Source organism: Pseudomonas sp. ICMP 561 (genome assembly GCF_002699985.1).
In the GTDB taxonomy this organism is placed as follows: Bacteria; Pseudomonadota; Gammaproteobacteria; order Pseudomonadales; family Pseudomonadaceae; genus Aquipseudomonas; species Aquipseudomonas quasicaspiana.
The window spans coordinates 1-57,046 of the sequence record NZ_LKBT01000009.1 but is presented as its reverse complement, the minus strand read 5'-3'; the positions used below and the strand labels follow the sequence as shown (position 1 = coordinate 57,046).

Below are 57,046 nucleotides of genomic sequence, written 5' to 3'. Positions count from 1 at the left end.
TTGGGCATCCAAAAGCCAAGGTTTGGGAAACTGCAGCAGAGCGCAATTGGTGCTATTCGATTACGGTCGACTCCCCATCCGGCCCTTACTACGTATTTTTTGAAATCCGCCGAGCTAGCCGTGAACGACGTCAGTGGCAGGATTTGAACCTGATAGTAGAAAGCGCTTACCACGGTGATAAGCGAAACGAGGGACCAAAGCTAAAAGGGCCAATCGCCTTTGTCCTGCTATGCGGCAAGACATATCTGCACCAGCCGACTTCAACCCGGCGGTAAAACGAAAAAAGGCGCCAGTTAAGGGCGCCTTTTTCGTATGCGGTAAAGCAGATCCGGACACCACTCTCGACCCGCCTTGCGCGAGTACGGCTTTCGCCGCTGGGAAGCGCTCAATCTCATCCGGTCAGTCGCTTCGAAGACCCAACTCTACTTAAATCCGCCCGCCGAAGCAATATGGACGCTACAAGAGAGCTTAGCGGGCAGCTTAAAGGCCATGTCCTGTACACTGCTCACCCTAAGTAGCCACGCAACAACCGGCTGCACCCCGTTTATCAGTACAAGCGTCTGGATTCCCGGCCATGCAGAAAGAAACAGAAATCAAACTCCGCGTCAGCCGCGAAACCCTCGCTGCACTACGCGATCACCCGTTGCTGAAGAAGCGTAACAAGAGCGGCTGGGAGAGCGTGGAGCTGTCCAATCAGTATTTCGATACACCAGAGCGCGATCTGGCCAACGCAAAGGTTGCGCTGCGTGTACGTCGTGATGGCGATCAGATCATTCAGACCATGAAGACTCGCGGCCAAAGTGTTGCCGGGTTTTCCGAGCGTAACGAATTCAACTGGGACCTGCCCAAGGCCAAGCTGGATCTGAAAAAGCTCGACGGTGAATGCTGGCCTGAGCAGTTGGCCGATCTGGACAAGAAAACCATCAAGCCGCTATTCACTACCGATTTCGTCCGTGAGCGTGCAGAAATCGCCTGGGGCCGCGGTAAAACCAAGGTGGTGATCGAAGCAGCACTCGATCTTGGTCACGTAGTGGCAGGCAAGCAGAAGGAAGAAATCTGCGAGCTGGAGCTGGAATTGCGCGAAGGCGATCCGTCTGCACTGCTGGAGCTTGCCGCTGAGCTGGCCGTGACCCTGCCACTGATGCCGTGCGACATCAGCAAAGCCGAGCGCGGCTATCGTCTGCTGGACGCCAACAGCTACTCGCTGACGCTGCCTGCTCCGCAGTTCCAAGCCGAAATGCCGCTGGATGACGCTTACGCTGCACTAGCCTTGCATTTGCTGGGCAGCAGCCAGCGTCTGGCCGAGCAGTACCGTTTCAACGGCCACTGGCGCTTGCTTCAGGACTGGGTTGCCTTGCTCACGGAGTTGCGCGCGCTGACGGGCAGCCTCGGCCAGGCAGCACCACGCAGCACCAGCAGCGAACTGCGTTCCTCGCTGGATGCCTTGCTGGAAGACTGGCGTCCGCTGGTTCAAGCAGGCCAGGAAGATGAGGATGTGCGTGGCGCAGCTCACGAGCAGTTCCTTGAAGAGCTGCAAGACCCGCGTTGGGGCCTGTTCTCGCTGACCACGTCGCGTTGGTTGCTGGCACGTAGCTGGACGGTTGAACGCAATAACCGTGGCAATCGCCAGGGCGCTGCACAGCTGGACAGCTGGTTGCCGCGCTTTCTGGCCGATGAAGCCACGGCATTGCAACTGGGTCGCTATCAGCAGCAACCGGAAGATCTCGCCGAACAACTGCCGCGTATCGAGCGCATTCAGGCCTGGCTGCACCACGCCCGTGGCGCGCTGGATCTGCCGGAGCTGGATCGTCTGTACGGCGAGTTGAACAAGCTGGTGCACCTGGCTGAACAGCCGATCAGCGATGAAGTGCTGGATGCTCGTGTGCAGCAGACCATCGTCGTGTTCCAGAGCCGTGCGTGGAAGACGTTGCTGCGCCTTTAAGCAAGCGCCCCGTAGGACCGGCTTCAGCCGGGAGGGCAGTATTTCTGCCGAAAAAATTTGGCGAATACCCCGACGCCCTCCCGGCTAAAGCCGGTCCTACGGGGAAGCTCGGTCTCTGTGGGAGCGAATTCATTCGCGAAGAGGCCAATCATCCAATACATATCTATCGCCTGACTAACCGTCTTCGCGAATAAATTCGCTCCCACCGGGAATGCTGCAGTCGACTTAAGCCCCCTGCTCCACCGACCCGATAAAATTCGCCAGCTCTGGCGTTCTCGGGTTAGCGAACAAAATCTTCGGATCGCCCACTTCATGCACTTTGCCCTGGTGCATGAACACCAGCTTGTCGCCCACTTCCCGGGCGAAACGCATTTCGTGGGTCACCATGATCAGCGTCATGCCGTCCTTCGCCAGTTGGCGCACCACGCTCAGCACTTCGTTGACCAATTCCGGGTCCAGCGCCGAGGTGATTTCATCGCAGAGCAAGACCTTCGGCGACATCGCCAGCGCACGAGCAATCGCAACGCGCTGCTGCTGGCCACCTGAAAGACGATCAGGGAAAGCGTCGAACTTCTCACCCAGCCCGACACGTTCCAGCATCTCTTTGGCAATCTTTCTGGCTTCAGCTTTCGAAACCTTCTTCACCACCTGAGGCGCCAGCATCACATTCTCGCCAACACTCAAATGCGGGAACAGGTTGAACTGCTGGAAGACCATGCCGACTTTCTGCCGCAGCGAGCGCAGGTCCGCACGGGCGGCGTCCAGGTACTCGCCATCGACTTCGATAACGCCGTCGTTGATCGACTCCAACCCGTTCAACGTACGCAGCAGCGTACTTTTACCCGAGCCACTACGGCCGATGATCGCCACGACCTGACCTTCTTCAACCGTCAGATCGATGCCTTTGAGGACGTGGTGGTCGCCGTAGTATTTATGCAGCGCGGAAATTCTAAGCAGAGGCATGCAGTCTCCTTTCCAGGTAACGGGCACTGAGGGACAGGGGATAGCAGAGCATGAAGTAGCCCAGAGCGACGAAGCCATACACCATGAAGGGCTGGAACGTAGCGTTGGCGAGCATGCCGCCGGTTTTGGTCAATTCGGTAAAACCAATGATTGAAGTCACCGCAGTGCCTTTGACGACTTGCACCGAGAACCCGACCGTAGGCGCGACGGCAATACGCAGCGCCTGAGGGAGAATCACGTAACGCAGTTGCTCCAGCGGGGTCATCGCGAGACTGGCAGACGCCTCCCACTGGCCATTGGCAATCGACTCGACGCAACCGCGCCAGATCTCAGCCAGGTAAGCGCTGGTAAACAGTGTCAAAGCCAGCGCAGCAGCGGCCCAAGGCGAAATATCCAAGCCCATTAAAGCCACACCGAAAAAAACCAGGAATAACTGCATCAGCAGCGGCGTACCCTGGAACAGCTCGATGTAGACCTTGGCAATAACTCTTGGCGCATTAAGTTTGGCAATGCGCATGCACATGACCAGTAGCCCAATCGCACCGCCACCAATGAATGCCACCAGCGAAAGGGCCAGCGTCCACTGCAAACCGGTGAGCAGGTTGCGCACAACATCCCAAAGGGTGAAATCCATCAGCCTTTCCTCGAAATGTAGCGACGACCGATCCAGGCCAGAAGCTGGCGAACCATCAGCGCCATAAAGAGGTAAATCAGCGTCGTGACGATGTACGTCTCGAAGGCGCGGAAATTACGTGACTGAATAAAGTTGGCGAAGAAGCTCAACTCCTCGGTGGCAATCTGCGAACAGACTGCCGAACCGAGCATCACGATAATGATCTGGCTGCTCAATGCCGGCCAGACCTTCCCCAGCGCTGGAATCAATACAACGTAGCGGAACGCCTCGAAGCGAGTCATCGCCAACGCGGCGGCGGCTTCAAGCTGACCTTTGGGAATCGCCTGGATACCTGCGCGGATAATCTCCGTTGAGTAAGCACCCAGATTGATCACCATGGCCAGAATCGCGGCCTGCCATTCGGAAATCTGCAGGCCCAGAGACGGCAGCCCGAAGAAGATAAAGAACAATTGAACCAGGAACGGCGTGTTGCGTATCAGCTCAACGTAGACCCCGAAAATCGCCGAGAACGGCTGAATCTTCCAGGCCCGCACGATGGCACCGACAATACCCAGACCAACCCCGAGCACAGTGCCAATGGCGGTCAACTCCAGGGTAAACAGCGCCCCGCGCAGTAGCAGATCGGCGTTCTGCATGACCGGTACAAAGTCAAAGTTGTAAGCCATTGGCAGCCTCCGAAATCAGTGAGCAGCTATCAGAGGTCAGCGGGCAGAGGCTGCTTGAGCCAGGTCTGGGAGTTCTTCTCCAGTGCGCCGTCTTTTTTGGCGGCATCAATGATTTCGTTGACCTTCGCCAGCAACGTCGCCTCACCTTTGTTCACGCCGACGTAGACCGGCGAATCCTTGAGTTTCACTTTCAGCTCAGGGATGCGCTTCGGGTTCTTCTCGCTGATCGCAACCATCACCACGTTGCCGCTGGCGATGAGGTCAGTCTGACCAGCCAGATAGGCCGCAATCGTGGAGTTGTTGTCTTCGAAGCGCTTAATGGTCGCTTCTTTCGGTGCAACAGCAGTCAGCTCGATGTCTTCGATGGCACCACGCGTCACGCTGATGGTTTTGCCTTTCAGATCGTCCAGACCTTTGATCGACGCTTCAGGTGGACCGAATACCGCCAGGTAGAAAGGCGCGTAGGCCTTGGAAAAGTCGATCACTTTTTCACGGTCAGGGTTCTTGCCGAGGCTGGAGATCACCAGATCCACTTTGCCGGTGGTCAGGTACGGGATACGGTTGGTGCTGTTGACCGGCGTCAGTTCCAATTTGACCTTGAGCTGGTCAGCGATCAGCTTCGCGGTGTCGATGTCCAGACCACGCGGTTTCATGTCCGGGCCCACCGAGCCAAACGGCGGGAAGTCTTGCGGGACGGCAACTTTCAACGTGCCGCGTTTCACGACGTCGTCCAGACCATCGGCGTGGGCTGGTGCCTGGCTGAGCATGAGGCTGGCAAACAGGGCAGTAAGCAGAGCGCTGTAACGCTTGGTCATAGGAAGACTCCGTGAAGGACGAAAGGTGTTTGTCCGATCCTCAGTGCACAGCCCATGCCATCCGTTGATTCGGAGCCATAAACCAAGGCGTCGCGGCTTTTTTCGGCCTGACTGGTCTGACCAGTAAGACCTTGTCACGCCCCGCTTTGGAGCGCCGATAAGCCCGACCGCCCTAGGCTTGGGCGTCGCTTGCCGGAATGCACGGATGGTTATAAAAAGGACTTTTCGCGGACTGACTGGCCTGAACAGTGATGCCCCATAGCCCACTTGCCGTACCCGAATCAGCCCTGAGAGCGATCCGCAAATTGATCGTCGAGCAAGGCTATATGCCGGGTGACAGCCTGCCCTCGCAGCGTGATCTCGCCGCGTTGCTGGGCGTCAGTCGTGCATCCTTGCGCGAAGCGTTGTCGTCGCTCAGCGCACTTGGCGTGATCAGCGTGCAGCCAGGCAAAGGCGTCTTCGTTCAGGCTATTTCTGAACCAGAAAAGCGCACAGGTGGTTTTTCCTGGCCTTTCGATAAACACGTTTCACCGGCCGATACGTTTCAGTTGCGTTATGCGCTGGAAGGCTTTGCTGCAGGGCTGGCCGCGGTGACCCTAACCGCCGATGAGCGTGACGTCCTGGAAGACAACGTCGAAGCCATGCGACTGGAACTGCGCGCCGGGGATTTCGAAGCCGCCTCGCGACTGGATTTCGAGTTTCATCGACACATACTGATCGCCAGCGGCAACCAGGCCATGCTCGGCATTATCACGGCGGGAGCCGATATCTTCCTTGAGAGCCAGAAGATGCCTTTCATCCGCCCCTCAAGAGCCATGGAGACCTGGCAGGAGCACCGCAAGATCCTCCGCGCCCTCGTCCGCCACTCCTCAGGCCCCGCGCAAAAGGCCATGCACGAGCACATTCGTAATGCGGCGCTACGAACCGGGATCGTGTTTGTTTCGCCAGCGAGCTAGGGCGTCAATCCGCAGCCAACACACGTATCTGTAGGAGCTGCCGAAGGCTGCGAAGCGTTCATTCTGATACATCGCCATCGCAGCCTTCGGCAGCTCCTACAAATTGCATTGAGGCTGAAGTTTCACGTTGATTGAAGATCGGCCTCACTAAAAACCTCCCCCCTATAACCAGATTCATGGACGTCTATAGCCAGACTCAATCAAAGCCGACTTCCTGAACGGGGCAAGGCCCGCTATGATGGGCCACGATTTTTAGCCTACTAACTCGGAGAACTCCATGAGTAGCGACCTTATCAAGCATGTCAGCGACGCCAGCTTTGAAGCCGACGTCCTCAAGGCTGACGGTGCTGTACTAGTTGATTACTGGGCTGAGTGGTGTGGCCCGTGCAAAATGATTGCCCCGGTTCTGGACGAAATCGCCGAAACCTACAAAGGCAAGCTGACTATCGCCAAGCTGAACATTGACGAAAATCAGGAAACCCCGGCCAAGCATGGCGTGCGTGGTATCCCGACGCTGATGCTGTTCAAGAATGGCAACGTCGAAGCCACCAAAGTGGGTGCGCTGTCGAAGTCTCAGTTGGCAGCGTTCCTCGACGCTAACATCTGATGTATCAAAGCCCTGCAAATTGCGGGGCTTTTTTTCTGGCGTCATACTAGACGTCTCGAAAATCAAGTGGTACATTCGGCCCCGCAACGGCTTCTCCGTTGCCCCCTGCTAGCCGTCGCCGACGCTCTCCTTTCGATTTATTACGCGATCCTGTCGCCTTCTCTGCGGCGCGGCCTCATTAAGCCCAAAAAGCTTAATTTTTCCCCTCCCTACATGATTACGTCATTCCCCTATGAATCTGACTGAACTCAAGCAAAAGCCGATTACCGATCTGCTCGAAATGGCCGAACAGATGGGCATAGAAAATATGGCCCGTTCGCGCAAGCAGGATGTGATTTTCTCCCTGCTGAAAAAGCACGCCAAAAGCGGCGAGGAAATTTCCGGTGATGGCGTGCTGGAGATCCTCCAGGACGGCTTCGGTTTCCTGCGCTCTGCAGACGCTTCCTATCTCGCCGGCCCGGACGATATCTATGTCTCGCCGAGCCAGATCCGCCGCTTCAACCTGCGTACTGGCGACACCATCGTTGGCAAGATCCGTCCACCGAAAGAAGGCGAACGTTACTTCGCACTGCTAAAGGTCGACACGATCAACTACGACCGTCCGGAAAACGCGAAGAACAAAATCCTCTTCGAAAACCTGACGCCGTTGTTCCCGAACGTGCGCATGAAGATGGAAGCCGGTAACGGTTCCACTGAAGACCTCACTGGCCGTGTGATCGACTTGTGCGCACCGATCGGTAAAGGCCAGCGCGGCCTGATCGTTGCTCCGCCAAAAGCGGGCAAGACCATCATGCTGCAGAACATCGCGTCGAACATCACGCGTAACAACCCGGAAGTGCATCTGATCGTTCTGCTGATCGATGAACGTCCGGAAGAAGTAACCGAAATGCAGCGCACCGTGCGCGGCGAAGTGGTTGCCTCGACGTTCGACGAACCACCAACCCGTCACGTACAGGTTGCTGAAATGGTGATCGAGAAGGCCAAGCGCCTTGTCGAACACAAAAAAGACGTGGTGATCCTGCTCGACTCCATCACCCGTCTGGCTCGTGCCTACAACACCGTGATTCCTAGCTCCGGCAAGGTACTGACCGGTGGTGTCGATGCCCACGCTCTGGAGAAACCGAAACGTTTCTTCGGCGCAGCACGGAACATCGAAGAAGGCGGCTCGCTGACCATTATCGCCACCGCGCTGGTTGAAACCGGCTCGAAGATGGACGAAGTGATCTACGAAGAATTCAAAGGCACCGGCAACATGGAGCTGCCTCTGGATCGCAAGATCGCTGAGAAACGTGTGTTCCCGGCGATCAACATCAACCGCTCCGGCACACGCCGCGAAGAGTTGCTGACCGCCGATGACGAGCTGCAACGTATGTGGATCCTGCGCAAACTGCTGCACCCGATGGACGAAGTCGCTGCTATCGAGTTCCTTATCGACAAGCTGAAGCAGACCAAGACCAACGACGAGTTCTTCCTGTCGATGAAACGCAAGTAACAGGCAGAACGTAGCACAAAAAATGGCGCCCTCACCGGCGCCATTTTTTTATTCTGAAATAGCGCTAAATCCCTGTGGGAGATTCTATGTTCACCTGCAATCCCGTAGGACCGGCTGCGGTATTACTACCGAAGGATATTTAGCGAATGTCCCGACGTCCTCCCGGCTAAAGCGGAACGCCGCCCGGCCGGTCCTACGGAATAGCGCTAAATCCCTGTGGGAGCGAGGCTTGCCCGCGATGAGCGCGCCGCGGTTTTTACCTGGAATCGAGTCCAGCCTCATCGCGGGCAAGCCTCGCTCCCACAGGAATGCATTACCAGAATTGGTATTAGCGACCCAATCCCGATACTTCAAAGCTGCCACGAACTCTAAGAGCAGGTACGATACGAACCTATTTTATCGGTGGCCGGGTTAATGAAATTCAAGGATCTACGGGATTTCGTGCAGCAGCTTGAGCAGCGCGGAGAGTTGAAACGCATTCAGATGCCCATTTCCCCAGTGTTGGAAATGACCGAAATCTGCGATCGGACCTTGCGCGCCAAGGGCCCGGCTCTGCTGTTCGAAAAGCCGGTGGGCTTTGACATCCCGGTGCTGGGCAACCTGTTCGGCACGCCAGAACGCGTCGCCATGGGCATGGGCGCTGAAGAAGTCAGCGAGCTGCGGGAGATCGGCAAACTGCTGGCATTCCTCAAAGAGCCCGAGCCTCCCAAGGGTTTGAAAGACGCTTGGTCCAAGCTGCCGATCTTCAAAAAAGTCATCTCCATGGCCCCCAAGGTTGTCAAAGACGCCCCTTGCCAGGAGATCGTCATTGAAGGCGACGATGTGGATCTGGGCATGCTACCCGTTCAGACCTGCTGGCCTGGCGACGTTGGCCCGCTGATCACCTGGGGCCTGACCGTGACTCGCGGTCCGAATAAAGAACGGCAGAATCTGGGCATTTATCGCCAACAGGTCATCGGCCGCAACAAAGTCATCATGCGCTGGTTGAGCCATCGTGGCGGCGCGCTGGACTTCAAGGAATGGTGTCTCAAGCATCCTGGCGAGCCATTCCCGGTGTCCGTTGCGCTGGGTGCAGATCCGGCGACGATTCTCGGCGCTGTGACGCCGGTGCCGGACAGCCTCTCCGAATATGCCTTCGCAGGTTTGCTGCGCGGCAACCGTACCGAGCTGATCAAGAGCCGTGGCAATAACCTGCAAGTGCCCGCCAGCGCGGAAATCGTTCTGGAAGGCGTGATTCATCCCGGCGAAATGGCCGATGAAGGCCCGTACGGCGACCACACCGGCTATTACAACGAAGTCGATAGCTTCCCAGTGTTCACCGTCGAGCGCATCACTCATCGTATCAAGCCGATTTATCACAGCACTTACACCGGCCGTCCACCTGATGAGCCCGCGATTCTTGGCGTCGCATTGAACGAAGTGTTCGTGCCGATCCTCCAAAAGCAGTTCCCGGAAATCACCGACTTCTACTTGCCGCCCGAAGGCTGCTCGTACCGTATGGCGGTGGTGACCATGAAGAAGCAGTACCCTGGCCACGCCAAACGCGTGATGCTTGGCGTATGGTCGTTTTTGCGACAGTTCATGTACACCAAGTTCGTTATCGTCACCGACGACGATATCAATGCCCGGGACTGGAACGACGTGATCTGGGCCATTACCACGCGCATGGACCCCAAGCGCGACACGGTAATGATCGAAAACACGCCGATTGACTATCTGGATTTCGCCTCACCGGTTTCCGGACTGGGTTCGAAAATGGGGCTGGATGCAACGCATAAATGGCCAGGCGAAACCACACGTGAGTGGGGTCGGGTGATCGTCAAGGACGAAGCCACCACTCGCCGGGTCGACGAAATCTGGAATCAGTTAGGAATAGATTGATGCGCGTGACTTTGCAGCCTTCGGGTGCAGTGCTGGAAACCTTGCCCGGTGAGCGGATTCTCGATGCCGCGCAACGTTTGGGTTACGAATGCCCGCAAAGCTGTCGCAACGGCAACTGCCATGTGTGCTCGGCGCTGCTGGTGCAGGGCCGCGTGAAACAGGCCGACGACGAGCTGACCCACGGCGAGATCTACACTTGCCTTGCAGAGCCGCTGGAAGACTGCCAAGTGCTATGGGACGGTGTGCTCGCTCTCGGTGAGCTGCCGGTGCGCACCTTCGCCTGCCAGTTAAGCGAGTGCGTTGAAGTCGGTGGTGATGTCTGGCGTGTCAGCTTGCGTGCCCCGGCAGGCAAGCCGCCGCGTTATCACGCTGGTCAGTACTTGATGATCCACAAGGACAGCGGCGAGAAATCGGCGTTCTCTCTGGCGTCCGCTCCCCACAGCGGTCGCGATCTGGAAATGCATGTACTGGTCCGCGAAGCCAGCGCGCAAAGCCTGATCGAACAACTGCAACGCGATCAGATGGCTCGCGTCGAACTGCCGTTTGGTGACACGCACCTGGCCGATCTGCCTGATGGCCCGCTGGTGTTGATCGCCGCCGGTACCGGTATGGCGCAGATGCACAGCCTGATCGAACACTGCCGCGCGAAAGGTTTCGCTCACCCGGTGCACTTGTACTGGGGCGCGCGTCGTCCGGACGACTTCTACGAGATCAAGCATTGGGAAGAGTGGAAAAAACTGCCTAACCTCTTCCTTCACAAAGTGGTCAGCGACTTATGTGGCTGGGAAGGACGATGCGGCATGCTTCATGAAGCCGTCTGCGAAGACATCGACGACCTGTCGGCGGTACACGTCTACGCCAGCGGCTCACCGGCCATGATCTACGCCACCCTCGACGCCTTGGTCAGCGCCGGAATGGATGCACATCAAATGCGTGCCGACGTCTTTGCCTACGCGCCGCGGCCCTGATCAGGACGCTGTCAAAAGCGCAAACCTACGTTAAGCATCGCAGCGGAAGCCCCCAACAGGACGGCTTCCGCGACGACAGGCCCAAAGTTGATTCCCACTCCAGGAATGATCACAGGTGCTACGCCGTAGCGATTCAGCGGAATCTTGTCACGGTACTCGCCCCGGTAGCCATGCAGCAGACCACCTGTGACTTTCAGGTAAACAGCGGGAAACCGGCTGCTGTTGAAGCGCTTGCCCACATAGCCATACACGGAACGTTGCGCGAACGAGTTGCGAAAAGCAGCGCCGCCATAGACCAGTCCTGACGCCTCGTTACGCTCAAGTCCGATAAGGTTTTGGCGGTTGTTATGCTCTGGCGAGGGCGAGAAATGCCTCGTGTACACACTGGTCTGCACGACCCAAAAGCCTTCCCTGTCCGACTTCGCCTGTACGTCAGCCGTTGCTTGCAGGGCCCCAGCGCCCAGCGCTAAAAGCGACATCACCTTTATAACCGCATCTACTTTCATGCCCGGATCTACTGCTTATGACTTTGAGGCTGGGCGTTATACGACTCGGGTGGTTGACTCTGTAAGCGGAATGATCCCAATGTCATGTAGGAATCATCCTTAAATTAAACGTGACCATTACACGTCGTTCATCGGGAAGATTCCGCAAATCCGTTAGGGGTTAACTTGCATGGATTGCTAATTGCATTGTTTTTTTAATTAAATAGATGCAACTGTTTCAGCCGTGAAACGTGATCGCCCGTCGGCCTGGTCATCAAGCCGGGGCACGTCATCGATTTATCTAAGCTCGCGTTGCAGCGCGTCACTCACTCAGATCCGCTACAACTGGCAGCGTACAGGCCAGGGGAGCCCGAATGGAGAATCAAATCAACAGCTTGTCAGCGGCCGTTCACGACAGTCTGGGGCTGACGTATCCACCCGTTATCGATCTGGGTCCGCAGCTGACCCGCGAGCAGTTGATGCTCTCGATGAAACAAACCATGGAACGCCACGAGGGTGGGCCGGTCTGGCTATTTGCTTATGGATCACTAATCTGGCGGCCCGAGTGCACAGCCATAGAGCGCCAACGCGGACGCATTCATGGTTACCATCGCGGTTTGTACCTGTGGTCGCACGAGCATCGAGGAACGCCGGAAATGCCGGGGCTGGTCTTTGGTCTGGATCGCGGCGGCTCCTGCAGTGGCTTTGCCTACCGCTTGCCGGAGGACAATCTTGAAGAATCGCTGCTTGCCCTGTGGCAGCGAGAAATGCCCTTCCCTTCCTACCGCCCACATTGGCTCAGCTGCCGCCTTGCTGACGGCCGACGGGTTCAAGCGCTCGGATTTGTGCTGGAGCGACATCTACCCAGTTACGCAGGCAATTTGCCGGACAGCGTACTCAGTCAGGTGCTGGCCAGCGCCAGCGGGCGCTACGGCACCACGCGCGACTACGTCGAACAAACCGCCAACGCACTGCGCATTCACGCCATGCCGGATCTGAATCTGGAGGCGCGATTAAGGCGCTGCGGGGCGGATTGCCAGGTGGTGTAGACCGGTAGGAGCGAACTTGTTCGCGAGACGATATTCCTGATTACGCAGAACCGACGCCTCGCCAACAAGTTGGCTCCTACCGAACAGGACAACTTAGCGCGACGTACTCGCTACCTGCTTATGCCACAACGTCGGCAGCAAGAAGACGATAGACAGCACGCAAGCACCGATCAGCAAGACAAACCCGCCATCCCAACCGAAGTGGTCAACGGTGTAGCCCATTGCTGCACTGGCGGCGACCGAGCCACCCAGGTAGCCGAACAGACCCGTAAAGCCTGCCGCTGTACCCGCTGCTTTTTTTGGTACCAACTCAAGTGCTTGCAAGCCGATCAACATGACCGGGCCGTAGATCAGGAAGCCGATGGAGACCAGCGCGATCATATCGACGGTCGGATTACCCGGCGGATTCAGCCAGTAGACCAGTGTCGCAACGGTCACCAGAACCATGAACACCACGCCCGTCAGGCCGCGGTTGCCTTTGAAGATCTTGTCCGACATCCAGCCACACAGCAGCGTGCCCGGAATACCGGCCCACTCATAGAGGAAGTAAGCCCACGACGTCTTGTCGACCGTGAAGTGCTTGGCTTCTTTCAGGTAGGTCGGCGCCCAGTCCAGCACGCCATAGCGGAGCAGATAAACGAACACGTTAGCCAAGGCGATGTACCACAGCATTTTGTTGCGCAGCACGTACTTGACGAAGATTTCCTTGGCAGAAAATTCTTCTTCGTGGCTGGCATCGTAGCCTTCCGGATAGTCGTTCTTGTAGTGCTCGATGGGTGGCAAACCAACCGATTGCGGGGTGTCACGCATGGTCGCGAAAGCAAACACTGCAACCAGCAACGCCACCGCGGCAGGCACGTAGAATGCTGCGTGCCAGTCGTTGGTCCAGCCCAGGCCCAACAGGAACAGCGGACCAATCAGACCGCCCCCCACGTTGTGCGCCACGTTCCAAACCGACACCACACCGCCGCGCTCTTTCTGCGACCACCAGTGCACCATGGTCCGTCCGCTCGGCGGCCAGCCCATGCCCTGCGCCCAGCCGTTGACGAACAACAGAATGAACATGATCGTCACGCTGGACGTCGCCCAGGGCGCGAAGCCGAATATGAACATCACGCCCGCCGACACCAGCAAACCGAAAGGCAGGAAATATCGTGGGTTGGAACGGTCGGAAACGATGCCCATCAGGAACTTGGACAAGCCGTAGGCAATTGCAATGGCCGACATCGCCACACCCAGCTGTCCACGGGTATAACCCTCATCGATCAGATAAGGCATCGCCAACGAGAAGTTTTTACGAAGCAGGTAGTAACCGGCGTAGCCGATAAAGATACCCGCGAAAATCTGCCAGCGCAGACGTCGGTAGGTACTGTCGACCTTTTCTTCAGGCAGGGGCGCCTGATGTGCGGCGGGACGGAAGAAAGCAAACATCGAGAGACTCCATTTTTTATTTTTCTGCGCGAAAGCGAATATTACATTTTCATTACAGAAAAAAGCACTGCTTCTCGTCCGAGAATTTGTAGGAGATGCGGAGTAGGTCGTGTTGTTTTATGAACATGCCCTCAATGTGTAACTGAATACGAATTTTTAGGATCACTCCTACAGCCGTATCGGAAGTCGCGGGGTTCTGCTCCTACGCAGCAGGCACCTACCATCGCAGCCTGCAGGGCCACCCCGCGCCCGTGACCGCTAGAGGTAGGTAGTGAAGTTATTCGTGTTTATTTTGATTGGCTGGTTTTCCACGGGTGTCTTGGCAAGCGACGCCCTGCTCATCCCCATTTCCAGACCGAACCCTGAATATCCTCAGGAACTGGTGAAATCGCATTACACCGGTAAGGTGCTGATCAACCTGACCATCAGCGCTTTCGGCACGGTGCAGGGTATAAGAGTCATCGAGAGTAGCCACCCCAAACTGTCCGAGGCAGCCCTGCGCGCCATCGTCAAATGGCGCTATCAGCCATGGGAGGTTGCTGAAGGCAAGCCCGGCAACGTCAGCATCGTCGTCCCGATTCTCTTCGGCGCTCGCGGCATTGAGCCGTTTTCGAAGGAAATAACCGTCGGCCTGGAACATACGCTCTGCGCGTATCTCAACTACGAGGCCAATACCAGCAAGCTCGATTACCCAAAGGATCCCCTGAACAAGATTGATGTGTTCTGGCACACACGCCAGTACCTCGCCGGAAGCTACGTCGCTTATCAGGTGGCGCAACCGGAGAAGCGCGCTGTGTTGTTTGCAGAACTTGAGAGCGCCATTCCAAGAATCATCAAGGAATGCAGGCGAAATCCGGATGCTAGATATGCGGATTATTTACCTCAGCAGATTCGGACGCTGTTGTGATCGTCAGTCCAAAGGATTTCAACATGCGCATTTTCCTGATTCTCGTGAGCCTCTCATTGTCGCTCACCACACAGGCAGCCACTTCCTACCCAAAACCCCTATATCTGCCTCATGCCGAATACCCCGAGGAAATGCTCAGGAACAAAGAGGGTGGGAAGGTCAAGGTTCGACTATTCATCAACGCCAACGGCACAGTGTTATTCAAAGACATCGTCAAGGCTTCAGACCCGCGGCTCGCCGAAGCAGTGAAGCAAGTGGCACCAACCTGGCGCTTCACTGCCTGGACACCGCCTGTAGATAAACCTGACGGTGAAAGTATTCTTTTGAGTTACGACTTCGATGCTCAGACACCCAATATCTCGAGCCTCAGCGCTAACGTCGAACTGAAGAAACTGCGTTGCAGTCAGCTAAATAACGAGTTGATCTGGACTCGACACAGCCTCCCCGTCGAGGAAGCAAAAACATTTCGTGACACCCGAAATTACCTGCTCAACGGAGCCGTGATCAGCGCGTTCGTAGCGGAAGAGGAAAGGCAGACATTAATCAACGATTTCGACATGGCAAAACCCGCGATTATTGAAGGGTGCAGGGAAAATCCCCGAGCGTTTTATGCTGACCTGTTGCCAATGCAGCTGAGGGAGGTGTTGTAGCTCAAGAACATCCGCCAACCGATCACGGCGGCGGATGCTCTATGCAGACTTCAGTGCATCAACTCACACTGCATACTTACCGAACTACTACAACCACCTTCCCAACCGCCCGCCTCTCCCCCAACGAATCAATCGCCAACCCCGCCTCCTCCAGCGGAAAAACCTTCGATACCAACGGCTTCAACTTGCCCTGCGCATACCAACCAAACAATTGCTGGAAGTTCGCGACGTTATCTTCCGGCTGACGTTGCGCAAATGATCCCCAGAACACGCCGATCACGGCAGCACCTTTCAACAGTGCGAGGTTGACCGGCAGTTCGGGAATGCGGCCGCTGGCGAAGCCGACGACCAGCAGGCGGCCGTTCCAGGCGATGGAGCGGATGGCCTGATCGAAGAGGTCACCGCCGACGGGGTCGTAGATGACGTCGACGCCGTTGCCGCTGGTGAGGCGTTTGATTTCCTCTTTCAGATTGGCTTCGCTGTAATTGATCAGCTCGTCTGCGCCAGCCTGTTTGACAACGGCGAGCTTTTCCGCAGAGCTGGCCGCGGCGATAACGTGGGCGCCCATGGCTTTGCCGATTTCAACAGCGGCCAGACCGACGCCCCCCGAAGCCCCGAGCACTAGCAAGGTTTCGCCGGCTTGCAGGTTGGCGCGTTGTTTAAGCGCGTGCATGGAGGTGCCGTAGGTCATGCTGAAAGCGGCGGCGGTATTGAAGTCCATGGCGGGCGGCATGGGTAATACGTTGTATGCGGGTACGGCGACTTGCTCGGCAAAGCTGCCCCAGCCGGTGAGAGCCATCACTCGGTCGCCGACTTTGAGATGGCTGACTTTTTCGCCAACCGCAGCGACAACACCTGCCGCTTCTCCACCTGGGGAAAAGGGAAATGGCGGTTTGAATTGGTACTTGCCTTCGATGATCAACGTATCGGGAAAGTTGACCCCGGCGGCATGCACATCCAGCAGGATTTCGTTCTTCTTGATTTGCGGGCTGGCGATGTCTTCAAGGACGAGGGTTTCGGCGGGGCCGAACGCTTTGCACAGCAAGGCTTTCATCGGACTATTCCTTTTGGATTTGTGGCCGATACGTTCAGGTATGTAGATTTTCGGGTCAATGAGCATGATCCGCCCTGATACTCATGCATAAGCTCAAGTAAGCTAGGCGGCAAACCGGATAAAGGAGTGGACTGTGAAAGCGTGGATCTTGATGTTGTTGGCCTTGTCGTTGCCAACCATGGCGCTGGCGAATGAAGAAGCGGCCAAAGAAGGTGAGGCGCCCAAGGTTGCCTATGTATCCCTGACACCACCTTTCGTGGGCAATTACGCACTGGATGGCGGCCCGAAGCTACGCGTCTTCAAGGCCGATATCGCTCTGCGAGTGACCGGTCCGGAAGCACAGGCTGCGGTAAAGCGTAATGATCCGTTGATCCGCAACCAGTTGGTGGCGCTGTTTACTCAGCAGACCGTCGACACCATGACCAGTGCCGAAGCCAAAGAGAAGCTGCGTCAGGAAGCGCTCAAGCAGGTTCAGCAAGTCATGAATGACGAAGAAGGCAAGCCGATCGTTGAAGATTTGTTGTTCAACAACTTCATCGTTCAGTAACGGTTAACGCAATGCCAGGATCGCCGCCCACTGTTCGGCGGTCACTGGCATGACGGACAGGCGAGTGCCCTTCTGCACCAGTGGTAACTCCTCCAGCGCGCTTTGCTGCTTCAAATAACCCAGGCTGAGTACTTTCGGGAAGGCTTCAACGAAAGCCACATCGACTGCGCTCCACTGATTTTTGTCAGCAGTGGCCTTGGCATCGCAATAGTGACTCTTCGGATCCAGCGCAGTCGGATCCGGATACGCTGCCTGGGTGATGCGCGCAATCCCGGCAATACCGGGCTCCGGGCAACTGGAGTGGTAAAAGAAGAATTCATCGCCAACCGCCATGTCACGTAGAAAATTACGCGCCTGATAGTTGCGAACACCGTCCCAGCGCGCGGTGCCAAGCTTTTTAAGGTCAGTGATAGAGAGCTCATCGGGCTCTGATTTCATCAGCCAGTAGGCCATATTTGTTGCTCCTGAAATGTGCCGCGGACAAGTTGTCAGACAGTTTTATGACAAACCGACAGTCGGCTGGCGTCAACGTTTGCGTGTGAGCACGTGTTGTCGCAAAATGCCGGGATTTTAAGCTCCACGCTGCTGCACGGCCTATACAAAAAACCGATGCTGACATCGTATTGATTTGCCTAAGGAGGGCAGTCAATGAAACGCAAGCCGGATTTACTTTGGATTTTGGTTATTTTGTTCGGCTTGGGTGTCGTCACTACGGGTTATGCGCAAAGTTTATGGGCCAGCAAGACTGATGCACCGGTCGAGATCACTCAACAGCAGCAGAAGTATCCTTCGCGACACTAACTTGCCGTGATCCCCATAGGAGCGCGCTTGCCCGCGATGCGTATTTCCAAACAAAATATTCATTGCCTGACCTGACGCTATCGCGGGCAAGCGCGCTCCTACAGTTCGAAAGCCCGGATCTCAAACCAGATACCAGCGCTTATCCGACACTGTGCCATCCAGCGGCACATCCCAACTGGCTTGCGCCAGACGCTCAACCTTCTGACACTCATGGGCAAGCCCAAGCAATACAGGCTTTTGCCAGGCTTTTATGCGTGAGCGATACGCCAGACTGCGATCGTAGAAGCCGCCGCCCATACCCAAGCGCCCGCCTTCATCATCAAAACCTACCAACGGCATCAGGATCAAATCCAGCGCCCAGATTTTGCGCTGTTTCGCCGGATTGACACGCGGCTCTGGAATGCGGAAGCGGTTGGGTTTGAGTTTCTCCCCGGGCTTGAACCGCTGGAACACCATCTTGGTTCTAGGCCAGGCGCTGAGCACAGGAAGATAAGTGGCTTTGCCGCGTTTCTGTGCGGCGCGCAGTAATAGCCGCGGATCAATCTCGCCATCCATGGGCAGGTAAAGCGAGATGTGCCTGGCGCGACGAAACAGGGGATGTTGAGCCAGTTGACGATAAATGCCGCGTGCCGCTTCGCGCTGTTCACTGGCGCTCAAGGCGCGGCGAGCCTGACGTAATTGTCGGCGCAATTGCTGGCGTGTGAGCGGTGCGTCACTGGTCATGAGCGGCGGGACATGCAGACTGATCCATCACGGTTGAACCAGGATCGAGGACGCCAGGGCGACGACCTCGTGGACAGTGTTGTCGAATGAAACCGGCAACACTCAGAATTGAGACTCCCCGACGAACCGCTGTCGGTGTAGCCCTTGAACCCGAAAGTTCAAGGTGGAGATTGCAGGAGGTTTTAAGGCTTTCCGTCGAGCGGACATGCACACCAACCCCAACGTGCAACCCCCGTGGTTGTGCGTATCGGCTCAGGGACATGACCGACTGGCAAGCACTCCAGGGAGCGGCGCAAGTATACCGAAACTTGTGAGAAATTTCAGCCCCGAGGCGCATCCGGAGGCAAATCGGAGTCTGTGGCAAGCACCAGATCAACGCGATCCAGCAGGTCGCGGACCTGTTCGCGAGTTGAGCCACTGGCCTGCAGGTCGGGCAAATCCTGCTTATGGAGCAAATCGTGAGTAATGTTCAACGCGGCCATCACAGCGATCCGGTCGGCACCGATTACTTTGCCGCTGCTGCGGATTTCACGCATCTTGCCATCCAGATAACGCGCGGCGCTGACCAGATTGGTGCGCTCTTCCTGAGGGCAGATGATCGAATATTCTTTGTCGAGGATCTGTACGGTGACGCTGTTGCCATTGCTCATGAGTCTTGCTCCAGGGCCTTGAGGCGCGAAATCATTGTCTCGACCTTCTGCCGGGCGATTTCGTTTTTTTCAATCAAATGAGCGCGTTCTTCGCGCCACGACTTTTCCTGAGCTAATAGGAGTCCGTTTTGGCGTTTTAGTTGCTCGACTCGAGTGATCAGTAATTCCAGTCGGGCCATCAGCGCTTGCAGGTCGGTGTCTTCCATTGGTTCCCACTGAATACTTTCTGATGAGTGGCACAGGAGCTGGCTTTACGCCACGGCCTCTGAAGCGCCGCCTACGGCCGTGTAGATGATCTTGTGGCCCGGATAGTCTAGGATACAAGCCTTCATTCTAGACACTGAGCCGATTGGCGACTAGCTACCCATGCCCATTCAGAATTCCCCGTACAAAGCATTCGCCACCCTGCTCAGCAGCAGCGGTCATCCTGTCTCTCCCGCTGAACTGCACGGCTTGTTGCTGGGCCGCAGTTGCGCCGGTTCCGGCTTCGATTCCGGTGACTGGTTGAACGACGCGGCAGAGTTGCTTGAGTCCGTCCCCGAAGACAATGTTCGCCAGGCCCTTATCGGCTTGCAGGAAATGGTCAAAGGCGAACTCACCAGTGACGACATGACCGTTGTTCTACTGCTCCCGAGTGACGACGAGCCGCTTGCCGAGCGCGCCATCGCGCTGGGCCAGTGGTGTCAGGGCTTCCTCACCGGTTTTGGTCTGACTGCCGGAGACACTGCCTTGAGTGCCGAAGCCATGGAAGTATTGCAGGATCTGGCGGCCATCGCTCAGGTGCAGGACGCGCTGGAAGAGTCCGACGACGGCGAAAGCGATTACATGGAGGTCATGGAATACCTGCGCGTCGCACCGCTGCTGTTGTTTACCGAGCTGAACAAAGCCACTAAGCCTGCCGAGCCAAAACCTTCGTTGCATTGATCCTTCATCGCCGCTTTCGCGACCATCGCCCATCCGGACGATGGTCGCGGCGCTTAAAAAGGGAACCTGCCTGCCTATGATCCACATCCCAAAGTCGGAATACGCTCGTCGACGCAAGGCTTTGATGGCGCAGATGGAACCCAACAGCATCGCCATTCTGCCCGCTGCCGCCGTGGCGATACGTAATCGCGACGTCGAACATGTGTATCGTCAGGACAGCGACTTCCAGTACCTGAGCGGCTTCCCGGAACCTGAAGCGGTGGTGGTGTTGATACCCGGCCGTGAACATGGCGAGTACGTGCTGTTCTGTCGCGAGCGCAATCCTCAGCGTGAACTGTGGGACGGGCTACGCGCCGGGCAGGAGGGAGCCATCCGCGACTTCGGCGCTGACGACGCGTTTCCGATCAACGATATCGACGATATCCTTCCCGGCCTAATCGAAGGCCGTGACCGGGTTTACTCGGCCATGGGCAGCAACGCGGAGTTTGATCGGCACCTGATGGAGTGGATCAATGCGATCCGCTCCAAAGCCCATCTGGGCGCTCAGCCGCCAAACGAATTCGTTGCCCTGGATCACCTGCTCCACGACATGCGTCTGTATAAATCGGCGGCAGAAATCAAAGTGATGCGTGAAGCTGCGAGGATTTCCGCCCGCGCTCACGTTCGTGCGATGCAAGCCTGTCGCCCCGGGTTGCATGAGTTCAGCCTCGAAGCCGAGCTGGATTATGAATTCCGTAAAGGCGGCGCGAAGATGCCTGCCTACGGCTCTATCGTTGCTTCGGGCCGCAACGCCTGCATCCTGCACTACCAGGAAAACGATGCGCTGCTCAAGGATGGCGATCTGGTGATGATCGACGCGGGTTGCGAGATTGACTGTTACGCCAGCGATATCTCCCGGACCTTCCCGGTCAGCGGCAAGTTTTCTCCTGAGCAGAAAGCAATTTATGAGCTGGTGCTCAAATCTCAGGAAGCTGCGTTTGCGGCCATTGGCCCGGATAAACACTGGAATCAGGCACACGAAGCAACTGTCCAGGTCATTACCGAAGGTCTGGTGGAACTGGGCTTGTTGCAAGGCGATGTGGATGAGCTGATCGCCAACGAAGCCTACAAGGCTTTTTACATGCACCGCGCAGGGCATTGGCTGGGGATGGATGTACATGACGTCGGCGACTACAAGGTCGGCGGCGAATGGCGGGTACTGGAAGTCGGCATGACCCTGACGGTCGAGCCGGGTATCTATGTCGCCCCTGACAATCAGCAGGTTGCGAAGAAATGGCGCGGTATCGGTATAAGAATCGAGGATGACGTCGTGGTGACCAAAAAAGGCTGTGAAATTCTTACCGGTGACGTACCCAAAACCGTCACGGAAATCGAGGCATTGATGGCCGCAGCCCGCAATCAACCGGAATTTGCTGCATGAGCCGTTTCAATCTGGCAATCGTCGGCGGTGGCCTGGTCGGCGCCAGCCTCGCCATGGCTTTGCAGGCCGGCGCGAAGGAGCGCGGCTGGAAGATCGTATTGATCGAGCAGTTCGCTCCTGGTGACACGTATCAGCCGAGCTACGACGCCCGCTCTTCGGCGTTGTCCTTCGGTGCTCGACAAATCTACGAGCGCCTTGGCCTGTGGCAAGCCATCGCCCGCCGCGCCGAGCCGATCCTGCAGATTCAAGTGTCTGACCGTGGTCGGTTCGGGTCTGCGCGCCTGTCGGCGATGGAGGAAGGCGTACCCGCGCTGGGTTATGTGGTGGAAAACGCCTGGCTGGGCCAATGCCTCTGGCAGGGCCTGGACAAAGACGTGGTCAGTTGGCGCGTCCCGGCCGAAGTCAAACACATGCAGGCGCTGCCAGATGGTTATCGCCTGTTGCTTGACGACGAAACCGAACTGGAATGTGATCTGGCGGTTCTCGCCGACGGTGGCCGTTCGAGCCTGCGCGAACAACTGGGTATCGGGGTTCGTCAGCGCCCTTACAATCAGAGCGCACTGATCGCCAACATCACGCCGAGCGAAGCCCATTGCGGTCAGGCGTTCGAACGCTTCACCGATGAAGGGCCAATGGCGCTGTTGCCGCTGCCGGAAAACCGTTGTGCGCTGGTCTGGACGCGTAAGGGTTCGGATACTCAACGCTTGCTCGAACTGGACGACCGCAGTTTTCTCAACGAACTGCAGAGCGTGTTCGGCTATCGCCTCGGCACGCTGCAACAGGTCGGGGTGCGGCATGTGTATCCGCTGAACCTCATCGAAGCGGAAGAACAAGTCCGCTCACATCTGGTCGTACTGGGTAACGCTGCGCACAGCCTGCACCCGATTGCCGGTCAGGGTTTCAATCTGTCGCTGCGGGATGCACACGCATTGGCGCAGACGCTACTGGCCAGCGATACGCTGCCGGGTGACCTGCCAACGTTGCAGCTGTATCGCGAGCAACAGCGACTGGATCAACAGCTTACGGTCGGCTTTTCCGATCAGGTCACGCGCCTGTTTGGCAGTAATGAGCCTCTTATCGCAGCGGGTCGTAACATCGGTTTGCTGGGCCTTGATCTGTTGCCTCCGGCCAAGCGCTGGTTCGCGCGTCAGGCCATGGGCCTGGGGACTCGTCCCAATGTTTGATTTACGTTTTGTCACTCACCGGCTTACGCCATCAGCGGGAACGATTTAAAGCATGGAAATCCGCGCAGATCTCCTGATTGTCGGGGCCGGAATGGTCGGCAGCGCTTTGGCACTGGCCCTGCAGGGCAGCGGCTTGAACGTTATCGTGGTCGATGGCGGTCCGCTGAGCGTCAAGCCATTTGACGCTCAGGCGATGTTCGAACCCCGGGTCAGCGCGTTGTCCGCGGCCAGCCAACGGATTCTGCAGCGCCTGGGCGCGTGGGAAGGCATCGCCAGTCGGCGCACCAGCCCTTACGGCGAAATGCAGGTCTGGGATGGCAGCGGCACGGGGCAGATTCACTTCTCGGCAGCCAGCGTCCACGCCGACGTGCTCGGGCATATCGTAGAAAACCGCGTTGTTCAGGACGCCCTGCTGGACCGTCTGCACGACTGCGATATCGGCCTGCTGGCCAACGCGCGACTGGAGCAAATGCGGCGCTCCGGAGATGACTGGCTGCTGACACTGGCTGACGGTCGTCTGCTGCGTGCGCCGCTGATCATTGCCGCTGACGGTGCCAACTCTGCGGTTCGGCGTCTGACCGGTACTCAAACCCGGGAATGGGATTACCAGCATCACGCTATCGTGACCAGCGTGCGTACCAGCAACCCGCATCGCAAAACGGCATGGCAGCGTTTTACCGACAATGGCCCACTGGCGTTCCTGCCGTTGCAGCGTGAAGGCGAGCATTGGTGCTCCATTGTCTGGTCAGTCACCCCAAAAGAAGCCGAGCGGTTGACGGCTCTGGACGATGATGCGTTCTGTCGCGAGCTTGAACAGGCCTTCGAAGGCCGTCTGGGTCCTGTGCTGGCCGTCGACCCTCGGGTGTGCGTACCACTGCGTCAGCGCCACGCCAAGCGTTATGTCGCTGAAGGTCTGGCCTTGATCGGCGATGCCGCCCACACCATCCACCCGCTGGCGGGGCAAGGGGTGAATCTCGGATTTCTCGACGCGGCAGTGCTGGCCGAAGTGCTGCTGCACGCCCATGAGCGTGGCGAACGACTGGCCGATGTGCGCGTGCTGAGCCGCTTCGAGAGGCGACGCATGCCTCACAATCTGGCGCTGATGGCCGCTATGGAAGGTTTCGAGCGGCTGTTTCAGGCCGACCAGTTGCCGCTGCGCTGGCTGCGCAATACAGGACTGAAAATGGTTAACCAGATGCCGGAAGCCAAGGCGACCTTTGTGCGCCAGGCGCTGGGACTGAGTGGGGACTTGCCGGATTTGGCGCGTCTCTGAGTGCAACCATCTGATCTGTAGGACTGGCTTTAGCCGGGAGGAGGCCAGCAGGCTCAAAGCATTTGTTTCTACAGGAATACTGCCCTCCCGGCTAAAGCCGGTCCTACGGATCCAAAAAACCTAACCAGCAACATTCTGTTACTCGTCTATCCAGACTTGGCAAATGGGATTCACTACCATTTCGCCTCATTTTGCGAACGCGAGACCTCTCCATGCAGGCAAGCAAGCGTCTTCTGGCTGCTTTGACACTGACAGTGCTCGGCAGCACCGCACAGGCTGCCGATGAGGTAGTGGTTTACTCATCCCGGATTGATGAGCTGATCAAGCCGGTGTTTGATGCGTATACCGCCAAAACCGGCGTAAAGGTCAAATTCATCACCGACAAGGAAGCGCCGCTGATGCAGCGCATCAAGGCCGAGGGCGAAAACGCCACTGCCGACCTGCTGCTCACCGTCGATGCGGGTAATCTCTGGCAGGCCGAGCAGATGGGCATTCTGCAGCCGTTCACCTCTCCGGTGATCGACGCCAACATTCCTGCGCAGTATCGCTCGTCGACCCACAGCTGGACCGGCCTGAGCCTGCGCGCCCGGACCATCGCCTATTCAACTGATCGTGTTAAGCCCGAAGAGCTGACGACCTACGAAGCCCTGGCTGGCAAGGACTGGGAGGGTCGTCTGTGCCTGCGCACAGCTAAAAAGGTTTACAACCAGTCGCTGACTGCCACGCTGATTGAAACCCATGGTGCCGAGGCCTCCGAGAAGATCCTCAAGGGCTGGGTGAACAACTTGTCCACCGACGTGTTCTCTGATGACATCGCGGTGCTGGAAGCGATTAACGCCGGTCAGTGCGATGTCGGCATCGTCAATACTTACTACTATGGCCGACTGCACAAGGAAAATCCTGATCTGGCAGTGAAGCTGTTCTGGCCGAACCAGTCAGACCGCGGCGTACACGTGAACTTGTCCGGTATCGGCCTGACCAAATATGCTCCGCACCCGGAAGCCGCCAAGGCCATGGTCGAGTGGATGACTGGTCCTGAAGCACAGGCGATCTTCGCGGGCACCAATCAGGAATTCCCGGCCAACCCGAAAGTCGCCCCATCCGAAGAAGTCGCGAGCTGGGGTCAGTTCAAGGCTGATACCATTCCGGTCGAAATTGCGGGCAAGCGCCAGGCCGAAGCGATCCGCATGATGGATCGGGTGGGCTGGAATTGATCGCAGCCTGACGCCTGCCGATGTAGGAGCGCGCTTGCCCGCGATAGCGTTTATTCAGCCGAAGAGTTTTCGACAGAAAGATAGCTATCGCGGGCAAGCGCGCTCCTACAGGCCCATGTCGTAACCATGCTTTTAAGGTCCATCCCTTGGCCCATCCCGCCCAACGCCGCTGGTATCCACTGGTCTTCGCCATCGCTGCATTGGTGCTGCTGCCGCTCAGCGTCTTGCTGCTGTCGTGGCAAACCATCGACATGCAGATCTGGTCCCACCTCTGGGAAACCCAGATGCCACGCCTGCTGGGCAATACGCTGACACTGGTGTTGGGAGTGGGCATCGGGGTCACGCTGCTGGGCGTCAGTCTGGCCTGGCTCACCAGCCTGTGCGAATTCCCCGGTCGACGCTGGCTGGATTGGGCGTTGATGCTGCCGTTTGCGATTCCCGCCTATGTACTGGCGTTTGTGTTCGTCGGGCTGCTGGATTTTGCAGGCCCCGTACAGACTTTGCTTCGCGAGTGGTTCGGCACCGGGCTGCGACTGCCACGCGTACGCTCCACCGGCGGCGTGATCATCGTGCTGGTGTTGGTGTTCTACCCGTACGTCTATCTGCTCGCGCGCACAGCGTTTCTTGCCCAGGGCAAAGGCTTGATGGAAGCCGCCAGAGTGCTTGGCCAAACACCTTGGCAAGCGTTCTGGCGCGTCGCATTGCCCATGGCACGCCCGGCCATTGGTGCGGGTGTGGCATTGGCACTGATGGAAACCCTCGCCGATTTCGGCGCGGTGTCGGTGTTCAACTTCGATACCTTCACCACCGCGATTTATAAAACGTGGTACGGCTTCTTCAGCCTCTCCAGCGCAGCACAACTGGCCAGCCTGTTGCTGCTGGCGGTGATGATCGTGCTCTACGGCGAACGCCGAGCCAGAGGTGCGAGCCGGGCGACCAACGAAAGGCCTCGGGTCAAAGCGCTTTACCACCTTCGCGGACTCAAAGCGGCGGCTGCCAGTTGCTGGTGTGGACTGGTGTTCATCTGCGCCTTCGCGGTCCCGCTGTTGCAACTTATTGTCTGGGTCTGGCAACGCGGGCGCTTTGATCTGGATGAGCGTTATACCGGGCTGATCCTGCACACGTTGTATCTGGGCGGCATCGCCGCGCTGATTACCGTAAGCGTGGCACTGGTGTTGGCGTTTGCCCGCCGTCTGGCACCGACCCCGGCGATCAACTCCGGGGTTGGCCTGGCCAATCTGGGCTATGCACTGCCAGGTTCAGTGTTGGCCGTTTCTATCATGCTGGCTTTCAGTTATCTGGATCGCGTACTGGTCATTCCGGTTTCCGGCTGGCTGGGCGGTGCAGGCAAGCCTTTGCTGCTGGGCAGTCTGGCTGCGTTGCTGCTGGCTTATCTGGTGCGTTTCATTGCCGTAGCCTACGGGCCGCTTGAAAACAGCCTGTCACGCATCCGCCCTTCCCTCCCGGAAGCGGCACGCAGTCTGGGTGTCAGTGGGCCACGATTGTTTTTCAAGGTGTATCTACCGCTGCTGGTCCCTGGCGCACTTAGTGCAGCGTTGCTGGTGTTCGTCGATGTGCTCAAGGAAATGCCCGCCACCCTGCTGATGCGCCCGTTCGGCTGGGACACGCTGGCGGTGCGCATCTTCGAGATGACCAGCGAGGGCGAATGGGCCCGCGCCGCCCTGCCCGCGCTGACGCTGGTCCTGGTTGGTCTGTTGCCAGTCATCGGTTTGATCCGACGCTCGGCCCGCCAATTTCGTTAGGTGCGGGTCTACAGCCTTGCGGCTACAATGCGCCGCAATCGGTGTGGTCTGTCAGACTGTTCGACATGTTGCTATTTGCTCCAAACCCCGAAACACAGGGGGCATGTCAGCGTTTTTGCCTGTCCGCACCTTCGCCACGCCCGGAAGGAGAAACCCATGGGACAGCGCACGCCGCTTTTTGACCTGCATCTCGCCCTGGGCGCGAAGATGGTCGATTTTGGTGGTTGGGACATGCCGTTGCATTATGGATCGCAGGTCGAGGAGCACCATCAGGTGCGCCGGGATTGCGGTGTGTTCGACGTCTCACACATGCATGTGATTGATGTAACCGGCAGTCAGGCAAAAACCTGGCTGCAGTATTTGCTCGCCAATGATGTCGACCGGTTGAAGGATGTGGGGCAAGCGCTTTACAGCGCGATGCTCGACAACGACGGCGGGGTTATTGACGACATGATCGTTTACCTCACTGACAGCGGTTATCGTCTGGTGGTCAACGCGGCTACCGGCGACAAAGATCTCGCCTGGATGTTTGTGCATCTGAATGACTTCGATGTGCAACTGAACAAACGTAATGATCTGTCGATGCTGGCCATTCAGGGACCCCACGCCCGCGCCAGAATTGCCGAGCTGGTCACCGCCTCCCGTGCCGAACTGATCCGCCAGCTCAAGCCGTTTGAAGGGCGCGAAGACGCCAACTGGTTTATCGCACGTACCGGCTACACCGGCGAAGACGGCCTGGAAATCATTCTGCCGTCTGAACAGGCACCTGGTTTTTTCAACGATCTGGTGGGCGCTGGTATTTCTCCAATCGGGCTGGGCGCACGAGATACCTTACGCCTTGAAGCAGGCATGAACCTGTATGGGCAGGACATCGACGAGCAAGTCACGCCTCTGGTAGCTAACATGGCCTGGACTATTGCCTGGGAGCCTGCCTCCCGCAAGTTCATCGGCCGTGCCGCTCTGGAAGCCGAACGCGCACGCGGTGTTGGCTCCAAACTGGTTGGTCTGGTACTGGAAGAGCGCGGCGTTTTGCGCGCTCATCAAGTGGTGCGCATCGCAGAAATTGGCGAAGGAGAGATCACCAGTGGTAGTTTCTCTCCTACGCTGAGCAAGTCGATTGCCTTGGCACGCGTGCCAATGGCCACTGCTGACCGTGCCGAAGTCGAAATTCGCGGCAAATGGTACCCGGTTCGCGTGGTGAAGCCCGCGTTTGTACGTCATGGCAAAGCCCTGATCTGAATTTTCCTGGCGGGTTTACCGCTGACCCGATGTTGAGGATGACTAAATGAGCAATATCCCCGCCGAACTGCGTTTTGCTGAAAGCCACGAATGGGCAAAGAAGGAAGGTGACCTGATTGTCGTGGGCATTTCTGACCACGCTCAGGAAGCACTGGGCGACGTGGTGTTCGTTGAACTGCCGGAAATCGGCAAAGTCTTCGCCGCTGGTGATGCTGCGGGTGTCGTTGAATCGGTGAAAGCCGCTTCCGATATCTATTCGCCGATTGCTGGCGAAGTCGTCGAAGTCAACGAAGCACTGGGCGACGCGCCAGAATCGTTGAACAACGACTCTTACGGTGCATGGATTTTCAAAATCAAGCCAAGTGCTGCCGATGCTGATCTGGCGAAACTGCTGGACGCTGCAGGCTACAAGGCAGCTATCGGCGAGTAAGCCGAACAGCCAGCCATAAAAAATGCCGCTCAATGAGCGGCATTTTTTTTATCTCTAAATTACTGGTTTTCAGCAACCAGATTCTTGGCCAGGATGGCGTTGGCCAGATCCATGTCCGAAGCATTCAGGCCTGGGTTCTCGCTGCGAACCTGCTGGATGGCAGCTTCCAGGAAGGGACCACGGATGCCGCCGTCGCTGGCAACAAAGCTGCCTGCGTCGTCTTGAGCAGCAACGATCAGTTTGTGATCCTTGAAGGTCAGGTAAGTGGAGCCGGTAGTGGCGCCAGAAGAAATGACATCACGCCAGAACCCAGCGTCAGCCATTGCTGAACCAACCGGGAGAGAAAGCAGAGCAAACGTGGCGACAGCGAGCTTGAGACGCATGATGAGGTACTCCAACAGTGATTGTTCTGAAACTGTTGGATAACGGGAGTGATGCGGTAGTTCCGTGGTGGATGCGACGACGCCTTTAGTAGCGCGCTTGCCCGCGATAGCAGTCTTCCAGATAGCACACCGGTGCCTGACTCAACGCTATCGCGGGCAAGCGCGCTCCTACAGGGGTCAGGTGTTATTCAAAGCGCCTCAACCCGCAATATCGCCCCATCCTGGCCGATCACCCGTACCTGACTACCGACCGGGGTATCAGGCCCGTTCACCAGCCAGACGCTGTCGCCAACCTTGATCTTGCCCCGCCCATCGACAATCTCGTTCTGAACGGTAAACACGCGACCGATCAGTTCCTGGCCGCGCATGTTCAGACCGGGCTGATCCGAGGGTCGGTTCACCGTGCGCTGACGTCGCCACCAATACAACGCGGTCAGCACCGAGGTCACCGCAAACAGCAGGAACTGAAAAGTCCAGATCATCCCTGGAATGATGAATGTCATGACCCCTACCGCTGCAGCCGCCACGCCCATCCACAGCAGATAGCCGCCCGCGCCGAATACTTCGAGAATCAGCAAGATGGTGCCCAGCCCAAGCCAGTCCCAGAACGACAGGTTTTGCAGGTATTCCATAGGGCGTGCCTCAGGACTTCTTGCTGTCGAAGGTAGCTTTGACGATTTCGCCGATACCGCCCACAGCGCCAATGACCTGACTGGCCTCAAGAGGCATGAGGATAACTTTGCTGTTGTTGGCTGAAGCCAGTTTGCCCAGTGCATCGATGTACTTTTGCGCAACGAAGTAATTGACCGCCTGGACATTGCCGCTGGCAATGGCCTCGGACACCACCTGAGTGGCGCGTGCTTCTGCTTCGGCCTGACGCTCACGCGCTTCAGATTCGAGGAACGCCGCCTGACGACCACCTTCAGCCTCAAGAATCTGCGCCTGCTTCTTGCCTTCGGCAGTCAGAATCGCCGCCGCTCGCAGGCCCTCGGCTTCGAGGATTTGCGCGCGCTTGATCCGCTCGGCCTTCATCTGACCACTCATCGCCGCCATCAGGTCGTCAGGCGGGCTGATGTCCTTGATTTCGATACGGGTGATCTTGATGCCCCACGGGGCCGTCGCTTCATCCACGGTACGCAGCAGGCGCTCGTTGATGTTGTCACGCTGGCTGAGCATCGCGTCCAGCTCCATGGAGCCAAGCACAGTACGGATGTTGGTTTGCAGGAGATTGCGAATGGCATGTTCGAGGTTGTTCACCTCGTAAGCCGCTTGCGCGGTGTTAACGACCTGGAAGAAACACACAGCGTCGATTTGTACCGTCGCGTTGTCAGCCGTGATGACTTCCTGAGGCGGGATGTCGAGCACGCTTTCCATGACATTGATCTTGCGTCCGATGCGATCCATCACCGGCACGATGATGTTCAGGCCCGGCTTGAGGGTTGTCGTGTATCGACCGAAGCGCTCGACCGTCCATTGGTAGCCCTGCGGCACAACCTTGAAGCCCATGAATACGATGGCGATCGCCAGCGCAACGAAGAGTAAAACCACACTGCCCAGTTGCATAACATTTCCCTGTTGGTTACGAACGTTTATCAGGGGGCTATTTAGTCAGACTTTGGCTACAGAAAGCCAATGATTCAAAGGTATATTGGTTCTGGATATGAGTTATTTCTTAAGAGCGGCGCTATCCATTGGGACCGAATTTATTCGGGAAGGCGGTATTTCAGGAGATAAATAGCCTGCGGATGTACCGCCCTCTTCGCGAATGAATTCGCTCCCACCGGGATTGGATTTGCGAGCCTAAATCGGATCTCACACCGCGAGCCGCGCTCCAGGCGACCTCAGCGCTGTTCGCTCTGCGGCGTCACGCGTAACACTTCTTCAAGTGTAGTCAGCCCCGCCGAGACTTTCTGTGCGCCGGACAAGCGCAAGCTGCGCATACCCTCTTTGAACGCCTGGCGACGCATCGCGGTAAGGTCAAGGTCGGCGCTGATCAAACCTTGCACGCCATCGGACATCAACATGATCTCGTACACCCCGGCACGGCCACGGTAGCCGGTGTCACGGCACTCCACGCAACCTACTGCCCGGTGCGCGCCGGCCGGCACAGGCGCTTGCCATGGTCGGGTCAGGCTCTGCCAGTCGCCCTCATCCAGTTGCACCGGTGCCTTGCAGTGCGGACACAGAGTTCGCACCAGTCGCTGAGCCATGACCCCAAGAATGGTTGCCTTGAGCAGGTAATGCGGGACGCCAAGTTCCAGCATCCGGCTGATCGCACTGGGTGCGTCGTTGGTGTGCAGGGTCGAGAGCACCAAGTGACCGGTAAGCGCGGCCTGAATCGCCATCTCCGCAGTCTCGAGATCACGAATCTCGCCGATCATGATGATGTCCGGGTCTTGCCGCATCAACGCACGAACACCGCTGGCAAACGACAGATCGATGTTGTGCTGAACCTGCATCTGATTGAACGCGGGCTCGACCATCTCGATAGGGTCTTCGATGGTGCACAGGTTGACCTCAGAGGTCGCGAGCATCTTGAGCGTGGTGTAAAGCGTGGTGGTCTTGCCAGAACCGGTCGGCCCGGTGACCAGAATGATGCCGTTGGGCTGACGGGTCATGCCTTCCCAGCGGCGCAGGTCGTCGCTGGAGAACCCGAGCTGGTCGAAGTTTTTCAGCAGTACATCCGGATCGAAGATCCGCATGACCATCTTTTCCCCGAACGCCGTCGGCAGTGTTGAAAGCCGAAGCTCAACCTCGCCGCCATCAGGGGTGCTGGTTTTAACCCGGCCGTCCTGCGGCTTGCGCTTCTCGGCAACATTCATGCGACCAAGGCTTTTCAGGCGACTGACGATAGCCATGGTCACTTGCGCGGGGAACTGATAAACGTTGTGCAGCACGCCGTCGATGCGAAAACGCACCGTGCCCTGCTCACGGCGGGGCTCGATATGGATATCACTGGCGCGCTGCTGGAAAGCGTACTGGAACAACCAGTCGACGATATTGACGATGTGCGCGTCGTTCGCATCGGGTTCCTGGTCACTGGCACCCAGCTTGAGTAACTGTTCGAAGTTGCCCATGCCACTGATTTTCTGATCCGTCGCGGCAGCGCCGCTGACGGACTTGGCCAGCCGATAAAACTCAACGGCCAGCCGCTGAATATCGACCGGATTGGCCACCACACGCCGTATTGGCAGTTTCAGCACGTGGGTCAGGTCAGCTTCCCAGCCATGCACATAGGGCTGCGCGCTGGCGATGGTCACTGAGTCGTGATCGACCGCCACCGCCAGAATCTTGTGACGCTGCGCAAAAGCGTAAGACATCAAGGGCGTGACCGAAGCGACCTTGATCTTCAGCGGGTCGATGCGCAAATAAGGCTGCCCGCTTTGGGCCGCGAGCCAGGCAGTCAGGGTTTCCAGATCCAGCTTGCGCCCCGGTCGCTTGAGGTCGTCGAGCTGTTGCGCAGCGATAAACTCAAGCGGATGCAGTTGCAGGTTCGCGGCACTGCGCCTGTGGGTCAGTGCAATCTCGGCACTGTTCTGATCGATAAACCCTTCAGCGACCAGATCGCGCAGCAGATCATTCAGATCCAGCCAACGATCCTGTGATGAGGCGTGAACTGACATGCGGATTCCTTTGGACAATTCGGCTCAAACGAACCAAGCGTAGCCCCCAGCGTGTCAGTTATTTCGGCATATGCGTACACATGAGTTACGTTTTTTTTCTGCCAGGCTTAACCGACGGCGAGGGAAACCGTTGTGTTTGAGACGTAAGGCTGGGCCAGTTGTTCCAATTCTACCGAGCAGACGTTGATCAGGCTGCGCATTTTTTCCGCAATCACCTGCGCCCGGTGCCAGGTCAGATTAGCGATCTCAACGTCGATACCCAACACGTCGTCCTCCTGCATCACGTTGACCTGATGAGGGATCAGGTACTGCATCGCAAAGAGATTCAGCACTCGGCACAGTGAATCGGCCTCAGCCTCGACCAGAATCTTATAACGCGCGCAGCAATGGGCATTGTCAGCCGCCCAGGTATCCGGACGTTGCGACAGTGAAGTAACGGCTTCGAGATTGGGCATGCTGACCTCTGCGATTTAGAGGGTTAAGTGACTGAAAGAAATTCTTGCATGCGGAAAAAGAAATTTCTGGTCCATCCTTGATTGATTTAATCTCTTTACGACTTGTTAATGCGCCATATCTCCATAGAGAGAAATAGTTATGCAAACCGAACTGGATGCTTATGATCGCAAGATTCTTGCGCTGCTTCAGGAGGACGCGTCCCTGTCCAGTGCGCAAATCGCCGAGCAGGTGGGGTTATCCCAATCGCCGTGCTGGCGCAGGATTCAGCGGCTCAAGGATGAAGGGGTCATTCGTCGACAGGTATCGCTGCTGGACCGCAAGAAGATCGGTCTCAATACGCAGATCTTTGCCGAGGTGAAGCTCAATGCTCACGGTCGCTCGAACTTCACCGAGTTTACCGAGGCCATTCGCGGCTTTCCTGAAGTGCTGGAGTGCTATGTGCTGATGGGGTCGGTGGATTTCCTGCTGCGCATCGTGACGCCGGACATCGAGGCGTACGAGCGGTTCTTCTTTGAAAAGCTTTCGCTGGTGCCGGGCATTCAGGAAGTGAATTCAACGGTTGCCCTGTCGGAGATCAAGTCCACGACCAGCTTGCCGGTCATGCAATGAAGGCCACTGTTGGAGCGAGGCTTGCCCGCGAAGAATGCTAACGCGGTGTACCTGACCGAACGATGTGTCAAATTCGCGGGCAAGCCTCGCTCCAACATATCCACTAAACAAACTGATCCACGCCACGGATATTGCAGGCCAAGCGCCAGCTTCAAAGCTTCGCGTTGGCGGCAGCCATGGATCGTGGCACGATGGCGCGGTTATCGACCGAGATTTTCTGATCATGCCGCAATCCAAAGCCAAGAATCTTTCCCTGATCGCTGCCATTGACCTGGGCTCGAACAGCTTCCACATGGTGGTGGCTCAAGCCAACTCCGGGGATATCCGCATCCTGGAACGCCTCGGAGAGAAGGTTCAACTGGCGGCTGGCATCAACGAAGAGCGACACCTCAACGAAGAATCCATGCAGCGAGGGCTCGACTGCCTCAAGCGTTTTGCCCAACTGATCAACGGTCTGCCGTTGGGTGCGGTCCGCATCGTGGGTACCAACGCCCTGCGCGAAGCACGTAACCGTAATGAATTCATCGTTCGTGCCGAGGAAATTCTCGGCCATCCTGTAGAAGTGATTTCAGGCCGTGAAGAAGCCCGCCTGATTTATCTCGGTGTGTCCCATACCCTTGCTGATACCCCCGGCAAACGTCTGGTGGCGGACATCGGCGGTGGCAGTACCGAGTTCATCATCGGTCAGCGCTTTGAACCCCTGCTGCGCGAAAGCCTGCAGATGGGTTGCGTAAGCTTCACCCAGCGCTACTTCAAGGACGGCAAGATCACTCCGGCTCGTTATGCGCAGGCCTATACCGCCGCGCGCCTGGAGATCATGAGCATTGAACACGCCCTGCATCGTCTGAAGTGGGATGAGGCGATCGGTTCGTCGGGCACCATTCGTGCGATCGGTCTGGCGCTCAAGGCCAACGGTCAGGGCTCGGGTGAAGTGAATGCCGACGGCCTCGCATGGCTCAAGCGCAAACTGTTCAAGCTAGGTGACGTAGAGAAGATCGATTTCGACGGCATCAAGCCGGATCGCCGCTCGATCTTCCCGGCAGGCCTGGCAATCCTCGAAGCGATCTTCGACGCGCTGGAACTGCAGCGCATGGATCACTGCGAAGGCGCGCTGCGGGAAGGTGTGCTGTATGACCTGATGGGCCGTCATCACCATGAAGACGTCCGTGAGCGCACGCTAAGCTCGCTGATGGAGCGTTATCACGTTGACCTTGAACAGGCTGCTCGTGTGGAGCGAAAGGCCCTGCACGCCCTTGAGCAGGTCGCTCATGCCTGGGATCTGGAAGATGACAGCTACCGGGAATTACTCAGTTGGGCAGCCAAGGTCCACGAAGTCGGCCTCGACATCGCTCACTACCACTACCACAAGCATGGCGCTTACCTGATCGAGCACTCAGACCTGTCGGGTTTCTCCCGGGAAGACCAGCAAATGCTTGCGCTGCTGGTGCGCGGCCACCGCCGTAATATTCCCAAGGACAAGTTTGCCGAGTTCGGCGCAGAGGGCGAAAAACTGATTCGTCTGTGCGTGCTGTTACGCTTTGCGATCCTGTTCCACCACATTCGTGGAGTACAGGAGATGCCTCAGCCGGTGCTCACCGCCAGCGGCAACAATCTTGACGTGGTATTTCCGGAAGGCTGGCTGGAAAACAACCAACTGACCCAGGCCGACTTCGCGCTGGAAGCGGAGTGGCTGACCCGGGTCGGTATCGTCCTCAGCGTACGCTGAGGACCGGGTTGCTCAGGCGCTCCAACAGGGTCGCCTGAACGTTGCGAGCATTCTGATTGCCGGTCGGCGTGCTTCGCACGTAGGTGCCATCTGGCTGCAGCAGCCAGCTGTGGGTGTTGTCGGTCAGATAAAGCTCAAGCTCTTTCTTCACGCGCAGGATTAACTTCTTGCCCTCTACCGGGAAGCAAGTCTCGACGCGCTTGTCGAGGTTGCGCTCCATCCAGTCGGCACTCGACAGATACATCTGCTCGTCGCCGCCATTGAGGAAGTAGAACACCCGCGTGTGCTCCAGGAAGCGGCCAATGATCGAGCGCACATGGATGTTGTGAGAAACGCCCGGGATACCCGGCCGCAGGCAGCACATGCCACGCACCACCAGATCAATACGTACGCCAGACTGACTGGCCTTGTACAGCGCGCGGATGATCTTCGGATCGGTCAGCGAATTGAACTTGGCAATGATATGCGCCGGCTTGCCGTCCACAGCGAACTGGGTTTCCCGGGCAATCATGTCGAGCATGCCCTTCTTCAGCGTAAACGGCGCATGCAGCAGTTTCTTCATGCGCAGGGTTTTACCCATGCCGATCAACTGACTGAACATTTTGCCGACGTCTTCGCACAAAGCGTCGTCGGAGGTCAGCAGGCTGTAGTCGGTATACAGACGGGCGTTACCAGCGTGGTAGTTACCGGTACCCAAGTGCGCATAGCGCACGATTTCGCCCGCCTCACGACGCAGGATCAGCATCATCTTGGCGTGGGTCTTGAAGCCCACCACACCGTAGATCACGACTGCACCCGCAGCTTGTAGACGGCTGGCCAGTTGCAGGTTGGACTCTTCATCAAAGCGCGCGCGCAACTCGATCACCGCAGTGACCTCTTTACCATTGCGGGCCGCGTCTACCAGTGCATCAACGATTTCCGAGTTGGCACCGCTGCGATACAAGGTCTGGCGGACGGCCAGGACGTGGGGGTCTTTGGCAGCCTGACGCAGCAGATCGACCACTGGCGTGAAGGATTCGTAGGGATGCAGCAGCAGAATGTCCTGCTTGCTGATGACGCTGAAAATGTTCTCGCTGTTTTGCAGCAGTTTCGGAATAGCAGGGGTAAACGGCTGGTATTGCAGCTCCGGATGGCTGTCCAGACCGGTAATGCTGAACAGACGCGTCAGGTTGACCGGGCCGTTGACCTGATACAACTCGGACTCGGACAGGTTGAACTGCTTGAGCAAGTAATCCGACAGATGTTTAGGGCAGGTGTCGGCCACTTCCAGACGTACCGCATCACCATAACGACGGGAGAACAACTCGCCACGCAGCGCGCGGGCAAGGTCTTCCACATCTTCAGAGTCCAGCGCCAGGTCGGCGTTACGGGTCAGACGGAACTGATAACAGCCCTTGACCTTCATGCCCTGGAACAGATCGTCCGCGTGAGCATGGATCATCGACGACAGGAACACGAAGTTATCCCCGGCGCCGCCGACGTCTTCCGGCACCTTGATCACTCGCGGCAACAGGCGCGGAGCCGGAATAATTGCCAGACCGGAGTCACGACCGAAAGCATCGATGCCTTCCAGTTCGACGATGAAGTTCAGGCTCTTGTTAACCAGCAGCGGGAACGGGTGAGTCGGGTCCAGCCCGATGGGCGTGATGATCGGCGCGATTTCGTCACGGAAATAACGACGAACCCAAGCCTTAAGCTTGGCTGTCCAGTGACGGCGACGAATGAAGCGCACCTGATGCTTTTCAAGCTCAGGCAGCAGAATGTCATTGAGGATCGCATATTGGCGATCAACGTGGCCGTGCACCAGTTCACTGATGCGGGCCAGCGCCTGATGCGGCTGCAGACCATCGGCACCGGCTTGTTCGCGGGCGAACGTGATCTGCTTTTTCAGACCGGCGACACGAATTTCGAAGAACTCATCGAGGTTGCTGGAAAAGATCAGCAGAAACTTGAGCCGCTCCAGCAACGGATAGGACTCATCCAGTGCCTGTTCCAACACGCGAATGTTGAACTTGAGCTGCGAGAGTTCACGATGGATGTACAGACTGCTGTCATCCAGATTCGGCACGACAAGGGCCGGAACCGGTGGCGTCTCGACGATTGCGGGTAAAACCTCAATGCTTGGCTCGACCACAGTCAGAACTTCCTGATCGTTGACTTCAACAGCAGCTTCGGTGAGTCCTTCGGTATTCATGAATGTTCCTGTACGGCTATTGCCCTTTTAACAATTCTGCAGCGCGGACGGCGAAATAAGTGAGGATGCCGTCAGCCCCTGCGCGTTTGAAAGCGGTGAGCGATTCAAGAATGACGCCTTCACTCAGCCAGCCATTCTGGATGGCGGCCATGTGCATCGCGTACTCGCCGCTGACCTGATAAACAAATGTCGGCACTTTGAACTCATCCTTGACCCGATGAAGGATGTCCAGATAAGGCATGCCCGGTTTGACCATGACCATGTCCGCGCCTTCAGCCAGATCCGCCGCCACTTCGTGCAACGCTTCATCGCTGTTGGCCGGATCCATTTGGTAAGACGCCTTGTTCGCCTTGCCCAGATTCAATGCTGAACCGACCGCATCGCGGAATGGCCCGTAATAGGCGCTGGCATACTTGGCTGAGTAAGCCATGATCCGCACATTGACGTGTCCGGCCAGTTCCAGTGCTTCGCGAATGGCCTGAATCCGACCGTCCATCATGTCGGAAGGCGCCACAACCTGCGCACCTGCATCGGCGTGGGACAACGCTTGTTTGACCAGCGCATCGACAGTGATGTCGTTCTGCACGTAGCCTTCTTCGTCGAGAATCCCGTCCTGACCATGGGTCGTGAACGGATCCAGTGCCACGTCAGTGATGACGCCCAGCTCCGGGAAACGGTCACGCAGCGCGCGGGTGGCACGCTGGGCAATACCGTCCGGATTCCAGGCTTCGGCGCCATCCAGGGTTTTCTTCTCGACCGGTGTCACAGGGAACAGCGCCAGCGCTGGAATACCCAGTGCAACCCATTTCTGCGCCTCTTCCAGCAGCAGATCGATGCTCAGGCGCTCGACGCCAGGCATCGAAGTCACTTCTTCACGACGGTTTTCACCATCGAGTACAAATACGGGAAGAATCAGGTCATCGACAGTCAAAACGTTTTCACGGACCAGACGACGAGAAAAATCATCGCGACGATTGCGACGCAGGCGGGTAAGAGGAAAGAGGCGATTGGCGGGGGTAAAGCTCACGGCGAGACTCCTGAGCCCGCGTACACGGGCAAGCGTGACAGTTATAAGCGGCCATTATGACTAATGTGTGACAGTCGTGGGCCAGCATGCGACTCGGGGCCGCAGTTGAGGTGTTTGCCATTGTCCTTGTAGGAAAGATTAACGTCGAGACACATTTCCACACTTTCCTGAATGCCTTGGCCGAGTTAGGCTGCGCGTTCATTTCGCCAGCATCCAGACAATGCTCCAGAATTTCTTGCACGAATTTGGCTACTTCGCCCTCTTCATCGGCACCTTCTTTGAAGGCGAGACCATTCTGGTTCTCGCTGGATTCCTGGCGTTCCGTGAATACATGGACATCAAACTGGTCGTGGTCGTGGCGTTCTTCGGAAGCTATGCAGGTGATCAGCTCTGGTACTACATGGGGCGCAGGCACGGCCGCAAAATCCTGGCGCGCAAGCCGCGATGGCAGCTCATGGGCGACAAGGCGCTGGCGCATATACGCAGGCACCCGGATCTCTGGGTATTAAGCTTCCGCTTTGTCTACGGCTTGCGAACAGTCATGCCCGTAGCCATTGGTCTATCAGGCTATCCGCCACTGCGCTATCTGATCCTCAACGGTATCGGTGCGGCTGTCTGGGCTGCGGCGCTGGGTTATGCGGCGTACCATTTCGGCGCAGTGCTAGAAGGCATGCTGGGCAATATCAAAAAGTATGAATTGTGGGTGCTTGGCGCATTACTGGTACTCGGGTTCGCCCTCTGGCTGCGTCGTCGTTTCAAGAACGCGCGTATCGCCCGGGAAGAAGCCGCAGCAGCTTCCATGGCAGCAGCGGCCGAAGCTGATGCCGGCGTCGTTAGCCCGGTTCCGGCTGAAGTCACCGTTGAAGTGCCTGCCGACAGCAAGAAGCACGGCGACCGCTAGGTACCACGAGCGCAATGCTCCGGCATTGCGCTCGCCTGTAAGGCCCCTCCTCCTGTCAAACATCGCGTAATCATCGGGTTGAAGCACGTCCGTAGGACCGGCTTTAGCCGGGAGGACGTCGCAGGATTCGCTAGATGTATAAGGTAGAAATATCGCCCTCCCGGCTAAAGCCGGTCCTACAGGATTGCGGGCAAACATAGAATCTCCCACGGGTATCTACGCAACCCCATTTATTCGGAGCGCCACCGAAGCTGCGGAACGCAGCCTTCTTCATATCTGATTGAATCCCCGCCCCAGACGCTTGTCCCAAGATCAGGTAAAAGTCTTGAGCGGACCGCTGCGCTCGATAGGGAGAATGATCATGCAAAAGAAAGTCGCCGTGATTCTGTCCGGCTGTGGCGTCTATGACGGCGCGGAAATTCATGAAAGCGTGCTGACACTGCTGCGCCTTGATCAACGCGGCGCAGCGGTCCAGTGTTTTGCGCCAAACATCACACAGCATCATGTGATCAATCACCTGACGGGCGAAGAGATGCCGGAGACCCGCAACGTGCTGGTGGAATCCGCCCGGATCGCTCGCGGCGCCATCGAAGATATTCGTGAAGCAGACGTTACCCGGTTTGATGCGCTGATCATTCCCGGTGGTTTCGGTGCAGCCAAGAATCTCTCCGACTTCGCCACTGCTGGCGCGGATTGCAAGGTGCAGGCTGAAGTCCTGGCACTGGCAGAAGCATTTGCCGAGGCAGGCAAACCGGTCGGGCTGATCTGCATCAGTCCCGCTTTGGCCGCCAAAATTTATGGTCCGGGCGTAACCTGCACCATCGGCAACGACGCCGAGACCGCACAGGCCATCACCCTCATGAAGGGTGAACACCAGGAGTGCGAAGTGACCGACATCGTCGAAGACAAAGCCCGCAAACTGGTTAGCACACCGGCTTATATGGTTGCCAAAACCATCGGTGAGGCAGCCGCCGGGATTAACAAGCTGGTGGACCGGGTGCTGGAGTTGACGCACGAGGAGTAGGTTTGGATCAATCCTTTGCAGGAGTGGCCTTCCCGCCTTTGACGCTGCCCTGTCGCGCAGCAAACACGGTTTTTATGTGGGAGCGAGGCTTGCCCGCGATAAGGCTGGATGCGATTCACTTTAGGTCGCGTGGGCCCTATCGCGGGCAAGCCTCGCTCCCACATAGACCGCGCTATTCCGTAGGACCGGCCGGGCGGCGTTCCGCTTTAGCCGGGAGGACGTCGGGACATTCGCTAAATATCCTTCGGCAGTAATACCGCCCTCCCGGCTAAAGCCGGTCCTACCGGATTGCAGGTGAACATAGAATCTCCCACATAAAATATGATCTGCTCAATAACTTATATGTAATCCGAGGGCTGCGAATCAGTAGGGCTGACACTCCGCCATTCGCAGCCTTCGGCAGCTCCTACAGAAACGCATTCGCGATAGGGTTTAACTAAACTCAACCCGCTCCGGCACCCGCGTCATCAAAACCTTTCCACCTCTGATTGATACTCGCGCCTTTGCCTGGCGACGCACCGCTTCGTAATCGCTCTCGGCATCCAGGATCACCAGATTCGCCGGTCGGCCCACTGCGATGCCATAGCCCTCGCCCAGATTAAGGGTTCTGGCGCTGTTGTCAGTGACCAGATCCAGGCTGCGTGCCAAATCCTCGAAACCCATCATGTGGCAGATGTGCAAGCCCGCATCCAGTACGCGCAGGATGTTGCCATTGCCCAGTGGGTACCACGGGTCTTTGATCGAGTCCTGACCAAAGCACACGTTCATCCCGGCGCGGTCCAGCTCTGCGACACGGGTCAGGCCGCGGCGCTTGGGGTACGTGTCGAAACGCCCTTGCAGGTGAATGCTCTCGGTCGGGCAAGAAACAAAGTTGATGCCCGACCTTTTCAGCAGCCGGAACAGCTTTGAGCAATATGCATTGTCATATGACCCCATGGCCGTAGTGTGGCTGGCCGTTACCCGGCTGCCCATGCCACGCACTCGCGCTTCTTCAGCAAGGACTTCAAGAAAGCGCGAATTCGGGTCATCGGTTTCGTCGCAATGCACGTCCACCAGACAACCTGTTCGCTCGGCCAGATCCATCAGGAACCTGATCGAGCTGACGCCCTGCTCCCGGGTGTTTTCGAAGTGCGGGATACCGCCCACCACATCCGCGCCCATTTCCACGGCACGCGTCATCAATTCACGCCCACCTTCGTAGGACTCGATGCCCTCCTGAGGAAAGGCAACGATCTGCAGATCAATCAGATGGCGGGCCTCTTCACGCACTTCAAGCATTGCCTTGAGCGCGCCCAGTGTCGGGTCGGTGACGTCGATATGGGTTCGAACATGCTGGATACCGTGCTCGGCCAGCATGCGGATGGTGGTGTGAGCGCGTTGCTTGGTGTCTTCGTGGGTAATGGTTTCCTTGCGCTGACCCCAGCGCTCTATGCCTTCGAACAGGGTCCCGCTCATGTTCCACTCAGGCTCACCGGCGGTCAGGGTTGCGTCCAGGTGAATGTGCGGCTCCACCAATGGCGCAATGACCAGTTGGCCGCATGCATCAATATCATCTGATACAGGCTGCACGCTTTCCGTCTGAGCGGTGATGGCTGTGATGCAGCCGTTTTCACAGGTGACGGTGTGCAGCCCTTGGGTTTTACGCAGCGTGGCATTGATGATGTTCATGACTATTCCTGTCGCTGAGCCTCGGACATGCGCCATACCAGCAGCGCAACCGAAGCGTTCATTCGAAAATTAGCGTCGTCGAGGGATTGCCCGCTGAGCTGCTCGATACGCTGAATACGTTGGTTGATGGTGTTGCGATGGATACCAAGGCGCTGGGCGGCCTTGAGTCCGTTACCGTTTTCCTGGAGCAAGGCGTCCAGTGTTTCGATCAGGCTGTGGGGCTGCTTGCGGTTGCTCTCGATCAGCGGCCCGAGGGTCTGTTTGACGAAGCTATCGATGACCGAGCGATCAGTAACCGCTTGCAGCAGACGCAACACACCCAGTTCGCTGAAATCGCAAAGGCCACTGGCGGGTCGCAAATGTTCGGCGACATCCAGCGCCTGACGAGCCTCATTCAGCGCCTGCCGATATTGCCCGCAGTCTTCGACCGGATTGGCCAGCCCCATGAACAACGCCATGTCGCCCAGCAATGACGAAAGATCGCGGTAAAGCCGCGCCAGCTCACTACGGATCGCTTCAAGCCTGGGCAACAGCAAAATGAATAAGTCGCCCTGGACGATGACCGGCAAAGCGTCCGGCAATACGCGATTCCAGGCGTCGAGATGGTCGAGAACCGCTTGCCGGGTTTGTTGCAGCAGCCGTTCCGCAGCGTCCGGAGCGTGGCTGTCGAACAACACGCTGACCGCCGACAGGCGCAGCGCCACCAGACGCCGAGGCACCTCCAGTGGCAGCCGTAAATGCGCGGCCCTTTGCCGGGCAATGCTCAGGCTCGGGTAATCACCGCTGAGCAACTGGCCGAGGATGTCGTGACGCGAGCGCTTGGTTTGCGCCATCTGCACCAACGCAGTGCCGATCAGGTGGGTGACGATGACCATCTTCAACAGATACGGCTGCTCGATCAGCGGCAATCCGCACTGCTCCGCCAGCTCAATCACGGACTCGGGGATCTGCTGGATGTAGGCATTGCCGGTCAGAATCACCAGCCCGGCAATGCCACTGGCATCACCCTCCTGCACCACGCGCAACAGATTGGCTTCATCGCGCAGATAATTGATACCGGTGATAAATACCAGCTCACCGCCCATGATCCAGTCGGCAATCCCTTCGTTCTCGGCAACGTACGACCAGCGCACGCTGCGATGCAGGTTGGCTGACCCTGCGCGCACGACCATTTCCTCCAGCCCGGGAAGCTGGAGAATTTCTTCAACGGTCAGGCTCAAAGCTCCTCCTGTACGCCGGCGACCATGCTGCGCTTGCCCGTCACTTCAAGCAGCACGATGTAGCAGATGGCCGAAGCGGCGATGCCTACCAGAGGCGCGATCCAGGGCGAGAAATACGCCAGTGCGGCGCCGATGGCATAAGCCGACAGCCCCAACAGGTTGTAGCGCGGCAGCGTGACGCTGGCCAAAACCGGGTATTTGCCGTGATGGCGGTACCAGAAGTCCGCCATGATCACGCCGCCAATCGGTGGGATGATCGAACCCAGCAGTACCAGAAAGGGAATCAGCATTTCGTACATGCCACCGATGGCCAGCACGATACCGAGCGCCGCAGCAATCAACGTCATGGTCCGACGCCGCTCGCTGCGCAACAGGTGGCAGGCCGCCGCCGAAACGTTGTAGATAGTGGGCCCCTGAATGGTCCACAGATTCAGGCAAAGCATGATCACCGCGGCGAACGACAGGCCCTGAAGCATCATCACTTCAACGATATCGGCCTGCTGATAAACCATCGCACACCACGCGCCAGCGACGATCATCAAACCGTTGCCCAACAGGAAAGCGACGACGCTGGCAGTCACGGCAACGCGTCCGCTGCGCGACAGGCGCGTCCAGTTAGTGGCTTGGGTCGCACCGCTGGCAAACGTTCCGAAGACCATGGTGATGGCCGCTGAAAGCGTCATGGTCTCGTGAGGAATAACCGCCGCCAATCCCTGGAAACCGCCTACATCTCGGGTGGCGATGTACATGGAGATGATCAGCAGCACGAACATGAGCGGCACGGAGATCCGCGACAGCACGTCCAGCCCTTTGTAGCCGATGATCGCGGTGATGCTGAAGCCCAGCCCAAACAGGACCATCAGTGGTGAGGTGAAGCCTTCGGCCAGACCGAGCATCTTTACCAATACAATGGCCACGGTTGCGGTGCCCCATGCGTACCAGCCCAGCTCGGCAAAACCGAGCAGCACATCGGAAAGCCGACTGCCCGCTTCGCCAAAACAAAAGCGCCCCATCAATACAGTATTCAAACCGCTGCGTGAGGCGATGAAGGCCAGCGCTGCGGCATAGATCGCCAACAGGCTGTTACCGATGGCGGCGATCCACAGCATGTCGACGAAGTTGAACGCCATGCCCAGCTTGCCGCCCGCAAACATGGTGCCGGTGAAGAAGGTGAAACTGAACAGCACCATGGAAATCGACAGCAGCCCCTTGCGTCCTTCACGCGGGGCTTCACTCAAGGGAAACTCGCTGGGTGAACTCATATCGTTTTTCTCCACATCGACAAGGTTGGGATTCGGATTCAACGGCAGGCTGGTGCAAGAGCAATAACCAGGCCGTTTCCGGACAACGTTGCGAAGTGAAAAAAAGCGGGCAGAGCCAATATCAAGCGATGTTCACTCTGCACACTTTAAGCTGAGGATGCAGCATCAGACTGTGCAGAGTGATTCATTCTGAGGCACGAACGCACCGTTTTAGGCTGCGCTGCTTAGCGGGATGCTTAGCGAGTAAGCCGCGTGAGAATCCGGTCCAGTGAGTTGGCGAACGCCTGTTTTTCGCGGTCACCATAAGGCGGCTGACCACCACCCATCTGCCCTTGATCGCGCAGGTCGGTGAACAGGTTGCGCACAGCGAGCCGATCGCCCATGTTTTGCGTGTCGAACTCTTTACCGCGAGGATCCAGCGCAGCAACGCCCTTCTTGACCAGCCGATCGGCCAGCGGCACATCGCTGCAAATCACCAATTCGCCGGGCACGGCATGTTCAACCAGATAATCGTCCGCAGCGTCAGGGCCGCTGGGCACCACGATCAGTTTAACCAGGGTGTACGTGGGCTTGATCTGACTCTGCCCGGCAACCAGCACCACCTCAAACTGACGTTTGAGCGCGAACTTGATGACCTGTTCTTTTGCTGCCTTGGGGCAAGCGTCGGCATCGATCCAGACGCGCATGATGCGGTGTCCTTTTTACTGGCTCATGAACGGTGTGTGGTTTCGCCATTATAGAAGCCTCCAACACGGGTAGGAGCGAACTTGTTCGCGAAGCACCTTGGCGGGCAAACGCTATCTATCGTCTGTGCCAACGACTCGCGAACAAGTTCGCTCCTACCGGGCATTTCGCGACTTATTACACGGTCTGCGCCCTGCGCTTTTCCGCCAGCCAACTGCGGCCATACAGCACTGCAATCGCCAGCAAGGCTATCAGCTGTGCACTCAGCGAATAAGCATCGGCATGTATCCCCAGCCAGTCGAACTCGAAGAACGGCACAGGACGAGTCCCGAAAATACCGGCTTCCTGAAGGGCTTTTACACCATGCCCGGCAAACACCACCGACAACGCACACAGCAGTGCTGCGTTGATACCGAAGAACAGTGTCAACGGCAGTTTTGCCGAGCCGCGCAGGATGACCCACGCCAGGCCGATCAGCAACACCAGCGCCGTGGCACCGCCCGCCAGAACCGCGTTGTGCCCGGCCGGGCCAGCCTGCAGCCACAGGGTTTCATAGAACAGAATCACTTCGAACAACTCGCGATAAACCGAGAAGAACGCCAGGATCGCAAAACCGAATCGTCCACCGCCGCCCACCAGGCTGCTCTTGATGTAATCCTGCCAGGCCGCCGCATGGCGACGGTCGTGCATCCAGACACCCAGCCACAAGACCATCACACTGGCGAACAGCGCGGTCGCGCCCTCAAGCAATTCGCGTTGAGCGCCGCTGACGTCAATCACGTAAGCCGCCAGCGCCCAGGTCCCGAGCCCCGCCAACAAAGCCAGCGCCCAGCCAATATTGACGCTGCGCACCGCTGATTCCTGGCCAGTGTTACGCAGGAACGCAAGGATCGCCGCCAGCACCAGAATCGCCTCAAGGCCTTCACGCAGCAGAATCAGCAGACCAGAAATGTAGCTCAGCGATGTGCTTAAGCCATCGCTGCCCAACAGGCCCGCCGATTCCTTGAGTTTTGCTTTGGCGAAATCCAGTTTTTGCGCGGCCTGCTCCAGCGGCAAACCGTCCTGCAAAGACTGACGGTAAGCCATCAAAGCCTTTTCGGTGTCTTTGCGAACATTGGCGTCGACGTTATCCAGCGAACTTTCAACCAGTTCGAAGCCTTCCAGATAGGCCGCGACAGACAAGTCATACGCCTGCTCGTGAGAGCCCGCACGATAAGCCGCCAGGCTTTTGTCCAGCGTCTCGCTGGTGTAATCGAGCAACTGCGCAGGGCCGCGCTGAACCTGAGGAGGCTGGGCACGTTGAGCGCGGAAAGTGGCAACCGCCTGTTCGCCCTCGGCGGCGCTGACTTCAGCAGGTGTTTGCCGCGCGAGGTCCGCGAGATTGTAGTTTTTGAAGGGTATTGCCACCGGCTGCGCGCTGAAGCTCGCAATGTAAGTCGCAATATCCCAACGCTGGCGTTCATCCAGTTGATCGGCGAACGCTGGCATATCAGTTCCGGCAATTCCCAGACCTACAGCGTTGTAAAGGTCATAAAGGCTTAGTCGATCCAGACGGGCCGAGTCGCGCAGATTAGAAGGCGGCGGCTCCAGACCGATACCAGCCGGGCCATCGCCCGCGCCAGCATCGCCATGGCAGACCGAGCAATGCTGAGCGTAGAGCGGCGCACCTCGCGTCGGATCCGGGGTAATCACCGGTGCCTGACTCACTTCATACGCCACCGCCAACCGCGCACCCAATTGGCGAGCCTGGCGGGTGATCAGAGCACCATCCTGCTTCTTGGCAACCGCTTCGGAAAGGCTGGACACGCCTTTCTCAAGTTCGACGCGTTCGGCTCGCGCAGGCAGCGCTGCAACCAGCCCCTTCAAGACGCCCAGTGCTTCCACCTGCTTCTGGTATTCATCTTCTGCCACCTCCTTGCTTTCAGCCACGGTCGACGGGTAATCCGCGCCAATGTAATCAAGCAAATGCAGGGCTTGCGCCGCGCCATCAGTGGTGTCTGCCAACAGACTGGAACTGCACAACGCCAACAACGGCAGCATCAACCAGGCCAGGAAACGGGAACGCATGGACATCGGTGAATCTCAGCGAAATGATTAGGTATCGCATTGTTCACTTGGCTTCGTTCCGACTCAAGGCTCAGCAGGATGTTTGTTGCTAAATATTACGCAAATGCTCGACATCGCCTCAAATCACAGTCATTCAACCTCGACGTAATGAGAACGACTAGCATCTATAGCGAAAGGCTTACACGAAGAGGAGGCAATTCGCCCTATTGCACCTGCGGGTTCGTGAGTAATATTGGATCCAACAGCTGATGCGCAGGACGCGCACAGGATCAAGGATGATCGACCATGGCCCGGAGGGCTTACCGACAGGATGTTGGAATGGTCTTGAAGAAAACCCGCCTCGGCGGGTTTTTTGTTGCCGGTCAGAAAGTCGCCGTCATGCTGCGACCTCTCTATTTCGAGGGCCACGACCTGGAAACTGGACTACAACCATGCAACCGCAGGGGAACATTTGCGCCTGTGTGAGGTTCACACCTTTTCAGGCAACTATCGCCATCGAGGCCGACGGGCCAGATCCGAGAGGGTCCGCTCGGCTTAAAGTCATATCTGATAGGGATACCGTCGATGGAATACCTGTTGCCCCAGAGCTGGCTGGAAGCTGTGCCTCTACCTTGGCTAAAGACCCTGATCGCCGCCTGTGTTGCGGTTTTACTGGCGCTGCTGATCCGCTGGGTCGCCCTCAGTGTGCTGCGCCGTGTCGCAAACTCGTTTGTGTTGCCACAACAACTGATTTATCGCACTGCCAGCCCGACTTTGTGGCTGCTGCCATTGTTGGCCCTGCAAACGGTGTGGACCTCTGCACCTGACGATCTGGTGCTGATTGGCACTGTGCGTCACATCAACGGGCTGTTGGTCACCGCCGGCTTTACCTGGTTGGTGCTCAGATGCGTCAAAGCGGTGGGCGACACGGTAGCGATCCGTAATCCGCTGGATATCGAAGACAACCTTCATGCGCGGCGAATACAGACTCAGGTTCGCGTGCTGGTCCGCTGCCTGAATGCGCTGGTGTTGCTGTTCGGTACCGGCCTGATCCTCATGAGCTTTCCGCCCGTGGCCAAAATCGGCACCAGCTTGCTGGCATCCGCGGGTCTGGCCGGGCTGGCAGCAGGTTTTGCTGCCAAGCCGGTGCTGGGTAACTTGATTGCGGGTCTGCAAATTGCGATCTCCCAACCCATTCGCCTCGATGACGTGGTGATTGTGGAGGGCGAATGGGGCCGCGTGGAGGAGATCAGTGGCACTTACGTGGTCATCAAAATCTGGGACGAGCGGCGCATGGTCGTGCCGCTGCAGTACTTCATAGAGAAGCCGTTCCAGAACTGGACCCGTGCCACTTCCAGCCTGATCGGCTCGGTGTTTGTCTGGGTGGATTACTCACTGCCGGTAGAAGAGTTGCGTGCGGAAGTGCAGCGTATTTGTGAAGACATCCCGCACTTGTGGGACGGCCGTGTTTGCGTGCTGCAAGTCGCTGATACCAACGCCAAGGCCATGCAGCTGCGGGTGCTGTTGAGTTCGGCGGACTCGTCACGCAGTTGGGACGCCCGTTGCCACATGCGCGAACGTCTGATTGCGTTCATCGCCAAGCAATATCCACAAAGCCTGCCGCAACTGCGCACGGAAATTTCGTCGCGCAATGTACGACCGGAGATCGACGTGCACGAAACGCCGGTCGACATTCCCCGCCAACCTCCGGTCTAGAGCCCTCGCTACGGACCTCGTCTGCCAGCAGGTGAGGTTCGTCGGGTAAACCAGCAGAACCCCCGAAGCAAGCTATCGTTTCCTTGGGAACGTTAAGGCAAAACGCCATGTCTGTGTCTGTCTGGAAGCGGCCGTCAGACCCATGACGTCACCATGCGCGTCGATACAAAAAAACAATGCAGTGTAACCCTACGCTGAATCGATACAGCGCCGATGTCCCGAGACCAGTTTCGTCCTTTAAATCTTGAGTTTTCTGCCATGAGCCTTTTTTCCAGACTCCGGGGCACACCTGCCAGATCCGGCGGTATTCTGAACCTGATCACTTCGGCCAGAAGCCTGAGTGAGCAACTTGCCTCCGTGAGTTTCGAGCCTGTTTATCTAACGGGATTCGTTTCACCGCACATCGATATCGATCAAATTGCCCGTAGCATCAGCGCGCGCTTTCCCAACACGGCCATCAGCTTGTGCACCACCTCTGGCGAGTTGTCTTCAAAGAATGACGCGCTGTATTGCGCAACCGGCGATCAGTGGGATCGCGTAGTGCTGGCCCTGTTTGACTCGAGCGTTATTCAGTCAGCTGAAATCGTGCACATCCCCCTCCACAGCGAAGACATCCGCACGCCTGGCAAGCGCATGTCCATGCGCGAACGTATTGCGCGCCTGACGGACTCGATCAAGCGCACGACGATCAATACGCCTATCGACCATCGCGACACGCTCGCATACGTCACCTTTGACGGGTTATCGGCTTCTGAATCGTTCTTCATGGAAGCGTTGTATGAGTCAGGCCGCTTTCCGTGCCTGTTCGTCGGCGGCTCCGCAGGCGGCAAAGGCGACTTCAAAACCACAGCCATTCATGATGGCAAACGCAGTTATGTGAATCACGCCCAGGTGGTGTTTCTCAAAAGCGCCAGAAACGTGCGTTTTGGAGTATTCAAAAGCCAGAACTTTGAGCCAACTCCATTCAGCATGAGCGTACTGACAGCCTCTCTGGAAGAGCGTTACATCAGCCAGGTGGTGACCTCCAGCGGCCAGATCACCAGCATGGTGTCGGCACTGTGTGAAATCCTCAAGTGCGAACCGGGCCAACTGGAAGCGCAGCTTGCCCAGTACTCATTCGCCATACGTGTAGGGGAAGAGTTGTTCGTTCGTTCCATCGCGCAAATCGACTACGCAAACGAGCGAGTGCATCTGTTCTGCGACGTTGCGCCAGGCGAAGAGTTGGTCATGGTTCGGCGTACCTCCATGGTGGATGCTACGCGAAAGGATTTTGCGCGCTTCCTGCAGGGCAAGTCAGGCAAGCCATTGGTTGGCCTGCTAAGCGACTGCATCCTGCGACGCCTGAACAACGGCAACGAATTGAGCCGCATGACTGGTGTGTTTGGCGATACTCCCGTGGTGGGTTTCTCAACCTTTGGGGAAATCCTCGGCTTGAACCTCAACCAGACACTCACAGCCGTGTTCTTCTTTCGGGTCGCGGACAATCAGGTCTTTCGCGACGATTACATTGATAACTTCATTGCCTACTACGGTGAGTTCAAGGCGTTTTTCCTGCGTCGACAGATCAAGAAGCTCGCGGGCTTGAGTCAGGTGGTCGTCAAGCAGATCGACCAGTTCAAGGTCCGCAACTTCAAAAGTGCAATTGATGCCAATGGCCTGGATGAACATATACAGCCAGTGTTCAATGGCTTGAGCGACCTGGGTGATGTGCTGGTCAAGGCGCATCACGACCAAGAGGAAATCTCAACCCAGCTGCGGCACTATTCCGGCGAGTTGCACGTATCAATGGACGAACTGGGCCAGACCATTTCCACTCAGGAAAAGGCCATGGACAGAGCCAGTCACACCGTCAAAAACCTTACGAGTCAAGCTGACGAAGTGGTACTCAGCTCCCGTGAGCTGGCCAAATCGAGCCTGAAAATTCAGTCCATTGTGCAGATGATTCAGCAAATCGCAGGGCAAACCAATCTGCTAGCACTCAACGCAGCAATCGAGGCCGCGCGAGCAGGGGAAATGGGAAGAGGCTTTGCTGTAGTTGCCGACGAAGTTCGTCAACTGGCTCAAAAGACATCGCAGAATGCCAGCGAGATAGGCACCGACATTGATCGCCTCGCCGACGAGATCCGCAAGTTAGCGCAGCACATCGAACAGCAGTCTTCAGAAGTGGGAACGTTGAACGACTTACTGGCTGAGCTGGAGGGCTCGAGCGAGATGACTGCAGGAACATCACAGCGTACCCGCAAGCTGGCGGACACATTGGTGGGACTGACGCAGTAGCGGTACTGAAGCGGAGACTGCAGGAACCGTCTCGGTGAGCCTTACACCGAGCGGTATCGCAGCGAACATAGAGCCATGAAGGAGTGAGCTTGCTCGCGATGACGGTCAACCTGTTGAGAACTACCCTCTGGCCTGACGCTATCGCGAGCAACGCCTACAAAATGCTTACTCTGTAGGAGGCTGTGCCATCTCCATCCCCATTACCTTGCTCATGATAAGAGCCATAAATTGAGCCGGGGGCATCTTCTGGCCGTTGAAATCAACGATGTTATTGGCGTACTGCATGTTTGAGACGATGTTATCGCCATCGACCTTGGCCATTTGCATCATGACTGCCATGGCACCCACCATATCGCCAGCGGCTTTGGCCTGTTCAGCAATTGCAGCTGGATCGGTTTGCCCGGCGAGATTTGCTTGCAGGGCCGCCAGGTCGCCGATCATTGGTTTGGACAGAACCAGTCGCGCTTCCATCTGAGCAATGGCGTTACGGTAACGCTCAGGCGATGGCTGTTCGGTCCCGGTGTCGGTCAAATCCACAGCAACACGCAGGTGACTTTCACCATTGGCCGTTTTGAGGGCAAGTTTTTCAAGCTCGACATGTGGCTTGGCGGCTAGCAGTTTGATGATTTGCGCATCCATCAACTGCTGATCCGCTGGGCTGAGTTGCGGTACAAACAGCTCACCGGCAGCGTAAGCAGCCTGTTGTTGCGGCATGATTTTTGTTTGATACAGGTCGTACATCGCTTTTGAGGCGGCAACATCAAAGTTGCTGAATTTAAACGCCGACTGCAAAGCGCCCACGTCCTTGCCGTCGTAGCTGATCATGCCGAGGTTGTAGCTCGCCTGCCCAGCAAGAGTACCGCCCTCTTCCTGAATCAGACTGGTACCGGTCAAGTCCTTGACCGCAACGGGTGCAAGCCCCGCAATCTGCCCCACGAGGTTATCGACTTTCACAGTGTTATGGCCCAGATAGAAGCCGGATTTGCCCTTGGTGCCGCCCATGTCCAGGGTTAATCCTTTGGCACCCAGCGCGACATCACCTTCTGGCGAGGTGACGTTCAGCTGAAAGTTATCCATCTTGCCAAGCACTTTGATTTTTTCGGCATCAGCGCTGGCTTCAGTATCCAGTCGCAGACCCGAGAAGGTGAACGTACCGTCCGTGTCTTTCAGTTCCAGCGGCGTCAACAGCAGCGCGCCACTGGTAGAGCGGTCATAGCCGATGCTGGCGTGGCCGGTAACCGGGCTCACGCCCTTGCTCATGGCAAACCACTTGGCAGCACTTGGGCTTTGTTCCATTTCAAAGTTGCTCTGCGCCATGACAGGCAGCAGCTTGAAACTCTTCAAACGAGAAAAAGGCAGCGGACCGTGTTCGATGTTATCGACGAACAGGAACTCGGCGTTTTTATCCTCAGTGGTGAGGTTCTCGTCGTGAATGCGTACACGGTAGTGCGCTGTGCTGCTAAACAGGTGCCGATCAATCGACAGCATTTCCAGCGTAATAGCGCTGCCGGAACCTGTGAGGGATTTCACCAGTTCCTGGTTGCCCTGCTCAATCGAATCACGCAGTACACCTTCGATTCGGGTGCCCGTATACCATGCTCCGGCGGTGGCCAGCGCTCCCACGACAACGATAACGCCAGCTGCGATGCCTACTGATTTATTCATGTTTTGACTCGAAGAGATCCGTTTCTGGTAATTGGAAAAATTCTTCCCTGAACCCTCTGCCGGTTTTTCGGCAGCCTGATTCCAGGCCAACCAAAGCAGCACAACGCAAGGGCGAAAAGTGGCGAGAGATTATCATCGCGCCCTTCCAGTGGCCCAGCGTTGTCGCTCTTTTGTATGTATGAATGATCCTTTTCTACCGCTGTTGGGCAGCGATTCGGCCGTTTGGTTGCAAACTGCCTTCATTCAGTTATGGGGTAGCAATCGTCTTGCTCCAGACGTTAGGCTGGAGCCCGGTTTGAAATAACAGGATCCGAGACGATGACTGAACAGCAAAGTGAGCGAGGCCCGATCAAGGCCGTGATTTTCGACATGGACGGCTTGTTGCTGGACACCGAAGGGGTCTACACCGAAGTCACCCATCTGATCGCCAGCCGGTATGGCCGCACATTTGACTGGGCCGTCAAGCAGCATACGATTGGCCGCGGCGCGCAGGATTTCGCGCGTTACGTGATTGAGGCGCTGGAGCTGCCGCTTTCCGTTGATGAGTTCCTTGAAATTCGCGCGCCGATGCTGGATGAGCGCTTCCCGAAAGCACCCGCGATGCATGGGGCTGAAGCCTTGGTGCGGCATCTGGCGGAAAACAATATTCCCATCGCCGTGGGCACCAGCTCATCAGTCCACTACTTCAAAGCTAAAATCCAGATGCACCGCGCATGGTTCGAATTGTTCGAGACGGTGGTGACGGCGGATGATCCGGAAGTGGGCGCAGCCAAACCCGCGCCGGATATTTTCCTGGTCGCCGCTCGCCGCCTGGGCATCGCACCTGCTGATTGCCTGGTCTTCGAAGACTCGCCTTTCGGCGTGACCGCTGCCAAAGCGGCCGGGATGTACGCGGTTGCGGTGCCCGATTCGCACATGCCGTTGGAGCAATATGAGCATGCGGACCTGATCCTGAAGTCGCTGGCTGACTTCCCCTTGCAGAACTGGGGACTGCCGGGGATGAAAGGTTAGGGCTTACCTTACCAGCTAGTGTCGCTGAACCTGCCCGCTAAGGACGATGGGGCTGCACGCGGGTCATTTAGATCGCGTCGTACCAGCATGCGGATAAATGAATCTAAGGATGGTCACGCTACGCTTTCCCGGCTAAAGCCGTTCCCACGAGCATGATAGTCGCCGCCACTGACGCCAGCCCGGTTTGGCTATAAGCTTGCCGGGCATTATTCCTTCAGGACCTACATACCGCGTGGCCACGTATTCCCTTGTCATCCGTCGCCTGCTGATCTGCTCGCTGACCATCGTTGTCAGCCGTGCGATCACCAGCCCCTTGCTGACGCTGTTTCTGAGTAATCGATTAGGCCTGAATCAGCAAGATGTCGGTCTGCTGATGGGGATTGCAGTGTTTCTCGCCACGCTGCTCGGGCTCTATGGCGGGTACATCATCGACCGTCTGGACAAACGCAGGCTGCTGATCGTGGCGATGCTTTCAAGCGCTATCGGTTTCACCTTGCTGACCTTTGCCCATAACGTTTACCTGACCACGCTGACATTGGTGATCACCGAAGCCGCGTCGGCGTTATTTCTCATCGGTTCGAAAGCAATCATCAGCGAGAATCTGCCCATCGGCCTGCGCGCCAAGGTGTTCTCACTGCGCTACACGTTGACCAACATTGGCTATGCGACCGGGCCGATGCTGGGAGTGCTCATCGCTGGATACTTACCGCTTGCGCCGTTTCTGATTGCCGGAGCGATTGCCTTGGGCAGCGTGTTTCTGATGGTCGGAATTGCTCCAGTAAAACCTGCCGACACTGTTAAACCCCAAAGCTTCATCAACACGCTCCGTATCCTGAAAAACGACCGCACTCTGATTCTGTTCACCTGCGGCAGCCTGCTCAGCACCATCGTTCACGGACGCTTCACGCTGTACCTGTCACAGTTTCTGCTGGTGACTCATGCGCAGAAAGATGCGCTGCACATTCTGTCTGCCGTGCTGGCCTGTAACGCGGTTACCGTAATCCTTCTGCAGTATCAGATTGGTCGCTGGCTCAAGCGTGAGAAGCTCGCCGGGTGGATTTGTGTCGGTATCGGACTGTTCGTGTTTGGCCTGATCGGTTTCAGTTTCTCGAACAGCATGCTGACGTGGTGCATCGCGATGTTTATTTTCACGCTAGGGGAAATGATCATATATCCCGCCGAATATTTATTCGTCGATACAATAGCGCCCGAGGCTTTGCGTGGCAGTTATTACGGCGCGCAGAACCTGGCTGCCTTCGGCGGTGCACTGAGCCCGGTAATTTGCGGCTATCTGCTGATCAACACACCGCCGGCGACGATGTTTTATGTCCTGGCCGGACTGACGATGGCTGGCGGCACGCTATGCTTTATGAGCGCACGCAAAGGAACGGCAGTCATCACCACTACGGATCGCTGACTTGCTTGCTGACAGTTTGACAACATACATAGCAAGACCTAGGGTCATTTGGATCCAATAACAGCACTCATGAAGATAAGTCTCGATGCCCAACACCGCTAGAGAAAGCCTATTGCGCGCGATCATAGGCGATGAACATCCGCCTGCGCATTTAGCCAGGGCAGTGATCGAGGAAAAACTGCGTAGCGCCATTCTGGATGGTCGCTTACCGGCCGGGACCGCTCTGCGCCAGCAAGAACTCGCCACGCTGTTTGGCGTGAGCCGCATGCCTGTGCGCGAAGCACTGCGCCAGCTTGAAGCTCAGTCATTGCTGACCGTCGAGCTGCACAAAGGTGGCGTTGTAGCCCCCTTAATTGGCGAAGATGCGGTTGATGCTTACGCGCTGCGAATCCTGCTTGAATCCGAGGCGATTCGCCTTTCAGTCCCGCTGCTCGACGCCGAAGACCTGGCCTTGGCCCAGCGTTGTATTGAGGCGCTTGAAGTCGAAACCGATTACGCCGAGATCGGCAGGCTTAACCGTATGTTCCATATGGCGCTCTACGCCAAGGTTTCCAACAAGCGATTGATGGCAGCGGTCGAGCAGGGCTTGAACGAGGAAGAACGCTTTCTGCGCTTCAACCTGGAAGCCATGGGCCTAGGCAAGCTGGCTCAGGATGACCATTGGGAATTACTCAACCTTGCCAGGGATGGAAATGTCGATGAAACCGTGCAAGCCCTGCAGCTGCACCTCAACCGAGGCGTGAAAGCCGTCACTCAATATCTACGTAACCAGGCAAACGCTCAGCCATTGCCAGCACGTAAAGCGAAAAGCCGCATCAGCTAGCGACACTTGCCCTCCCTATCCCGCGCGATTGCTGACGACGCCATGAATAACGTACGTAAGCTATTCAGCTGATTAATCTGCTTTTAAAAAGCCTTAAAAACAAAACCCCCGATCGCGTTAGCGATCGGGGGTTTCGGAATTTAATCTTGACGATGACCTACTCTCACATGGGGAAACCCCACACTACCATCGGCGATACATCGTTTCACTACTGAGTTCGGGATGGGATCAGGTGGTTCCAATGTTCTATGGTCGTCAAGAAATTCTGTGGCTGGTTCGTTACTGAAGTAACGCACCGGCGAAATTCTATGGCTTCTACTAAAACAAAACCCCTGAACGCGTAAGCGATCAGGGGTTCTGGAATTTAATCTTGACGATGACCTACTCTCACATGGGGAAACCCCACACTACCATCGGCGATACATCGTTTCACTACTGAGTTCGGGATGGGATCAGGTGGTTCCAATGCTCTATGGTCGTCAAGAAATTCGGTTGCCGGCGCGTTGGCCCTTGCGGGTTACGTGCCAGCGAATGGGTATGTGATAGCTCAGGTTCAGTGTGCGAACAAACTCTCGGTTCGTGTCGTCTTCACAGTCACCGCAATCTGGCCCTGCCTTCATTTATCAAGGCATGTCGCAAATTGCTTG

At 57.1% G+C, this 57,046-nt stretch carries 53 protein-coding genes, 2 rRNA genes, 1 other RNA gene and 1 pseudogene (1 of these 57 cut by a window edge); 30 read left to right on the top strand and 27 right to left on the bottom strand.

The annotated features are described in order from the left end of the window. Together AO242_RS08560 and AO242_RS08555 are read left to right on the top strand one after the other, a co-directional pair. Nucleotides 1–275, top strand: the 3' portion of a protein-coding gene (locus AO242_RS08560) for a hypothetical protein (RefSeq protein ID WP_099268380.1). The gene continues 268 nt to the left of window position 1, outside the view; 275 of the gene's 543 nt are visible here — the last part of the coding sequence; its start codon lies beyond the left edge, outside the window; it ends in the stop codon at nt 273–275. Nucleotides 276–574: 299 nt separating this feature from the next. Further along, nucleotides 575–1,942 (top strand): CYTH domain-containing protein, encoded by a 1,368-nt coding sequence (locus AO242_RS08555; RefSeq protein WP_027902697.1) that lies wholly within the window; start codon nt 575–577, stop codon nt 1,940–1,942. A gap of 225 nt (nt 1,943–2,167) precedes the next feature. Here AO242_RS08555 and AO242_RS08550 read toward each other — a convergent pair whose 3' ends face one another. The 4 genes from AO242_RS08550 to AO242_RS08535 are packed head-to-tail and all read right to left on the bottom strand — an operon-like array spanning nt 2,168 to nt 5,019. Then, nucleotides 2,168–2,905, bottom strand: coding sequence for an amino acid ABC transporter ATP-binding protein (locus tag AO242_RS08550; RefSeq protein WP_027902696.1), 738 nt, complete (start codon nt 2,903–2,905; stop codon nt 2,168–2,170). Continuing rightward, complete coding sequence (locus AO242_RS08545) at nt 2,892–3,542, bottom strand: amino acid ABC transporter permease (protein WP_176560593.1); 651 nt, start codon at nt 3,540–3,542, stop codon at nt 2,892–2,894. Before AO242_RS08545 ends, AO242_RS08550 begins: the two co-directional genes overlap by 14 nt. Next, a complete protein-coding gene (locus AO242_RS08540) occupies nt 3,539–4,204 on the bottom strand; it encodes an amino acid ABC transporter permease (RefSeq protein WP_027902694.1) in 666 nt (221 codons plus the stop codon). Before AO242_RS08540 ends, AO242_RS08545 begins: the two co-directional genes overlap by 4 nt. Before the next feature lie 29 nt (nt 4,205–4,233). Then, a complete protein-coding gene (locus AO242_RS08535) occupies nt 4,234–5,019 on the bottom strand; it encodes a transporter substrate-binding domain-containing protein (protein WP_099268378.1) in 786 nt (261 codons plus the stop codon). A gap of 251 nt (nt 5,020–5,270) precedes the next feature. Between AO242_RS08535 and AO242_RS08530 the strand changes: the two genes are divergently transcribed. The 5 genes from AO242_RS08530 to AO242_RS08505 all read left to right on the top strand — a co-directional run bounded on the left by AO242_RS08530 (nt 5,271) and on the right by AO242_RS08505 (nt 10,923). Then, nucleotides 5,271–5,975: a FadR/GntR family transcriptional regulator gene (locus AO242_RS08530; RefSeq protein ID WP_027902692.1), complete on the top strand. Its 705-nt coding sequence runs from the start codon at nt 5,271–5,273 to the stop codon at nt 5,973–5,975. A gap of 277 nt (nt 5,976–6,252) precedes the next feature. Then, a complete protein-coding gene (gene trxA, locus AO242_RS08525) occupies nt 6,253–6,582 on the top strand; it encodes a thioredoxin TrxA (protein ID WP_005792406.1) in 330 nt (109 codons plus the stop codon). A gap of 232 nt (nt 6,583–6,814) precedes the next feature. Further along, nucleotides 6,815–8,074 (top strand): transcription termination factor Rho, encoded by a 1,260-nt coding sequence (gene rho, locus AO242_RS08520; RefSeq protein ID WP_024689162.1) that lies wholly within the window; start codon nt 6,815–6,817, stop codon nt 8,072–8,074. Between the two features lie 414 nt (nt 8,075–8,488). Then, a complete protein-coding gene (gene ubiD / locus AO242_RS08510; RefSeq protein WP_099268376.1) occupies nt 8,489–9,955 on the top strand; it encodes a 4-hydroxy-3-polyprenylbenzoate decarboxylase in 1,467 nt (488 codons plus the stop codon). Next, nucleotides 9,955–10,923 (top strand): CDP-6-deoxy-delta-3,4-glucoseen reductase, encoded by a 969-nt coding sequence (locus tag AO242_RS08505; protein WP_099268375.1) that lies wholly within the window; start codon nt 9,955–9,957, stop codon nt 10,921–10,923. Before ubiD ends, AO242_RS08505 begins: the two co-directional genes overlap by 1 nt. 11 nt (nt 10,924–10,934) lie before the next feature. On the opposite strand, the gene AO242_RS08500 is transcribed toward AO242_RS08505, so the two are convergent. Next, nucleotides 10,935–11,402 (bottom strand): sn-glycerol-3-phosphate transporter, encoded by a 468-nt coding sequence (locus AO242_RS08500; protein ID WP_257153399.1) that lies wholly within the window; start codon nt 11,400–11,402, stop codon nt 10,935–10,937. Nucleotides 11,403–11,782: 380 nt separating this feature from the next. On the opposite strand from AO242_RS08500, the gene AO242_RS08495 reads away from it, so the two are divergent. Beyond that, nucleotides 11,783–12,457 carry a gamma-glutamylcyclotransferase gene (locus tag AO242_RS08495; protein ID WP_099268373.1) on the top strand — a complete coding sequence of 225 codons (675 nt, stop codon included), beginning with the start codon at nt 11,783–11,785 and terminating at the stop codon, nt 12,455–12,457. A gap of 93 nt (nt 12,458–12,550) precedes the next feature. Here the strand turns inward: AO242_RS08495 and glpT are convergent, their stop codons facing one another. After that, nucleotides 12,551–13,888, bottom strand: coding sequence for a glycerol-3-phosphate transporter (gene glpT, locus AO242_RS08490; RefSeq protein ID WP_099268372.1), 1,338 nt, complete (start codon nt 13,886–13,888; stop codon nt 12,551–12,553). 271 nt (nt 13,889–14,159) lie between these two features. Here glpT and AO242_RS08485 point away from each other — a divergent pair, with 271 nt between their 5' ends. Together AO242_RS08485 and AO242_RS08480 are read left to right on the top strand one after the other, a co-directional pair. Continuing rightward, nucleotides 14,160–14,795 carry an energy transducer TonB gene (locus tag AO242_RS08485; protein WP_099268371.1) on the top strand — a complete coding sequence of 212 codons (636 nt, stop codon included), beginning with the start codon at nt 14,160–14,162 and terminating at the stop codon, nt 14,793–14,795. A gap of 23 nt (nt 14,796–14,818) precedes the next feature. After that, nucleotides 14,819–15,445: a TonB family protein gene (locus tag AO242_RS08480; protein ID WP_099268370.1), complete on the top strand. Its 627-nt coding sequence runs from the start codon at nt 14,819–14,821 to the stop codon at nt 15,443–15,445. A 76-nt stretch (nt 15,446–15,521) separates the two neighbouring features. On the opposite strand, the gene AO242_RS08475 is transcribed toward AO242_RS08480, so the two are convergent. Further along, a complete protein-coding gene (locus AO242_RS08475; RefSeq protein WP_099268369.1) occupies nt 15,522–16,499 on the bottom strand; it encodes an NADPH:quinone oxidoreductase family protein in 978 nt (325 codons plus the stop codon). Nucleotides 16,500–16,632: 133 nt separating this feature from the next. Here AO242_RS08475 and AO242_RS08470 point away from each other — a divergent pair, with 133 nt between their 5' ends. Continuing rightward, complete coding sequence (locus AO242_RS08470) at nt 16,633–17,046, top strand: flagellar basal body-associated protein FliL (protein WP_027898174.1); 414 nt, start codon at nt 16,633–16,635, stop codon at nt 17,044–17,046. 3 nt (nt 17,047–17,049) lie between these two features. On the opposite strand, the gene AO242_RS08465 is transcribed toward AO242_RS08470, so the two are convergent. Beyond that, on the bottom strand, nt 17,050–17,499 hold the full coding sequence (locus tag AO242_RS08465) for an EVE domain-containing protein (RefSeq protein ID WP_099268368.1): 450 nt from the start codon (nt 17,497–17,499) through the stop codon (nt 17,050–17,052). A 195-nt stretch (nt 17,500–17,694) separates the two neighbouring features. On the opposite strand from AO242_RS08465, the gene AO242_RS08460 reads away from it, so the two are divergent. Beyond that, nucleotides 17,695–17,847 carry a hypothetical protein gene (locus AO242_RS08460; protein WP_049826714.1) on the top strand — a complete coding sequence of 51 codons (153 nt, stop codon included), beginning with the start codon at nt 17,695–17,697 and terminating at the stop codon, nt 17,845–17,847. A 120-nt stretch (nt 17,848–17,967) separates the two neighbouring features. Here the strand turns inward: AO242_RS08460 and AO242_RS08455 are convergent, their stop codons facing one another. The 4 genes from AO242_RS08455 to AO242_RS08440 all read right to left on the bottom strand — a co-directional run bounded on the left by AO242_RS08455 (nt 17,968) and on the right by AO242_RS08440 (nt 19,426). Beyond that, on the bottom strand, nt 17,968–18,570 hold the full coding sequence (locus AO242_RS08455) for a 5-formyltetrahydrofolate cyclo-ligase (protein ID WP_099268367.1): 603 nt from the start codon (nt 18,568–18,570) through the stop codon (nt 17,968–17,970). Between the two features lie 111 nt (nt 18,571–18,681). Next, a non-coding RNA gene (gene ssrS, locus AO242_RS08450) (6S RNA) lies at nt 18,682–18,860 on the bottom strand. A gap of 30 nt (nt 18,861–18,890) precedes the next feature. Next, entirely contained in the window at nt 18,891–19,220 is a 330-nt protein-coding gene (locus AO242_RS08445; protein ID WP_027902405.1) for a cell division protein ZapA, read from the bottom strand. Beyond that, nucleotides 19,217–19,426: a TIGR02449 family protein gene (locus AO242_RS08440; protein ID WP_027902404.1), complete on the bottom strand. Its 210-nt coding sequence runs from the start codon at nt 19,424–19,426 to the stop codon at nt 19,217–19,219. Before AO242_RS08440 ends, AO242_RS08445 begins: the two co-directional genes overlap by 4 nt. Nucleotides 19,427–19,586: 160 nt before the next feature. On the opposite strand from AO242_RS08440, the gene AO242_RS08435 reads away from it, so the two are divergent. The 8 genes from AO242_RS08435 to gcvH all read left to right on the top strand — a co-directional run bounded on the left by AO242_RS08435 (nt 19,587) and on the right by gcvH (nt 28,667). Then, nucleotides 19,587–20,144: a YecA/YgfB family protein gene (locus tag AO242_RS08435; protein WP_027902403.1), complete on the top strand. Its 558-nt coding sequence runs from the start codon at nt 19,587–19,589 to the stop codon at nt 20,142–20,144. A gap of 76 nt (nt 20,145–20,220) precedes the next feature. Then, nucleotides 20,221–21,564 carry a Xaa-Pro aminopeptidase gene (gene pepP / locus AO242_RS08430; RefSeq protein ID WP_027902402.1) on the top strand — a complete coding sequence of 448 codons (1,344 nt, stop codon included), beginning with the start codon at nt 20,221–20,223 and terminating at the stop codon, nt 21,562–21,564. Continuing rightward, nucleotides 21,561–22,748 (top strand): 2-octaprenyl-6-methoxyphenyl hydroxylase, encoded by a 1,188-nt coding sequence (gene ubiH / locus AO242_RS08425; RefSeq protein ID WP_099268366.1) that lies wholly within the window; start codon nt 21,561–21,563, stop codon nt 22,746–22,748. The genes pepP and ubiH overlap by 4 nt, the downstream gene beginning before the upstream one ends. 58 nt (nt 22,749–22,806) lie before the next feature. Beyond that, on the top strand, nt 22,807–24,021 hold the full coding sequence (locus tag AO242_RS08420) for a 2-octaprenyl-3-methyl-6-methoxy-1,4-benzoquinol hydroxylase (RefSeq protein WP_176560592.1): 1,215 nt from the start codon (nt 22,807–22,809) through the stop codon (nt 24,019–24,021). A gap of 212 nt (nt 24,022–24,233) precedes the next feature. Then, nucleotides 24,234–25,235 carry an extracellular solute-binding protein gene (locus AO242_RS08415; protein ID WP_099268364.1) on the top strand — a complete coding sequence of 334 codons (1,002 nt, stop codon included), beginning with the start codon at nt 24,234–24,236 and terminating at the stop codon, nt 25,233–25,235. 146 nt (nt 25,236–25,381) lie between these two features. Further along, nucleotides 25,382–26,998 carry an ABC transporter permease gene (locus tag AO242_RS08410; protein WP_099268363.1) on the top strand — a complete coding sequence of 539 codons (1,617 nt, stop codon included), beginning with the start codon at nt 25,382–25,384 and terminating at the stop codon, nt 26,996–26,998. A 156-nt stretch (nt 26,999–27,154) separates the two neighbouring features. Then, nucleotides 27,155–28,237, top strand: coding sequence for a glycine cleavage system aminomethyltransferase GcvT (gene gcvT / locus AO242_RS08405; protein ID WP_099268362.1), 1,083 nt, complete (start codon nt 27,155–27,157; stop codon nt 28,235–28,237). Nucleotides 28,238–28,283: 46 nt separating this feature from the next. Then, nucleotides 28,284–28,667 carry a glycine cleavage system protein GcvH gene (gcvH, locus tag AO242_RS08400; RefSeq protein WP_027901290.1) on the top strand — a complete coding sequence of 128 codons (384 nt, stop codon included), beginning with the start codon at nt 28,284–28,286 and terminating at the stop codon, nt 28,665–28,667. Nucleotides 28,668–28,726: 59 nt separating this feature from the next. Here gcvH and AO242_RS08395 read toward each other — a convergent pair whose 3' ends face one another. From AO242_RS08395 to AO242_RS08375, 5 genes are all read right to left on the bottom strand, one after another. Further along, on the bottom strand, nt 28,727–29,050 hold the full coding sequence (locus AO242_RS08395) for a DUF2388 domain-containing protein (protein WP_027901291.1): 324 nt from the start codon (nt 29,048–29,050) through the stop codon (nt 28,727–28,729). Between the two features lie 188 nt (nt 29,051–29,238). Next, nucleotides 29,239–29,682 (bottom strand): NfeD family protein, encoded by a 444-nt coding sequence (locus AO242_RS08390; RefSeq protein WP_099268361.1) that lies wholly within the window; start codon nt 29,680–29,682, stop codon nt 29,239–29,241. A gap of 10 nt (nt 29,683–29,692) precedes the next feature. Then, nucleotides 29,693–30,613 (bottom strand): SPFH domain-containing protein, encoded by a 921-nt coding sequence (locus tag AO242_RS08385; protein ID WP_027901293.1) that lies wholly within the window; start codon nt 30,611–30,613, stop codon nt 29,693–29,695. A 278-nt stretch (nt 30,614–30,891) separates the two neighbouring features. After that, a complete protein-coding gene (locus tag AO242_RS08380) occupies nt 30,892–32,673 on the bottom strand; it encodes a GspE/PulE family protein (RefSeq protein WP_027902033.1) in 1,782 nt (593 codons plus the stop codon). Nucleotides 32,674–32,780: 107 nt separating this feature from the next. Beyond that, entirely contained in the window at nt 32,781–33,128 is a 348-nt protein-coding gene (locus AO242_RS08375) for a hypothetical protein (RefSeq protein ID WP_099268360.1), read from the bottom strand. A gap of 139 nt (nt 33,129–33,267) precedes the next feature. On the opposite strand from AO242_RS08375, the gene AO242_RS08370 reads away from it, so the two are divergent. Both AO242_RS08370 and ppx read left to right on the top strand, forming a co-directional pair. Beyond that, the gene (locus tag AO242_RS08370) at nt 33,268–33,738 is read left to right on the top strand and encodes an Lrp/AsnC family transcriptional regulator (protein WP_099268359.1); all 471 of its coding nucleotides are present in this window, start codon (nt 33,268–33,270) and stop codon (nt 33,736–33,738) included. Between the two features lie 223 nt (nt 33,739–33,961). Beyond that, nucleotides 33,962–35,464 (top strand): exopolyphosphatase, encoded by a 1,503-nt coding sequence (gene ppx / locus AO242_RS08360; RefSeq protein ID WP_027902030.1) that lies wholly within the window; start codon nt 33,962–33,964, stop codon nt 35,462–35,464. On the opposite strand, the gene ppk1 is transcribed toward ppx, so the two are convergent. Together ppk1 and hemB are read right to left on the bottom strand one after the other, a co-directional pair. Then, nucleotides 35,451–37,658, bottom strand: coding sequence for a polyphosphate kinase 1 (gene ppk1 / locus AO242_RS08355; protein ID WP_027902029.1), 2,208 nt, complete (start codon nt 37,656–37,658; stop codon nt 35,451–35,453). The two genes, ppx and ppk1, sit on opposite strands and share 14 nt — an antisense overlap. Before the next feature lie 16 nt (nt 37,659–37,674). Beyond that, nucleotides 37,675–38,685 carry a porphobilinogen synthase gene (gene hemB / locus AO242_RS08350; protein ID WP_099268357.1) on the bottom strand — a complete coding sequence of 337 codons (1,011 nt, stop codon included), beginning with the start codon at nt 38,683–38,685 and terminating at the stop codon, nt 37,675–37,677. A gap of 220 nt (nt 38,686–38,905) precedes the next feature. Between hemB and AO242_RS08345 the strand changes: the two genes are divergently transcribed. Together AO242_RS08345 and elbB are read left to right on the top strand one after the other, a co-directional pair. Then, nucleotides 38,906–39,586, top strand: a complete 681-nt coding sequence (locus AO242_RS08345; RefSeq protein WP_099268356.1) for a DedA family protein — start codon at nt 38,906–38,908, stop codon at nt 39,584–39,586. Between the two features lie 361 nt (nt 39,587–39,947). Next, nucleotides 39,948–40,610, top strand: coding sequence for an isoprenoid biosynthesis glyoxalase ElbB (elbB, locus tag AO242_RS08340; RefSeq protein ID WP_027902763.1), 663 nt, complete (start codon nt 39,948–39,950; stop codon nt 40,608–40,610). Between the two features lie 432 nt (nt 40,611–41,042). Here the strand turns inward: elbB and codA are convergent, their stop codons facing one another. From codA to AO242_RS08315, 5 genes are all read right to left on the bottom strand, one after another. After that, nucleotides 41,043–42,278 (bottom strand): cytosine deaminase, encoded by a 1,236-nt coding sequence (codA, locus tag AO242_RS08335; RefSeq protein ID WP_099268355.1) that lies wholly within the window; start codon nt 42,276–42,278, stop codon nt 41,043–41,045. Nucleotides 42,279–42,280: 2 nt separating this feature from the next. After that, nucleotides 42,281–43,498 (bottom strand): PucR family transcriptional regulator, encoded by a 1,218-nt coding sequence (locus AO242_RS08330; RefSeq protein WP_099268354.1) that lies wholly within the window; start codon nt 43,496–43,498, stop codon nt 42,281–42,283. Continuing rightward, nucleotides 43,495–44,760 carry a cytosine permease gene (gene codB, locus AO242_RS08325; protein ID WP_099268353.1) on the bottom strand — a complete coding sequence of 422 codons (1,266 nt, stop codon included), beginning with the start codon at nt 44,758–44,760 and terminating at the stop codon, nt 43,495–43,497. The genes AO242_RS08330 and codB overlap by 4 nt, the downstream gene beginning before the upstream one ends. A 236-nt stretch (nt 44,761–44,996) precedes the next feature. Next, nucleotides 44,997–45,446, bottom strand: coding sequence for a YaiI/YqxD family protein (locus tag AO242_RS08320; RefSeq protein ID WP_027902767.1), 450 nt, complete (start codon nt 45,444–45,446; stop codon nt 44,997–44,999). Between the two features lie 175 nt (nt 45,447–45,621). Further along, entirely contained in the window at nt 45,622–47,517 is a 1,896-nt protein-coding gene (locus AO242_RS08315; protein ID WP_099268352.1) for a cytochrome c/FTR1 family iron permease, read from the bottom strand. Nucleotides 47,518–48,075: 558 nt separating this feature from the next. Here AO242_RS08315 and AO242_RS08310 point away from each other — a divergent pair. The 3 genes and pseudogenes from AO242_RS08310 (at nt 48,076) to AO242_RS30085 (ending at nt 51,483) form a co-directional block, all read left to right on the top strand. Next, nucleotides 48,076–49,206 (top strand): mechanosensitive ion channel family protein, encoded by a 1,131-nt coding sequence (locus tag AO242_RS08310; protein WP_027898378.1) that lies wholly within the window; start codon nt 48,076–48,078, stop codon nt 49,204–49,206. Nucleotides 49,207–49,419: 213 nt separating this feature from the next. Beyond that, nucleotides 49,420–50,571: pseudogene (locus tag AO242_RS30090) on the top strand (FIST signal transduction protein); the annotation flags it as partial. Between the two features lie 3 nt (nt 50,572–50,574). Next, nucleotides 50,575–51,483, top strand: coding sequence for a methyl-accepting chemotaxis protein (locus AO242_RS30085; protein WP_373562205.1), 909 nt, complete (start codon nt 50,575–50,577; stop codon nt 51,481–51,483). 165 nt (nt 51,484–51,648) lie between these two features. On the opposite strand, the gene AO242_RS08300 is transcribed toward AO242_RS30085, so the two are convergent. Continuing rightward, nucleotides 51,649–53,148, bottom strand: coding sequence for a YdgA family protein (locus AO242_RS08300; protein WP_099268440.1), 1,500 nt, complete (start codon nt 53,146–53,148; stop codon nt 51,649–51,651). 318 nt (nt 53,149–53,466) lie between these two features. Here AO242_RS08300 and AO242_RS08295 point away from each other — a divergent pair, with 318 nt between their 5' ends. From AO242_RS08295 to AO242_RS08285, 3 genes are all read left to right on the top strand, one after another. Beyond that, the gene (locus tag AO242_RS08295) at nt 53,467–54,159 is read left to right on the top strand and encodes an HAD-IA family hydrolase (RefSeq protein WP_099268350.1); all 693 of its coding nucleotides are present in this window, start codon (nt 53,467–53,469) and stop codon (nt 54,157–54,159) included. Nucleotides 54,160–54,391: 232 nt separating this feature from the next. Then, complete coding sequence (locus tag AO242_RS08290) at nt 54,392–55,576, top strand: MFS transporter (RefSeq protein WP_099268349.1); 1,185 nt, start codon at nt 54,392–54,394, stop codon at nt 55,574–55,576. Nucleotides 55,577–55,661: 85 nt separating this feature from the next. Next, nucleotides 55,662–56,399, top strand: coding sequence for a GntR family transcriptional regulator (locus tag AO242_RS08285; protein WP_099268348.1), 738 nt, complete (start codon nt 55,662–55,664; stop codon nt 56,397–56,399). Nucleotides 56,400–56,543: 144 nt separating this feature from the next. On the opposite strand, the gene rrf (AO242_RS08280) is transcribed toward AO242_RS08285, so the two are convergent. After that, nucleotides 56,544–56,659 (bottom strand): 5S ribosomal RNA (gene rrf, locus AO242_RS08280). Between the two features lie 108 nt (nt 56,660–56,767). Then, nucleotides 56,768–56,883 (bottom strand): 5S ribosomal RNA (gene rrf, locus AO242_RS08275). Between the last annotated feature and the right edge of the window lie 163 nt (nt 56,884–57,046).

Bases quoted from the DNA above. Each gene is read 5' to 3' on its own strand.
- AO242_RS08435 (WP_027902403.1), top strand. From the start codon at position 19,587: ATGCCCATTCAGAATTCCCCGTACAAAGCATTCGCCACCCTGCTCAGC.
- codA (WP_099268355.1), bottom strand. From the start codon at position 42,278: ATGAACATCATCAATGCCACGCTGCGTAAAACCCAAGGGCTGCACACC.
- AO242_RS08535 (WP_099268378.1), bottom strand. From the start codon at position 5,019: ATGACCAAGCGTTACAGCGCTCTGCTTACTGCCCTGTTTGCCAGCCTC.
- AO242_RS08375 (WP_099268360.1), bottom strand. From the start codon at position 33,128: ATGCCCAATCTCGAAGCCGTTACTTCACTGTCGCAACGTCCGGATACC.
- AO242_RS30085 (WP_373562205.1), top strand. From the start codon at position 50,575: ATGACTGGTGTGTTTGGCGATACTCCCGTGGTGGGTTTCTCAACCTTT.
- AO242_RS08385 (WP_027901293.1), bottom strand. From the start codon at position 30,613: ATGCAACTGGGCAGTGTGGTTTTACTCTTCGTTGCGCTGGCGATCGCC.
- gcvT (WP_099268362.1), top strand. From the start codon at position 27,155: ATGGGACAGCGCACGCCGCTTTTTGACCTGCATCTCGCCCTGGGCGCG.
- ubiD (WP_099268376.1), top strand. From the start codon at position 8,489: ATGAAATTCAAGGATCTACGGGATTTCGTGCAGCAGCTTGAGCAGCGC.
- AO242_RS08370 (WP_099268359.1), top strand. From the start codon at position 33,268: ATGCAAACCGAACTGGATGCTTATGATCGCAAGATTCTTGCGCTGCTT.
- AO242_RS08440 (WP_027902404.1), bottom strand. From the start codon at position 19,426: ATGGAAGACACCGACCTGCAAGCGCTGATGGCCCGACTGGAATTACTG.
- AO242_RS08285 (WP_099268348.1), top strand. From the start codon at position 55,662: ATGCCCAACACCGCTAGAGAAAGCCTATTGCGCGCGATCATAGGCGAT.
- ubiH (WP_099268366.1), top strand. From the start codon at position 21,561: ATGAGCCGTTTCAATCTGGCAATCGTCGGCGGTGGCCTGGTCGGCGCC.
- AO242_RS08390 (WP_099268361.1), bottom strand. From the start codon at position 29,682: ATGGAATACCTGCAAAACCTGTCGTTCTGGGACTGGCTTGGGCTGGGC.
- AO242_RS08455 (WP_099268367.1), bottom strand. From the start codon at position 18,570: ATGACCAGTGACGCACCGCTCACACGCCAGCAATTGCGCCGACAATTA.
- gcvH (WP_027901290.1), top strand. From the start codon at position 28,284: ATGAGCAATATCCCCGCCGAACTGCGTTTTGCTGAAAGCCACGAATGG.
- pepP (WP_027902402.1), top strand. From the start codon at position 20,221: ATGATCCACATCCCAAAGTCGGAATACGCTCGTCGACGCAAGGCTTTG.
- AO242_RS08380 (WP_027902033.1), bottom strand. From the start codon at position 32,673: ATGTCAGTTCACGCCTCATCACAGGATCGTTGGCTGGATCTGAATGAT.
- AO242_RS08500 (WP_257153399.1), bottom strand. From the start codon at position 11,402: ATGTCGCTTTTAGCGCTGGGCGCTGGGGCCCTGCAAGCAACGGCTGAC.
- AO242_RS08550 (WP_027902696.1), bottom strand. From the start codon at position 2,905: ATGCCTCTGCTTAGAATTTCCGCGCTGCATAAATACTACGGCGACCAC.
- AO242_RS08395 (WP_027901291.1), bottom strand. From the start codon at position 29,050: ATGCGTCTCAAGCTCGCTGTCGCCACGTTTGCTCTGCTTTCTCTCCCG.
- AO242_RS08315 (WP_099268352.1), bottom strand. From the start codon at position 47,517: ATGTCCATGCGTTCCCGTTTCCTGGCCTGGTTGATGCTGCCGTTGTTG.
- AO242_RS08415 (WP_099268364.1), top strand. From the start codon at position 24,234: ATGCAGGCAAGCAAGCGTCTTCTGGCTGCTTTGACACTGACAGTGCTC.
- AO242_RS08465 (WP_099268368.1), bottom strand. From the start codon at position 17,499: ATGGCCTACTGGCTGATGAAATCAGAGCCCGATGAGCTCTCTATCACT.
- codB (WP_099268353.1), bottom strand. From the start codon at position 44,760: ATGAGTTCACCCAGCGAGTTTCCCTTGAGTGAAGCCCCGCGTGAAGGA.
- AO242_RS08555 (WP_027902697.1), top strand. From the start codon at position 575: ATGCAGAAAGAAACAGAAATCAAACTCCGCGTCAGCCGCGAAACCCTC.
- rho (WP_024689162.1), top strand. From the start codon at position 6,815: ATGAATCTGACTGAACTCAAGCAAAAGCCGATTACCGATCTGCTCGAA.
- elbB (WP_027902763.1), top strand. From the start codon at position 39,948: ATGCAAAAGAAAGTCGCCGTGATTCTGTCCGGCTGTGGCGTCTATGAC.
- AO242_RS08475 (WP_099268369.1), bottom strand. From the start codon at position 16,499: ATGAAAGCCTTGCTGTGCAAAGCGTTCGGCCCCGCCGAAACCCTCGTC.
- AO242_RS08345 (WP_099268356.1), top strand. From the start codon at position 38,906: ATGCTCCAGAATTTCTTGCACGAATTTGGCTACTTCGCCCTCTTCATC.
- ppx (WP_027902030.1), top strand. From the start codon at position 33,962: ATGCCGCAATCCAAAGCCAAGAATCTTTCCCTGATCGCTGCCATTGAC.
- AO242_RS08460 (WP_049826714.1), top strand. From the start codon at position 17,695: ATGAAACGCAAGCCGGATTTACTTTGGATTTTGGTTATTTTGTTCGGC.
- AO242_RS08320 (WP_027902767.1), bottom strand. From the start codon at position 45,446: ATGCGCGTCTGGATCGATGCCGACGCTTGCCCCAAGGCAGCAAAAGAA.
- AO242_RS08530 (WP_027902692.1), top strand. From the start codon at position 5,271: ATGCCCCATAGCCCACTTGCCGTACCCGAATCAGCCCTGAGAGCGATC.
- trxA (WP_005792406.1), top strand. From the start codon at position 6,253: ATGAGTAGCGACCTTATCAAGCATGTCAGCGACGCCAGCTTTGAAGCC.
- AO242_RS08445 (WP_027902405.1), bottom strand. From the start codon at position 19,220: ATGAGCAATGGCAACAGCGTCACCGTACAGATCCTCGACAAAGAATAT.
- AO242_RS08540 (WP_027902694.1), bottom strand. From the start codon at position 4,204: ATGGCTTACAACTTTGACTTTGTACCGGTCATGCAGAACGCCGATCTG.
- AO242_RS08300 (WP_099268440.1), bottom strand. From the start codon at position 53,148: ATGAATAAATCAGTAGGCATCGCAGCTGGCGTTATCGTTGTCGTGGGA.
- AO242_RS08505 (WP_099268375.1), top strand. From the start codon at position 9,955: ATGCGCGTGACTTTGCAGCCTTCGGGTGCAGTGCTGGAAACCTTGCCC.
- AO242_RS08495 (WP_099268373.1), top strand. From the start codon at position 11,783: ATGGAGAATCAAATCAACAGCTTGTCAGCGGCCGTTCACGACAGTCTG.
- glpT (WP_099268372.1), bottom strand. From the start codon at position 13,888: ATGTTTGCTTTCTTCCGTCCCGCCGCACATCAGGCGCCCCTGCCTGAA.
- AO242_RS08480 (WP_099268370.1), top strand. From the start codon at position 14,819: ATGCGCATTTTCCTGATTCTCGTGAGCCTCTCATTGTCGCTCACCACA.
- AO242_RS08295 (WP_099268350.1), top strand. From the start codon at position 53,467: ATGACTGAACAGCAAAGTGAGCGAGGCCCGATCAAGGCCGTGATTTTC.
- ppk1 (WP_027902029.1), bottom strand. From the start codon at position 37,658: ATGAATACCGAAGGACTCACCGAAGCTGCTGTTGAAGTCAACGATCAG.
- AO242_RS08310 (WP_027898378.1), top strand. From the start codon at position 48,076: ATGGAATACCTGTTGCCCCAGAGCTGGCTGGAAGCTGTGCCTCTACCT.